Source organism: Lysinibacillus sp. NPDC097279, from assembly GCF_044761745.1.
Classification (GTDB): Bacteria; Bacillota; Bacilli; order Bacillales_A; family Planococcaceae; genus Lysinibacillus.
Genome location: NZ_JBIWDA010000005.1, coordinates 56,483 through 114,153, shown reverse-complemented (window position 1 = coordinate 114,153; position 57,671 = coordinate 56,483). Strand labels below are relative to the sequence as shown.

The following is a 57,671-nucleotide window of genomic DNA, read 5'->3' as shown; positions in this document are numbered from 1 at the left end:
GTGACGTAGCATCTATTTTCCCAACAACCTCTTGCAATGCAACAGTACGTTGTTGAATTGTTTGGAATGTGTCTTTTAGCTTTATTAGCGATTCCTTGAAGGCTTGTGCAAAAATTGTAATTTCATTTTTATTTTTAAATTGAATTTGTTCCACCGCTGTTGTTGCTTCCTCAATATCACCTTGAGCAAAGCTTTCTGCCGCTTCCCCTAAATAACTTAACGGTTTTAATGAACGATTTACATAACGATACACTATGTACATCAAGATTGCTGTTAAAATTAGCATAATAGCAATAAGGGCTGGTAAAACAGAAGTTAGCACGGCATTTGTTACGCCGCTTACTTGTGTTGCCTCAATATCTACGCCAACAAAGGCAACGATAGTACCTGATGCATCTTTTAACGGCACTGTACCTGATAAATAATCGCCAAAATCACTATGTAATATTGCTGAGTAATAACTGCCTGTAGATATTACTTTTTCAAGATCTTTATAGTATGTAGAAGATGATTCTGAATTAATAACTCCTGCATTTTCTTGGTCATCTATAGGCATTCCATCGACTAAAAATCTTACCTTTTGATCTTCCTGTGGCACGGCAAAAGTGTAAGCATAGAGAACGCCATTTTGTTCACGTAATCCGTTTAGCTCTTCTCTTAGCTCCCAGTATAATTTAGACTCCGATGGGCTTTTAGAAAGCTCAATATAATCGTCAACATTTAACTGTTTAGCAATGTTGCCTGCCATTGCCACTGCCTGTGTGCCCATCGTTTTATTTACAGCTGATTTTGCTGTGTAAATAGTAGTTACTATAAAACCAATTAATAAAGCGACTATTGTCATTAATAACATTAAAATAATCTTATTACTTAACTTATTTGTTTTTGTCATATTATTGGCACTTTCCTTCTTCATTTTACTAGTATACTAATCTTATTATTACTGAATATTTTATTTTTTCAACTATTTTGACTTTTATACTACGATATTATTGCTAACCAAGCAATTAATGCTAGTAATGTAATGAAAAGTGTCGGTATCGTTAGTAAAATACCAATCTTAAAGTACTGCCCCCAGCTTATTTTAATGCCTTTCTGTGCCAATATATGAAGCCATAACAATGTAGCCAAGGAACCAATTGGTGTCATTTTTGGCCCTAAATTCGTACCTATCACATTGGCGTAAATCAGACCTTCTTTGATTGTGCCTGTTGCACTTGTTTCAGCAATTGCTAATGCATCAATCATAACTGTCGGCAAATTATTCATAACTGCAGACAAAATCGCTGCCACAAAGCCCATCGTTAATGTTGCGACAAACAATCCTTGCTGAACAGTCAGCTCTAACAAATCCGCCAATAAACCTGTTAGCCCTACATTTTTCAAACCATAAACTACGACATACATCCCAATTGAGAAAAACACGATGCTCCATGGTGCACCTTTAATAACTCTTTTCGTATCAATGCTTTTACTTCTCCGTGCCAACCATAAAAAGATTATTGCTACACTACATAATATAAATGACACTGGAATAGTAAAATACTCACTTGATAAGAAACCTAGTAATAATATTGCAATAACGTACCAAGAAATATTAAATAGCTTTTGATCTCGAATAGCGACTGACGGATGTACTAACGCTTCCATCGAATATTGCTTTGGAATAACTTTTCTAAAAAATACATATAGCACGAAAATGCTAGCGATTAAAGAAACGATATTAGGCACAATCATATGCACTGCATATTCCATAAAGCCTATATTAAAATAATCTGCTGACACGATATTCGTTAAATTACTGATTACTAGCGGTAATGAAGTTGTATCGGCAATAAAGCCACTTGCTATGATAAACGGAAATACTCTTTGCTCTGTTAAGCTTAACTTTCTTACCATCGCTAAGACGATTGGCGTTAATATTAATGCTGCACCATCGTTTGCAAATAGTGCAGAAACAATCGCACCTAAGCAGGCGATATAAATAAATAGCCGAATCCCACTACCTTTCGCAAGTCGTGCCATATGCAATGCTGCCCATTCAAAAAATCCGATTTCATCTAAGATGAGGGAAATGATAATAATCCCTATAAATGACAATGTTGCATTCCAAACAATATCAGTAACTGCCACGACATCGTTGATTGTAACAACACCTAGCATTAAGGCAAATGCTGCACCTATACACGCTGACCAGCCAATTGACAATTTCCGTGGCTGTACAATGACTAAAAATAACGTCACTAAAAATATAATGATAGCTAAAAAAGTTTGCACAGTTCTCCTCCTTAAATCTGTGACATCCGGTAGAACCTTTAACTTGATTCCACCACGGTCTGTATCCATCATGACTTCAGTAATAGCTCTTTACCCCTAAGTTAAAAAAACCAGTAGCAAAGAATTGCTACTGGTCTGCCTTATAATAAAAATTATTCACCTAAGTCTGCGTTATGGTAAACGTTTTGTACATCATCTAAATCTTCTAATGCATCAATTAATTTTTCGAATTTCGCTACATCATCACCTGTTAATGTAACTTCTGTTTGAGGTAGCATCGTCAGCTCAGCAACAGTAAATTCTTCAACACCTGCTGCTTTCAGTGCTTCTTGTGTAGCAAAGAATTGGTCTGGCTCTGCATAAATAATGACAGCCTCTTCTTCTTCAAGAATATCACGAGCATCGACATCTGCTTCCATTAAAATTTCAAGTACTTCATCCGCAGTCTTGCCCTCTAAACCAATAACGGCTGTTGAATCAAACATATAAGCAACAGAACCACTTACACCCATGTTACCGTTGTTTTTACCAAATGCCGCACGTACATCAGAAGCTGTACGGTTAACATTGTTTGTTAAAGCATCCACGATTAGCATTGTTCCTGCTGGTCCGAAACCTTCGTAGCGTAATTCATCGAAGCTTTCGTCGCCGCCACCCTTCGCTTTTTCAATTGCTTTTTCAATAATATGTTTAGGAACACTGTAAGTTTTAGCACGTTCAAGAACAACTTTAAGAGCGCGATTTGATTCAGGATCTGGTTCGCCTGATTTTGCTGCTACATAAATTTCACGACCGAATTTTGCATTCACGCGACTTGTGCTTTGGTCTTTTGACGCCTTCTTTTCTTTAATATTGTTCCACTTACGACCCATTGTTTCCACTCTCTTTCGAAAATAAAGTTTATAAAATCATAGATGCATAACTGCACATCTGCAAATGGTATTTAAATACTTTTCGTATCTTTACTCTGCAAATAATAACATATTGATGCTCTCAAAGCTAGATATACCAATGTTTATAGTAATGTTTTCAGAACGGTATGCTGTATTAAACATTTTAAATATTTTACTAATTATAACTTATTCTCAAGCTTCATTTTAGCCAATAAAGCTTGACAGCCTTCTAGCACTAAATTATAAGTTTCCTGAAAATCCCCTGTATAGTATGGATCAGGTACATCCATTCGATGGTCCGTTAAATCTAAAAAACGAAATATTTTTGGTGAATCGGGATTACCAAGCATCGTATAAATGTTACGAATATTATTTTCATCCATTCCAATAATGTAATCGAATTGATTAAAATCATGCTTATGTAATTGTCTACTTTGTATTCCATGCGTCGAGATACCATATTCTCGTAACTTATCTTGTGTACCACGATGTGGCGGTTCACCAATATGCCATGAGCTTGTCGCAGCTGAATCTACTTTAATTTTGTCATCCAACTTTGCCTTTTCTATTAAATCTCGCATAACTGCCTCCGCCATTGGAGAGCGACAAATATTCCCTAGGCAAACAAATAGTACGCGTATCATTAAAAACACCTCCCTACGACAAAGCACCCAAAATCAACTTGATTTTGAGTGCTGTCCGTATTATTTTTTATCTGCTGCAATTCGTTTATTTAATTCTTCCGTTAGAGCAATAAGCTCATGTTCAAGATGGTGTGTAAATTCCTCACGACCTTCTTTCCCTTTTCCTGTTACATAAAATGGCTCACCATAAATGAGATAACCTTTTCCACGCTTAAACACATCCCCAGCATTTCGCGCTCCAACATAAGCAGCTGGAACGATTTGTGTTTTAGACAACTGTGCAATCGTTATAGCACCTTGCTTTAAATCAGACCCTTCTGAATTTCGAGTACCTGATGGGAAAATCCCTACAATTTTTCCCTCTTTCAGCAATTGTGATGGAACTTTAATAACACTTGGTCCTGGGTTGTCACGGTCAACTGGAAAGGCGTTTAAATGGTCAATAAGCCAGCCAAGCCCCTTAATATCAAACAATTGTTTTTTCGCCATAAAGTGAATTTCACGAGGCAAGACCGAAACACCTAAGTTTAAAATATCCACATACCCTGTATGTGTACATGCAATAATAAACCCACCATCTGTCGGTAAGTTTTGCTCTTCATATACCCGAGCTTTTGAACCCGATAATTTTAATATTAATTTGACAAGATTTGCCGTAAATTTATACACTGTTTTATTCCTACCTTATTCAATAGTTATTACCATTGTAATCGAAAAGAGTTGTATACTGCAATTGTCCAAGTCAAATCTATTTGATTTATACCCGACCAACTAGGACATCAACATCAATCGTGATTTCATTTACACAAACTTCTGCATGCTGCTCCTTATGCCAGCCCATCGGCGTCATTTCAAGCAGTGCAGGCACAAGCACCGAAGCAAGCGGCACTGTGTAAGTAATACGTTCTACTGTGACATGTGAGAAACTTTCCCGAAAGCGCTCTACAGTTTGTGCATTAGAGTATGTTTCTTTTGCCGAATCAGCATAAAGTTGTGAACGTACTTGTTGCAAATAGCCACTTTGTGGTACCACTTTTACGACACATCCATTTGATGTAAGTAGGCGTTTAAACTCCTCATAATTTGCTGGAGATAAAATATTCAAAATGACATCAAAGCTTGTCTTGGCAAAAGGACTTTTTGCTAAGTCTCCAACACACCAAATTTGCTTTGGATAATGACGAGCAGCTGCAAGAATACCCTCTTTTGCAATATCAATACCAATGCCAATACCTTGTTTTTGCGTCATAATACGGGCTAAATGTGATCCCTCTCCACAGCCTGTATCAAGTACTGTTTTGGCTTCTCCTATTAGCTCTGCTATTTTCTCTTCTAATGGGTCATACAAACCACTATCAATAATCGTTTTACGTGATTCAAAAAGATCTTTACTATATTTTGAAGCTGCACTATGCGTCAGCATATTGACATAACCTTGTTTTGCAATATCAAAGGAATGGTTTGCTGAGCATGTAAGCCTTCCTTGCTCATAGACTTGCATGGATTCCTGACAAATTGGACAAGCAAATAGTCCAATATTTGCATTTATTAATGCCGCGCCTGCAGCACGTTTAGAAAGTGCTCCCATTTAATTCGCCTCCTTTTGGTCTGTAGGTGAGACAATTGCATAACGCTCCCACTTTCGACTTTTCCATCTAAAGTATACGATAATGGCACGCATCCATTCATCTGCTGATATAGCTAACCAAATCCCAACTAGTCCCCAATCTAATACAAATACAAACAAATAGCCAAGTGGCAAACTCATACAGACCATCGATAAAAATCCAATTTTCACAGGAAATCTTGCGTCGCCTGAAGCACGTAATGAATTAATAACAACGATATTCATCGTACGACCTGTTTCCAATAAAATACTCAATGCTAATACAGACCCACCAATCGCGATGATCTCTGGATTATCTGTAAATATGCTCATTAACGGTTTGCGGAAAATTGTCACTACACTCACCATTAGTATTGTGAAAATAAAAGCTGAACGCACGCTTATCCATAACTGTTGATACGCCGCGTCTTTTTTGCCAGCCCCTACATAGCGACCTATAATAATAGCTGTCCCTGTACCGATTGCAACCGCAAACAAGTATGTAAACATCGAAATATTCATTGCATATTGTCTTGCTGCAAGTGTTTCAGATCCTATATACGTTGCATAGTAGAGGAAGACAATTTGGCAAAATTGATAAAGTACTTGTTCAAATGCAGAGGGTAATCCGATATTTAAAATTTTTCGTACATACTCTTTTGAAAAAGTAAAAAAGTATTCGATTTTCACACGTATCTCCATTACCTGATACAACAGCCATGAAAAAACAATAACTGCAAGTCCACGACTAATAATTGAGGAAATAGCAGCTCCTTTCACACCCAATTCTGGCATTCCAAAATTACCAAAAATCAATCCGTAATTTAACACGACGTGAATAACATTCATACCGAGTGATACGTACATTGTTTGCTTCGTCCAACCATGGACACGAATAATAGCTGCTAACGCATTAATAATCGCTTGCAAGAAAATAAAACTACCAATAATGACTAAATAGCTTTGGGCATATTGTAAAACATCACCCTTTAAATTCATCATCGTCATTAAATGGCTTGAGCCTAAGAAAAACAGAGCACTCATAATAAACCCTAGAATTAAGTTCAACGTAATAGCTAACGCTGAAATTTTTGTAGCCTCTAAAAATCGCTTTGAACCTAAATATTGCGAGACAACTATCGCAGCACCATTTCCTACTACTTCAAGTATTAAAATCGCAATATGAATGTATTGATTTGCTGCACCGACACCAGATACAGCGTTATCCGATAAGGCACTTAACATAAATGTATCGGCTAATCCCATTAACATAAATAAAAAAACTTCTAAAAAAATCGGCCATGTTAAATGAAATAAACTAAACTGGTCCGCCGAATGTTTCTCTCTCATAGCTTGTCCCAACAACTTCACTTCTCTCTATACTTTACATAAAAATCTATTGTATCTTATCACAGATTTGCCACTGTAAAGGATAGCTAATAAAAAAATATTTTGAATTGCTTATAAAAAAATCCCTCTCACTGAATTACTGTGAAAGGGTGGGCTATTAGCATAAGCAATTTTCTTGTAATTGCTGGCGTTTTTCTGTTGTTAAACCAAACTCTTTCTCTAAAAATACTGTTTTCGAACCATAACGACTATCAATAGCATCGAATGCAGCCTGTAAATAATCCTCACGTGCAGACATTAATGCGTGGAACTGTTGTAATTCATGGTCATTAAAAGTATTTTGAATTGCCTGTGCCATTCGTTCTACCATGGGACGTAAATATATATTAGTATCTAAATAATCTTGCATAATAGTTGCTTCAGGGACATCTAATGCGAGCAAAATGAGGGCACCGCCAATTCCTGTTCGATCTTTTCCTACGGCACAGTGATGGACGAGGCCTAAATTATCTGGATTTTGAATTGTGGACATTAATTTTTTAAATGAAGCATTGTTAAATGGCATTTGTGCGTAAAAATCGCGGAACATCTCTGGGCTAACAACTTTATAAAAATTATGGCCACCAGTATTTGTCGGCATCTCAAACGCGTGATTGCCCTTTGCAGGTATATGAATATACTGTGCGCCCTTAAACGAGGGGTTAGGATTATTCAGTGCCTCGTGTTGATCGCGGTAATCAAAAATTGTTTTTACTCCTAATGCTTCAAAGCGCTCCTTATCCGCTGGGGTCATCTTACCTAGTGCAGCTGAGCGATAGAGCAATCCATTTTTAACTACTCTACCATCTCGGGTCTTATAGCCACCCATATCTCGGAAATTCAAGACTGCCTCAAACGGAATAACCTTCATGTCAAACTGTGTCATCCACTACGCCTCCCTTATTTAAGCAATCATCAATCTATACTTCTATTTTATAGAACAAATGAAGATAATACCAATTATCCAATGCCTTTTTGAAGAGATTGAGAGCGAATCGCTGGTAAACATGGAGATAACGCCGATTGATGCTCCTAAATCGCCGATATACTTGGGAATAGCGCCGATAGACGCTCCTAAATCGCCGATATACTTGGGAATAGCGCCGATAGACGCTCCTGAATCGCCGATATACTTGGGAATAGCGCCGATAGGCACTTGTGAAGCCCGTGCGCCCGAGGAAAACAGTAGTGGAAAATACCGTTCACTACAAAAAAGTGTTAGATTGATTGTCATCAATCTAACACTTAATCTCTTTTGCCCAAGGGCTATTATTCTTTATCCTTATTTAAATAACTCAGGATATACTGATTTTGCTACCATCTCTACAGCTTCACCGATACGTGGACCTGGGCGATTTGAAATATCAGTATCAATATAATTTACCGCTTTATCTTGAATAGCAGTGATTGTATTCCATCCATCACGCCCAAGAATTTCACCTACTGCATCTTCTACATAGTTTACTGTTGTTAAAATAACTTGAGGATTTTTTGCAATAACATCCTCCTCAGAAACTTTTACCCATCCTGTTTGATCACCAAATACATTGTTCACATTCGCTGCATCAAGAATTTCTTGTTGGAAAGTACCAGCTGCTGTTGTATAAATATCTGGCTTAGGGCTAATTTCTAAGTAGACATTTTTCGGTGTTTCTACAGTTTTGACTTTTGCTTGTACATCTGCAATTTTCGCTTTAATACTTTCGTTTAACTGCTCACCTTTATCTTTAACACCCATCACTTCAGCAATTTGTTGAATATCTCCATATACATCGTCAAATGAAGCTGCTGATTTAATAGCGAATACTTTTACGCCTGCATCTTCAAGACCTTTTAGCGCATCAAGTGTTTCGGCATTGCCTGTTGAATAAGCAATTACGACATCTGGCTTTAAAGCCACAATTCGCTCAGTGTTAAATGTCACAGAGTCTGAAACACGTTCAATATCTTTTGCTTCTTCTGGGTACGTATCATATTCAGTTGCCCCAATAACTTTATCTCCAACACCTAGTGCAAATAAGATTTCTGTATTACTTGGTTGTAGTGACACAATCGTTTTTGGTACTGCATCAAATGCTACTTCGACATCGCGATCATCTGTCACTTTATAACCTGTTTGCTCAGCTTGTTGTCCTTCTTTAGATGATGTATCGTCCTTTTTGGCTTCATCTGCTGTACCGCAGCCTGCCAATACAAGTGCTAACATTAATATTGTAATCCATTGGAAATTAATTAGTTTCTTCACTTTACACATTCTCCTTCTTCTTCTTCATAGGGTATGATTTGCTTATAAACGGTATTTCAGCAATACCAGCTTGCTGATTCATGTATACAGCCATTACAAAAAATACATTCGCTAATAATCCTAAGTAATCGAAAAGAATTGCTGGTACTTCTCTTTCCTCAGAAACTTTATGTAGAACACGGTATGATTTTTTTGCCTCACTACGACATAGATGAAGCGCTGTTGCAGCCCCCGTACCTTGCGGTAATACAAAGTTCTGTATTTCTTCCTTTACATGCCCCACATAAAAATCATAGCGATCACTAAGCCATACTAAATCTTCTTCCATTACTGCTAATTTGCCACGTACTGAGCCATTTACATGGTAGGCCATTGGCAAAATCGTCAATAAATCTGTCGCTACTACCTCAACTGCTTCTGCTTTTACAGCCGTTAATGCTACACCGACATGAGTTGTTAAACTATCCGTACGAATCTCAAAATCTACAGTAGATATTTTTTCACGCATGAATGGGTAGCAAGAATAACGAGCATCTTTTTTCATAACTAGTCCCTTCTTTCTTTCATGAACAGATTTTGCTTTATAGGTGCATAAAAAAACGCCGCTCCCTAGGAACGACGAAAATAGCATATATAGTGCCGCCTCACGCGACATCGCTTATGTATTTGCCGTATATCCTCCTAGCTTCCGAAGAGTTTTTATACATTAAATAAAGGTCGGTCTCCTGGCTCGTACAGTTCGCTACCTCTAATCAGTCGCGATATCATAAAACCTTCCCATCTTAGGACTTCCCCTTTTCGACAGTGGCATTTTTTATGATTCTTGTACTTACAGTTGCGGAAACAGCTTCGGTTTTACACCGAATTCCCGATTATGCTAAAGTTAGCACCATTATTCTGCAAGAATTATTCACTTGATTAGCAGTTTATCATATATTGATTTGAAAAAATAGTTGTGAGATTGTGGAATATTCGAAAATATATATACAAAACTTAGCACTATTTCTACATAGTGATTAGCTATTCGTTATTCCAGCTTAAAAATTCTGATTTAAATAGCTAGCTATAAAATTTTTTCAATAGCTTGCTCAATATCTAATTGTGAATCTGTTGGTTCAAAGCGCTCAACTGTATGCCCTTGATTATCTACTAAAAATTTCGTAAAGTTCCAACGAATGTTACGTCCATCTAAAAAGCTAGGTGCAATTTGAATAATAGCCTCAGCTAACATCTTTTCCTGCATATTCGCCTTTCCGAATTCACGAAAATCTACTTCGTGCTTTAAATAATTGAATAACGGATGTGTCTCTTCTCCATTAACCTGAACTAGTTCAAAAATCGGGAAAGTTACTCCGTAGTTAAGTTGACAAAGTTGAGTTGTCTCAACTCCATCTTCTGGGTTCTGCTGTCCAAACTGATTACATGGGAAACCTAAAACAACGAAATTTTCCTTGTCATATTTATTATACATTTTTTGTAAATCTTCAAATTGATATGTAAAATCACATTGGTTGGCTGTGTTGACGATTAACATTGTCTTTCCACGATATGTCTCCATTGATAAAATTTCACCATTTGGCTTTTTCACTAAATAATTATAAATCCCCATTTTCTCGACCCGACCCTTTCTTATTTACAAAAAATTATACTGTTACTATGCTATATACAGTTGCAGATTTACGTGTTTCCTCTATAGATAGTTTCTGGCTCTCACTTATACCAAAGCTTACGTCAGTATATAAGACCTATCAAAAACTGAATCCATCCTCCTGTTTTCATTATAATCAATAACTTTTCTTTCTTCAAAATAACACACTTGGGCATAAAAATAGCCATCTCGCTATTTAACGGATGGCGGTTTTATATTTCTTTTTGTATTTCATATCTTGCTCTTCATCTATTAATCTCTTTGCAATATCTAATAAATTATGATCGTTCGTAGCATCAAACAACTTCTTAAAGGATACAATAATATCATATCGAATACGCGATGGTTGCTTTTCGTCGATACATGTTTGGAACCTTTTTGCTAAATACGAAACAATTAAATCTCTTTGAACTTGTCCAGCAAGCCCAATTTGCCAAATTGCTTGCAGGGCATGCCGTGCTGTTACTGTTTTTTCATCATACGTGACTGCCCAAATTTTTAAAAAATCATCTAAAACACGTTCTTCCGGGTCACTTTTTGCTGCTAATGCACATAAAAACTGTGCTGCCCGTGCACGAGCATGTCCATCTGTATATGTAAGGGCTTTAATAAGTTGTTCCCACACTGCATATGTCCAATCTACTGGTTCTTGCATGATTTTTATTAATTTTCTATACGACTCGTATTCAATCTCACGGTCACGCTCTGCTAAATTACTAAAAAGTTGCAAAATCTCTTTTTCCATGATTTATCCCTACCTTCATTCTTTCAGAACGTTTTCAAATTTAAAATTTTTTTGTTACACTGTACTTAAAATTTAATGATAAAAAGGAGAGCTTATGAATAGATTTATAACTCGAAAGTTGATTATACGAACGCTAGCGATTATTTGCCTACTTGTAGCCGCATATTTTATCATACCTGTCTCCGTGCCAATTATTTTAGCAGGTGTTACAGCTTTTTTATTAGAACCCATTGTTATGTTCTTTAAACGAAAATGGAAAATGTCTCGAAAAATAGCTGTAGCTTTTATATACATAGTAAGCGTTATTTTTATTTCTATTATTTGTTACTTTACTATTACACAACTAATGTCGCAAATTATTTCCATTTCAAAGCAAGCACCTTACTATATTTCTAAATTATCCGAGATGTGGGGTCATATGCAAGAGAATATTTCAAAATATACAGAAGACTTTCCAACTGAAGTGAGTGCTTCACTTCAAAAAACGACAACCGACTTCATTGAGAAGGTTGAAGAATCTTTTTTAAACTTCTTTAATTATACCAAAGTTACGACCTTCTTTTCACAAATTCCAAGCCTCTTTATTAGTCTTCTCGTTTATATGATTGCCCTATTTTTATTTATGCTAGATTTACCAAAGTTAAAACAGATAACTTATAAATATTTAAAGCCATCAACTGAAGAGAAATTGAAAATTATTACTAATCGCTTAAAGGATGCATTTTTCGGTTTTATGAAAGCCCAAATTCTTGTTAGCTTTATTATAGCTGGTGTGACTCTTGTTGGTTTACTACTTATTCAACCGAAATATGTACTAGTCATGACCATTATTATTTGGATTATAGATGTTATCCCTTTCCTTGGCTCAATTATTATTTTAGCACCTTGGGGAATTTATCACCTCCTAATGGGTAATACAGCGATTGCCATAAAGCTCTTTGTTCTTGCAGCAATCTTATTAATTATTCGCCGCACTGTCGAGCCTAAAGTAATGGGTGCTCACATCGGCTTACCCCCTTTGCCAACATTAATCGCGATGTTTGTCGGTTTGCAATTGTTTGGCGTCATTGGCTTACTCTTAGGGCCATTCATTATCATTCTCTTTTTCACCTTAAAAGAAACTGGTGTTATCAAATTCAATTTTAAAATTTAATAGAATGAAAATGCTTTTATTGCGCCTCAAAAGTCTAAAAGACACTCTCGATTTAAACAGAGAGTGCCTTACATTATCTTCTATTTACTGCAATTAAAATTTATGAATTAATTAACGCCATTGTTTAAGATGCGTTCGATTATTCCGCTACCTGCCTTGGGATGCAAACAGCGAGCGCTAGCTACTCTTATTTTTTTACTAAATAAAAATAGCACCCATTATCTAGTGATGATAATGGATGCTATTTAATAATATATTTAACTTTTTTGCTATTATAATCGTCTAATTAATAGAGGCTTATTGAATACGACCGAAGCCTACTAAGTATTGGTTCCACCAATCAAGTGACTCAATGACTACCCCTTTATTTTGAGCATCAATCATTGTGTTATTGCCAAGGTAAATACCAACATGCGCTACGCCTGAGCCATAGCTGAAGAATACTAAGTCACCAACACGAGCTTCACTTGCTGAAATTCGTTTTGTTGATAAGTATTGTTGTGAAGCTGTACGAGGTAATGATACGCCCGCTTGCTTGTAAGACCATTGTACTAAACCTGAGCAGTCAAAGCCTGTTGTAGGATTACTTCCACCCCAAACATATGAACGACCTAGGAATTGTTTCGCTGTAGATATAGCATCACCTGAAGATGCAGTCCCTGCACCAGATCCAACTATGATTGGTTGTGGTTTGCTAGCACCGTTATTATTACTGCTTGTGCCGTTGTTAGTGTTGTTGTTAACATGCACTACAGGTGTAGCTGCTTGAAGTGCACGTAAACGAGCTGCTTCTTCTTCAGCTGCTTTACGCTCTGCTTCAAGACGTTCTTCTTCTTGTTTCGTTGCAATTTGTGCCTTTAATGCAAGTGATTTTGCTTGGTTTTCAGCTTTTTTCACTTCCATTTCGCTTTCCTTTTGTTGAAGCTCTTGGAATTGTTTTTGAAGCTCTTTTTGTTTCTCGTCTAATGTTGCTTTTTGTTCTTCTAATTTCGCTTTGTCAGCTTCTTGTTGATTTACTAGCTCTTGGTCAGCATCCATTAATGTTTTTACCGCTACGACACGGTCCATTAAATCTGCAAAGCTTTTTGCTTCTAGAACAACGCTTAAGTATACACCCACTGTGTTATCTTGAGCTTGGTATGCAGCCATACGCTCGCTTAAAATAGTTGAACGTTGCTCAATACGTTTTTCAGTTTCAACAATACCTGCATCTACTTCTTTTATATCTGCTTGTACTTGGTTAAATACTTTTACTTTTTGATCAATTTCTTGTTGAAGTTGATCTAACTCTGTTTCTAATTTTTTAACTTCCGCATCAATTTTTGCTTTTTTATCTATCATTTGCTGAGATGTTTCTTCAGCGTGCGCTTCAATCGGTTGAACTGTATTAAATAATAGGCCGCCTGCAAGTGCTACTGCTAGCACCATCGACTTACGCCATTTATTACGCTTACCCATGGGTCTTCATTTCCCTTCATCTATCAATTTCGCTCTTTATTTTCCTATGTAAATACATGAACGATCAATTTAAATTCTTATGTTTTTATTAGCCTTTTAAAGTTTAGCACTATTGCCGTAACTTTTATACTATTTCCGACCGTTTTAATAGTTTAGTAAAACTCGAAATATAATTGTAACATTGTCTTTAAAACGACTTTTTTCTACAAAACGTTAATATAACGCTACAAATTACGTCAAATTTATCTAAATAGTGCATTTCACCTCTGTTATTTGTAATCTTTTTGTAATATAAAAAGGGTAGGGGAAACATCCCCTACCTTAGAATCTAATGATTTCATAGTCTAAACTACTAGTGATTCTATGCCTTTCCACGGACTCACACGTAAGCCGCAGCCCTTGATTGCAAGCGGTTTGTTGACTCCTACGTTCTGTGCGTTTCCAAATACGTCCCGCCATAAGCTCCAAAAAATGAGTACCTCTGTTTGTTAACACTCTAAAGTTGAGGAGACACTCATTACCTCATCGAGCGTAAAGCTTGGATAGATAGTCGTACTAATAAAATTGCACATAAGAACAGTCCTAAATATGCGGCAGTATTTAAATACACGGCGTACGGCTCATGAATGAACTGAGATATTGCTAGCAGTGCAACTGAGATAATACCAAATGTAATGCCGACAAGTAATAGTACGAAACGAGCAAATAGCTGGGTAATGAAACGTGAGTTATGTTCATCTGAAAAAATATCATGATGTAAAATAATTTTTCCGCTTTCTACTCTTTGAATTAGCTGATCAATTCGTCTTGGCATTTTTCGTAAAGTAGGAATCAGCATCGACAGTTCTTCCTGCACTCGATCTTTTGTTGCCATCGGTTCTTTAAATGGTCTTAAAAATGCAGCTCTCATATAGGAAGCAGAAAAATCTTTAGCTTCTGAAAAAATATCAAATTGCGGATCTATGACACGTAAAGTCCCATCTAAAGTGACTAATGATCGAAGCGCTAAACCAACAGAAGGATAGAACGCAAGCCCAAAATCACGTACGACCGTAAACAATGAATGGATTAATTCCTCAGTTGGAATACGATCTACATAAGATATTTTAAGTAATATTTGATCCATTGCCTGTTCTACCCTACTACGCTCTGCATGTTCCTTATTTTCTACTAGCAGCATTAAGCCATCGTATAAAATACTGGAGTCATTTTGTTGAATACCTAATAAAAATAACTTTAAGCCTTCTTGTTGAGTAGCTCCTAGCCGTCCTACAGCTCCAAAATCGAGGAGAATGGGTCCCCCATCCGTCTCATCAATATAAATATTTCCAGGATGCGGATCCGCATGAAATATTCCCGAAAATAGCATTTGTTCAAAAAAGGAATACAAAATTGTTCTTGCGAATTGTCTATGGTCAATATTTAATCGTCTAAATTCGGATGACCCCTCAGCAACACTTTTCCCACGAATATATTCCATTACAATGATGTCTTCATCACAAAACTCTGTATATATTTTAGGGATACGTACTTTATATTCACTTTTGGCAAGAGCATTCGTTACTTGTAAAGTGTTGCGCACTTCAATATCTAAATGAATTTCTTCTCGTAAGCCATCTGCAAATGCACCTGCTAACTCTCGGAAGCCTAACGATTCTGCCCAAGTAGACTTGTTTGAAAACCAATTAGCAAATTCCTCTAAAATATCAAGATCATCCCGCATAATTCCTTTTACTTCTGGACGCAATAGCTTGACCACGACTTCTTCATAATTTTTCAGTCGTGCCTTATGTACTTGTCCAATAGAAGCTGCTGCTAATGGCTCCATTTGAAAGTTTGTAAATACATCATCTACAGACATCGGTAGGGAATCCTCTAAAATCTTTGTAACTTGCTCGTGTGGTAATGGCTTTACACTTTGCTGTAAATGCTTTAACTCATCTATAATAATAGGAGAAAATAATTCTTTACGTGTTGAAAGTACTTGACCAAATTTGATAAATATCCCGCCACATTGCTCTAAAGTAGAGCGCAACGCAATAGCAAGCTCCTTCTCATTTTCCCGCTGTCTTGCATATTTAATTGTTTGCACAATACCGTTTGTAACGGCTATTTTTAGCACCTGACGCAGTCTCTTCTGCTGTCGCCAATAGCTTCGTAGTCTCAACAATATTGTTTTTTGCCCATTACGACGCTCTCCGCCCTTCATCCCTATTGGATCAAAAAGTTCGAATACGAGGTAGAGTAGCATGGAAATAAGCAACATACTACCTATCCAGATAAGCGTGCTCACTTCGGTAACGGTTTGCATCATTGATTCCGATAAAAAATCTCGATGACGCAAATAGGAGTACCAATAAACAAAGGACGTAAGCGTAACACTAATAACAACCGATAGTACTCTTCTGACAAAGTTTATATTTGAGCCTATTAAACGACCACTAACAAAATAAATAATTCCTGCAACAAATATAATTTGAATAAGTAACTTTAAGTAAACCAACTAGCGCCACCTCCCGTTGTTCTTCCTAATACTGCTAATACTGTTAGTATACCAAATTCATGTACTAACTTTCTTTTCCAAACTACTAAAGACAGCAAGATAAGTTGGCGCCATTTCCCTTATTTCTCCTTTACAGATGCATATCAGAACTTCTAAAACGTAAAAATCCACCTCGCTTCCCGATGGCATTTCAAAAGCCGTAGGAATCTAGGTGGATTTTTCACTGACAATATTCAGAATTGTTTTGGTGCCTGTCACTTTTTAATTCGTAGAAAGTACTTGCTCCCAATCAATCGTGCCATTTTTTACTTGGTCTCGTTTCTCTTTGTCCATTAAATCGTTTGGACGACCACCTTTTGGCCAGTCTTTATCATGGTTAGCCCATTCTGGTCGATCCTGCGATAAAATGTAGGCAGCTAAGTCAGCGGCGTCTTGATCAGTTAAAGAACCACCTGCTCCAACTGGCATATTATTTTTAATATAGCCAGCCATTTTAGACATACGTGCCATACCAGCACCATCATTAAAGGAATTATCGCCCCATAATGCTGGACCTGTATTAGCGCCAGTACCAGAACCATCTGCTGCATGACAAGCTATACAAGATTGAGCGTATAATTCTTCACCGTTCGCCACATCTGGAACAGGTATATTTTTCATATTACTTGTGCCTGCCCATTCACGCTCTGCACCAATCGGTACTCCTTGTGAAATATAAGCAAAATAAGCAACCATTGCTTCAAGCTCGTCACTGTTCATTTCAAACTTTTTCCCGTTCATACTCCGTACCATACAGCCATTAATACGTTCTTCAATTGTCACAATTCCTCCAGAACGTGCAATATATTGTGGATAGTTAGCCATAACGCCAACTAATGAAGAGGCTTGTTCATCATAGCCAGCACCAGCATGACAGCTTGTGCAAGATAACTGATTCCCTACATATTCATCCGCAGCAACGTGCGTATTATTTACAAGCTCATAACCATATAAGATAGCTTCTTTCATCGGTCCATCGGGTACTTCTTCAATACTCGGTGGTGCGTAGACTACCTTTTGAGAAGCTGCTGTTGTTGGAATTTGTGTCTGCACTCCCGCTTCTTGTGTCTCACCATTCGCATCACCTAAAATTTTTTCACTGATTGCTGCCCCAACAAAAAGTGTAGCGGCTAATAAGACTGTTCCCGCTATACCAGTAGCAATTTTCTTCATTACCAATACCCCCTTTGAATGTTAATTTTATTCTAGCAAGATAATATATGGCACGATGTGACTTTTCTCACACTTCACAGTAATAGAACCATAAAGACGATAAAAATGGAATTATTATACAAAACATATTGTTCTATAACAATAAAAGCAATCCTTAATACCTCTTGAAGTACCCTATAGTTTCTGCTAAAACAGTGCTGACTTTATAACAAAAACCACTGTTCTAGGTAGAAAAAACAAAAATAGTATGCCAAGAAACACCTGGCATACTATACGTTAAGTATTCATAAAATTCAAAATCGTTTCGGTGCCTGACACCTAATTTAAAGTTGGTTTAATGCCTGCAATTTCTGCCGCTTGATGCAGTGTACGCACAAATACTTCATTTGGCTCAGCACCTTTAATACCGTAACGATTTTCAAAGACAAAGAACGGTACGCTTTGCACGCCAATCTGTTGGGCATCATAGCGGTCTTTATCCAACTCTTCCATAAAAGCTTGTGGATTTGCCAACACCTCTTTAGCTGTAGCAACATTCAAGTTTAATTTTTTTATAACCGCTAATAATACTGCCTTATCATTTAAATCTTTACCTTCTATTAAATGAGCAGCCATTAACGCTTCAATAAATGCCGCTTCTTTACCGAATTGTTTCGTCCATTTTGCTAGTCGATGGGCGTTTTCGGTATGCACTTTTTTCATTTCAGCAAAATTATAAGGAAGATCCACTTCTTTAGCTCGTTCTATAATGCCAGCCATCATTTGTTGAGCTTCTTCAAATGTTACGTTTTGGTGCGCCATGACATAATCATAATAATTTTGACCTACCTCTTTGGATGCGGACGGATCAATTTGGTAAGATTTAAATTCGATGTCTACTTGACCTGTATATCCAGCCTCTTTTATCGCACGCTCTAATTCCCTTTTTGCGATATAACAAAATGGACATGAGAAATCTGAAAACACTTCTATTTTCATTGTACCCTCCCCCCCTCCTATAAAATATCCATCCAAATTTTCAATGCAGTAGCTAAAATGAGGACAGCTAATATACTTTGTAATACTTTTGTATTCAAGCTTTTACCAGCCTTTGCCCCTAGTGGTGCAGCTATTAAACTAGCTACAATCATTATGGCTGCTGGATAATAATCGACTTGGCCTGTTATTAGCTTTCCTGTTGTCCCCCCAACAGAGGAGATGAACGTAATGGCTAAACTTGTAGCAATCGTCATACGTGTTGGAATTTTTAATACAACAAGCATGATCGGTACAAGCAGAAATCCACCAGCTGCTCCCACAATGCCAGAACCAATACCAACTATAAACGCTAGAATAGCTGCTAACGTCTTATTAAATGTAACTTCATTTAATGGCTTCTCATCTATTTGCTTTTTAGGAATAAACATCATAATCGCCGCAATGAGTGCCAATATGCCATAAACAATGTTGACGCCTGACTCCGACAAATATTGCGAACCAAAGCTACCAACAAAGCTGCCAGCTAATATGGCTCCGCCCATATAAATAATAAGTGATTTATTTAAATAGCCGCCCTTACGATATGCCCATACGCCCGCAATTGAGGCAAACAATACTTCTACCGCACTAATACCCGATACCTCATGGGCAGTGAATGCAGTAAATCCAAGTAAAGAGGGAATATACAGAAGCATAGGATATTTAATAATGGCTCCGCCGATACCTAGCATACCCGATACAAAAGAACCTACAAAGCCAATTATAAATATAGTTATTACCCACGAGATAGTCATTCATTTTCCTTCTTTCAAGTCTTTTACACCTGTGTCCTCTATAAAGAACGAGGCATAAGGCAAAGATCCACATGAATTGTAGCATGAGAGGAAAGGTGAGTGTCCTCATTTGAACACTCACCCTTGCTCGCCCTACGCTTTTTGAATAAAGAATGTAATGACGCCAGCATCTTCCGATTTATTTAAAATCGTGTGACCTCCAGCTTTAGCCCATGCAGGAATATCTGCTAAAGCTCCTTTATCCGTTACTTGTACTTCTAAAACCTCACCTGAATTCAGTGTATCAATAGCTTTTTTCGTTTTCACGATAGGCATCGGGCAAGATAAGCCCTTTGCATCTAATTGTAAGTTTGCGTTCATGTTAATCTCCTTTTAAATTGTGTGAAAATTGTCTGGGTGACTGGCACTCTATCTAACTGCGCAGCGGTTCGGGCCGATTTCCATTTCTGTTTGTTCCTCTAATGCTGGAGTTATTTTCCCCATATTTACTTGGCGAATTTCCTGATATGCATTTGGTTGAGGTGGTAAATTATTAGTTACAATGCTGCGGAATGTCTCATCATCTTCAATATTTAGTCCGTGATTTTGCGCAAATAATTCACCTAGACGCTTCGCTACTGTACCATCTTCATTTAATTCATCAATAATCATAAAATGGGCTGGTAGCACAACTAAATCATCCGATAATTCGCGGTATCGCTTATACAGCGTTTCTCGTAAATCACCAACCCAATCTTCTGCAAGTCCCGCCAAATCAGGGCGACCAATTGAATCGATAAATAAAATGTCACCAGTCAATAAATATTTGCTATCAACCACAAACGACGTTGAGCCAATAGTATGACCTGGTGAATAAAGTGCTCCTACATCAATTTTTGATGCACCAATTTGCACTGTAGTGCCATCTACTAAAGGCGTATAATCAAAGACGACCTCTTCCGCATCCTTCGGCGGTAAGTAATACGCAGCACCTGTAGCGGCTGCAATATGACGACCACCTGAAATATGATCAGCGTGCAAGTGCGTATCAAAGACATGTTTAATGTGTACGTTTTTCTCTTTTGCAAAGTTCGTAAATACATCCGTGAAACGCACAGCATCAATAATCGCTGCTTCACCTTCTGAAATAACCATATACGATAGGCAGCCTTTACCTAAACGGACGAACTGGTATAACTCGCCCCCACCTGTTAAGTCACCCACTTTAATTGGTTCTAAATATTCGCTCCACGTCTTCATACCACCCTCTAAAAACGCAACTGAACGTCCAGCATCTGAAAGCATCTCTGCTACCATCATCGATGAACCTTCCTTTGCACAAACAACTAATATATCTTTGCTTGTAGGAATTTTAGGTAAAATTTCTTCCACTCCATCTAATAGCTCAAAATACGGAATATTAAGGTACTCAAATTTATGCCCTTCAATTTTCCAATCTGCAAAAGCATCTGCATTACGCACATCCAAAATAAATAAATCATCATTGTCGATTACTTTTTTCGCTACATCAGCAGCGCTCCATTTGAATACTGACACTTTTTTACCCCCTACGGTATTATTGTTATTATTTTTTTAGCGGAAAGGATATACCTCTCCGCTTTTCGTTTCATTTTGTCAAATCATATTTTTTCTGAGCCCGCTAGAATAACTACTTTCCCAATCAATCCGCGGACTTTAACTTGCATCAGCTATGATGAGTTTTGTGCATAATCCACGCTCATCTTAAACAACTTAAAACGTTAATGATGGTGCTGCATCTTTAGCAAATTCTAAAAATGTTACTGCTCCTCCAACTTCAATACCGTCTACGAAATCCTCAATCGTTAAGCCCATAACATCCATCGTCATTTGACATGCTATAAATTTCACACCTAATTCTTGCGCCATTTCCACTAATTGTGGAATTGCAGGTACATTTACTTTAGCAAATCCTTCAGCAAAATGCTCTGTTCCAGCAGGCATTGGCAAAGCTTGCATCCCTTGCTTATGAATTAAATTTAACCCTTCAAATGTGAAGAAGATCGCTACTTCTTTGTCAGAAGCCGCCGCTGCTGTTGCGATATTAAACACCTTATACGCATCAAAAAGACCACCGTTACTAGCAATAATTGCTACTTTGTTTGACATAATAAATTCCTCCAATTTAAATAGTTTTGAATAATTCGCCCGTCCAAGAAGTCATACCAGGTAGGACGTTAAATACTTTTGTAAAACCATTTGCCACAAGTTTTTGCGCGGCTAAATCGCTACGCGCTCCTGTACGACAAATCACATAAATTTCTCGTTCTTTATCTAGCTCAGAAAGGCGTGCTTCAAGCTCACCCATCGGAATTGATTTAGCACCTTCAATATGACCGAAAGCAAACTCCGCTTCCTCGCGCACATCAAGGATAAGCCCATCTCTCCCTTGAATTTGCTGTAGCTCAATTGTGGATGCAAACGTTTTTTCATCAACTGCATCTTGTGCACATTTACGTATATAATGCTTTAGCACCGCATCCTCATCTATCGTTCCAATATACTGATGCCCAACAGAATCAGCCCAAGCAGCTATATCTGCTTTCGAACCTTTATCCGTTGCGGACACTTCTAAAATTTGACCATCTGCTAATTCCATCATCGCCTTTTTCGTTTTTACGATTGGCATTGGACAAGATAGCCCTTTCGCATCTAGCTGAAAATCTGCTTTAATAGCCATAATTTCCTCCTCATACCTATAAGGGTATTATTTTTGATAAAAAAATATAGCGTAGGGCACTACATAACCCTTACTATAACCCTTCACTGAACTTCACCTTCCCACGCAAGCATGCCACCAACCATATTCGTCACATCGAAGCCTTGGCTTACTAAAAATTGCGTAGCACGACCACTACGTGCACCTGAGCGGCACACCATAATATATGATTCGTTTTTATTTAACTCGTGCATACGAAACTCAAGTAAGCCTAGTGGGATGTGAATAATACTTGGGATATGTCCCGCTTGCACTTCGTCTACTTCACGTACGTCGATTAACTTTAATGTTTTACCTTGTGCTAAAGCTTCTTGAACTTCGATTGCTGCTATTTCTTTCACCATTATTTCCTCCTAATAAGCGCTCATGCCACCACGGACATTAGTTACACGCTCATATCCTAGTTTTTTCAGTTGCTTGCACGCCTGACTACTACGCATACCACTTTGACAAATAACAACTACTTCTTTGTCCTTCGGTAATTTATCAAATCCAGAGCCTAAGGGAATATTTTTAAATTGTGGAATGTTTCGACCTTTGTACTCAGCAGGTGTTCGCACATCAATAAATACTTTGTCCTTATCATTTAGCATATTTTTTAATTGTGCTGTTGATATTGACTGCACCCCTTTCGCTGGCTTCATACGCCAAACTAAAAACCCAATAACAATAGCAATAAAAATCCATGTTTCCACGTAATACGACCTCCTATCTATATACTATAAAGGGTATATTAAAATCATCTGCTTTTCACAACTAAATCCATCGCTTCTTGGATGGCCGTATTCATCTTCTCTGAATCTCCATCAGCAGTCGTTACACAATCTAACAGGTTCTCACTGACAATAACCCCTATCGTCCGATCAACTGCAGAACGTACGGCAGATAGCTGTGTAATCACATCTTTACAGTTTTGTCCTTCTTCCATCATGCGTAAAATCCCACGCAATTGGCCTTCCATTCGTTTTATACGATTGGCTGTTTTAGCATCGTACGCCATTATGTGAACGTCTCCTTTCAACCTTAGTAATTCATCTTGCTTACGTGCTTTATATTATACCCCTATAGGTATAATGTCAACATGAAAGATTTAAATATTTATTTTCTAACTTTATTCCATAAAAAAACTCTGTTATAAGTGCACAAAATGCGACTTATAACAGAGTTAATAAAATTATTAGTTTGCTATTTGCATTGCTGGACCAAAGAATTCATAGTGAATTTTTTCATCTTTAACGCCGAGTTCATGGAGATTTTTAATTACTGCCTCCATAAAGCCACTCGGACCACAAATATAAACATCTGTATTGTTCGTTACTTGCTCAGCTAATAAATCTTTTGTCAGTAACTTGTTCTCATCCGAATAAAGGGCAGTATACGATGCATTCGGAAGCGCATTTACTTTAGCTTTAATATCATCACTGAAAGCTACTACATTTTCATTGCGAGCACATTGAATGAAATTCACTTCGTTAGCTGCATTATCTTTTAATGATTGTAGCATACTGTTTAATGGTGTTACGCCAATACCACCACTAACAAATGTAATTGGCGCCGCGCTCTCATGCAGCACAAATAATCCTGCAGGTACACTTACATCTACTAAATCTCCAACTTGTAATGCATTATGAATAAAGTTAGATACTTTACCGTTCGGAGTATGCTCACTTTCACGTTTTACTGAAATACGATAGCCGTCCTCTGCACTAGCTTGTGAAAGCGTATATTGGCGGTTTAATAAATATTCTTCCCCAGGTACTTTCACACGGATGCTAATATATTGGCCAGGTTCGTATGCTGGAAGTGGTGAGCCATCTTCGTTTACAAAGTAAATTGAAGTAACAAGATCACTCTCAACTTCTTTTTTCGCTACTTTTAAAGGTTTAAATAAACGCCATCCACCATCATTTTCAGCTTTTTGATATAGCTCCTCTTCTACTTGAATGAATACATCTGCAATGACGCCATACGCTTCAGCCCATGCATTAATTATTTCATCTGTAGCTGCATCACCTAAAACTTCTTTAATTGCTTTTAATAAGAACTCACCCACGATTGGGTAATGCTCTGGTAAGATGCCTAAACTACGGTGTTTATGAGCTATTAACATTACTGCTGGTAAAATTGCTTCTAAGTTTTCAATATGAACTGCCGCTGCATAAACTGTATTCGCTAGCGCAGTTTGTTGACGACCTTTTTCTTGGTTTGTGTGGTTAAAAATATTTAGTAATTCTGGATGAGCTTGAAACAAATTTTTATAGAACGTCTTCGTAATTTCTACCCCATGAACTTCCAATACGGGTACTGTTGCTTTAATAATTTGTACTGTTTCTTGTTTTAACATATCGCATACCATCCTTTCGTGATTACAATATAACGCTTTCATTTCCTTAAAGCAATATTCTAAATACATCTTTAACAAAATAGACATATTTGATGTATTTTAAATACATCTTTTAAAAAAGTAATGAAATACTATAAATTATTGTAGAAATGATATAATTATTATAGTGAACTATATAGAAAGTAGGGTGTTCCAATGCGATTAACTTTATACACAGATTACTCCCTTCGGACACTCATATATCTAGGAGCGAAAGAAGAGGGCCAGCTCTCTACCATTCAAGAAATTTCAGATGCCTATAATATATCAAAAAACCATTTAATGAAGGTGACACACCAATTAGGGCTACTTGGTTACATCGAAACAATTCGGGGAAGAGGCGGCGGTATTCGTTTAGCAATTGACCCTAAATCAATTACTATTGGTGAAATCGTGCGCCATACAGAAGAAGATTTTCACCTTGTTGAATGCTTCGACAAAGAAAATAACTTATGTAAAATTGCACCTGAATGTCAATTAAAAGGTGTTCTATATGAAGCTTTACAAGCATATATGGCTGTCCTTGATCGATACACCCTTGATGATTTTTTACATTCAAAGGAGAAATTAATGGCTTTATTATTCGGCAAATAAAAATACCCGCTCAACAACTGTTGGTCGGGTATTTCTTTATAGGCAATATCTTTTATAAAGCTTTTGAAAAGATAATCATGTCCAATGCGCGTATACCATTTTCATAAATTGGTTGCGGATAATTACTGAAAAAATCTTTCTGTATAGCTTCCATACGAAAACCCGATTTTTGATAAAAAGCAATGTTATCAATACTCGAATTTGCTGTGCCTACTAAAATATTTTTAAAATCTTGTGCTGCACAGACCGCATAAATTTTGTTCAACACTTCCTTACCGATACCTTTACCTTGAAATTCTGGCACAACAGCTATATTTTTTAATTCTACTGTCGTATTAGACTGTGCAATAAGCAATGCGACACCCGCTAATTTCTCACCACATTTAATGGCGTATAATTCACCGTCATTCATATATTCACGAACGGCAACTTCACTTTCATCTGCTAGTAGTAGATAGGGCATATAGCTTTCTCGGTCACCCTGCACCTTTTCAATAGATGTGTAATATCGAACAAAATCCTCGCGTTCAAAAACATTTAATACACAAGGTTGCTTTTCCTTCATTTCTAACCATGAATGTTCCTGAGGAAATTCCTTTTCTACATTAATACGGATAAAAGGTAACTTTTCTTGTGCCTTTTGTGAGCGAATATTGACCTTTCTAGCACCCGCGAAAACTCGTTCTAGCCCTAAGTCAAAAAAAGCGATTTCTAAAATTGCCTTTTTCGCTTCCTCATTATAGCCTTGACCCCAAAACTCGTGACCTAACCAAGACCCAATATGACAGTTTTTATTTTCACGGTCTATAAACATTAATGCTGTTACGCCTATTAGTCGTCCTTCCTCATTTAGCACAACTCGAGGGACACTTTTGCCCTCTTCCTCGTCAACACTTTCGCGTTTTATAAAGTTAATGGTATCTTCTACTTTCCCAGCAGGTAACCCAAGAGCATCCCGAACCTGAGGCATTGAAGACAATGCATGCATTGCTTCAGCATATTTAATGTCATGCTTCACTAAAGTTACTGCCATACTCTTTTCTCCTTTTTATGCAATTAAGCTTTACTATACCAAACATGCATAGGATTTTTACCTTCATCCTCTACTGGCATATGAATCATTCGAAACTCGCGTTCTTCATCAATTTTCTGTAAATCTGCATAGACTTCGCTTGAGCGTCCTAAACCTACTGCAATAGCATCAGCTAATGAATTAGCAAAATAAGCCTTATCCACGCCAGCCATCGCCATCGCACCAAAGCACATTGGGCAAGGCGCCCCACTTGCATACATCACCGTTCCGCGTAAATCTATAGAGCCTAACTTTTCTTGTGCGCGTCTTAAAGCAAGTAGCTCGGCATGACCCGTACTATCTGGTCGTAGGTGCAGTTCATTGACACCTTCACCAATGATTTCATTATCCTTTACTAGAACAGCGCCAAATGGTTGACCGCCTTGTGCTATATTTTGAAGAGCTAGCTCCACTGCTCGCGCCATCCATTGGTTCATTTATACTCCCCCTAAAATTTAATTATACGTAAGTTGCCACGATACACCGAAACGATCCTGAATCCAAGAAAACTGCTTAGAGAAGCCGTAATTATCCAATGGCATTAATGCTTGACCACCATCTAATATTTGCTCAGTAAGACTTTTAATTTCTTCCTGCGTCTCACACTCTAAAAAGATTGATATCGCTGGAGTAAATGAAAAATTATGTTTAATTGGACTGTCATTCAACTTAATCTTCATTCCTTTTAACACGATTTCAGCCATCGCAATCTGTTGTGTATTTTCTACATATGTTAAGCTTTCAACAGATAATTCTGGAAACCATTGCTTGTATTGCTCCAAGGCATTATGAGCTTGTCCCTGAAACATTAAAAATGTCGTCGCACTTTTCATTTAGTCAATTCTCCTTCATATCTATTAATCCATTCCCCTGGAGTCATTTTTGAAACGAGCTCTCCTAGCAAATCAAAGGGAATATTTTTCGTACTAGAGAAACGAATACAACTTTTCCCCATATTTAATTTTGTTGGCACTCGCTTTGCATACTCTTCCTGAAACCAAGACAATAAATTAGCATCTGCATAAATCCCCATATGATAAACGGCTATATGTCGCTTCTGCGCTGCCAAGCTAATAAATGGTAGCGGTGTATTAGGTGTTACATGATACCCCTTTGGATATAAAGATAACGGTACTACATAACTTATCATGTCGTAATTCATTGTTTGTTCAAAGCCAGCAGGGATATTCGTTGCTATTACATCTGCAAGCTTGGCGAAGCTATCACGCCACTTTTCATCTACCTGTTCAATATATGCCTCCATCATTTCCACCCCACTCTTATTAAAAATGTGTTATTAAACGATTTAAAAATATTCCTTAATAGTAGTATGAAGCTTATTTATTAGCAATAGTGTAAGCACCTTTATTACAACAATCGACAAAAGTTTTAAGAACTAACGCCTACATCTGGAAATTCCCCTATACTTGGCCCTCTGCTTTCGCTTTTCGATAGTGCTCCTTCGTCTTAAAGCCAGCCCTTGTAAGTTCACGCATCTCCATTAAACGTGCTAGCTGTGTTTCTTGCTTTTTCGCACTATAAATGTAGCGAGCCCAATCCTTTTGATAGCCTGGTGTTAATGCATCATAAAAGGCTACATCAATTGGATTTTCTGCAAGTTCACCTCGCAATAAAGGAACCATACTTTCGTAGTCACCTACACATTGACTACTTGCTGTCTTTTTCTTCCCTCTTCCCTTTGCATCTCGTTTAATGCATACAATAGAAAACGTATCATCCAATGACATCAAACTTGAAAATTTATAGTCACTCCCAGCAATATATTTCGCCTCGTCCACCTGAATGGCTGGGAAAATATCGTCTCGATGAATATACTCTTTATATTTTTTATTATTTTTTTTCGGATAAACAAAAAATAAATAGCCTTGCTCTGCCAACAAGTTCTGTTTAAGCGTGCTTTTTAAATACGTTAACAGTTCATCAATTGTAAACACAAAAGATATCATACGGTCGTAAGGTGCGTGTCCTACAGCCGAAATCCCCTCTAATAGCATATTGTCTGGCAAATGATGAATTGTAATAGAGAGTCCATCCTTTAATTTAAATTTCTTCTGCATTATTTCAGCACCCTTCTGTACTTATTTACACTAAATTTATCACAAAATATTTACTTCAACGCTAATTCCATGCCCACATATCATAGACAAAAAACGCTTGAACAATTTCTCGAGCGTTCTCACCTTTTAATCATTTCCAGATTGCATTTTATAGTTTCTATAAACCATTCCATTTGTTTTAGTCATGCCGAATTTTTCATAGTAAGGTACGAGGTCATCATCACAGCATAAGTCGATCATATAAAGATGATCGAGTTCTTTCAACATTCGTCTTACTAACTCCTTGCCAATACCTTTGTTTTTATATTGTGGTAATATCTCGAGTAATGGAATGTAAGCAGACAAAACGCCATCACTTATCGCAGTAATAAACCCTATTACTTCATTTGTATTTTCATCAATCGCCAAAATGAATTTACTGCTGTTCTCCAGCAAGCGTAAATGTGTTTGTGGATTAGGTGCACTCGGCCAACCTACAAAAAAACCTTTTAACATATTTGAAGAAATACCTTCTAGTGAATTTTTATAAATCATTCTCTATCAACTCCTAATTTATTTAGTTATTAGATAGTTGCTAGAAATCAAAAGAATAGTAGCAAAATGCGACCTCCTGTATTTGTAATGATCTAAGTTATTCTTCTTTCGTTTTCAATTCCCTGCCGATTACTTAATTTTCGATGCAGCAATTAAGCCTTTAGCGAGTGGAATACCTGTGCCAATGAGTACAAGGGGCAAGAACCACCATCCTAATCCATCTGTCTTCCCTAATGCAACAAGGACCATTTCACAAGAAATGACTGCAAATAACATTAAGCAAAAGTTTTTCATTTCATTACATAATTTACGACTATTTAAATAAAATGCCTGAACGTTATCCTCATTTAAGCGCGCTGGATAATTGTGCATATGTGGTGCCTTCTCAATAAGTCCTAGAAATATCCATAAAAAAATGCCGATACCTGGTAAAATGAACAATTCTATTTTCGATCCCCATCGATCCACCTCTCCCGCACCATTAAAATGTGCTGGAATTTCTTCAGGTAGGGCGCTCCACTGAGAAATAATAAATATGATGGAGACAATAAATAATCCGCCACCAATGACGTCCAAAATTTTTTCATACCTCGTTTTCGGTAATTTTATAACGGGTCTATACATTGCTCCACATCCTCGTTTATCGTTAATTGTATTTACGTAACTTCCAGCAATTAGGTTTCAAAATTGCCTTTTTTATCATGTCATTTAGTTGCTTCTTCATAGGTAAAGACATAATAGATAGTGCAAAAAATTCCACCTTTACAAACCCATCCTGTAACTAAATTCCCTCTTATTTCATATTTTTCACTATGAATAAACTCATAATGCTTTTTAAAATACATATAATCTGCTATAAATAAGTATATATACATATTTCACTTTTTTGTAACATTTCTACTAAATTACTAGGAAGGGACTTACAATACATGCGATTTACGATTTACAAAAAATTAATTCTCGGTTTTTTTATTGTTATTTTAGTTTTAATTGGTACGATAGCTTTAAACTTTAAGCAACTTAATTCAGTAAATGGCACTTATCAAGAGTTACTCGAAGAGCAAACCCAAAAATCTATTAGCATTCAAGAGCTTAGAGTAATTGCAAAACAGGAAATTGTAAGTATGCGTGGATATCTTTTACTTGGAGATAAACAAAATCGTGATGGTAATGAATCCGCTCGTGAAGAATTTAAAGTAAAATCCGAAAGTTTAATGGCAACATTAGATTCAAAAAAATCAATTGAATTATTAGAGGCTGTCAATAAGAGTGAACAAAATGTTCAGCAATTTGCTGATCGTATGTTTTCTTTAAAGGATGCTGGCGAAACAGAAAAATATGAGAAATTGGACAGCACTCAAGGGCGACTTATTCTTAAACAATTCGATGAACGTGTTGAAAATTTAGCTAACTATCAAAGCGAAGCTGTAGAAGCACAAATAGCTGCTACCTCAAAAGATATTGATGCTATTAAATTGAACATGATTTCTCTTGGCGTGTTTGCCGTCATCATTAGTCTGATAATTGCCATGATTATGGGAACTATCATTTCTCGACCTATCAAAGGGATGGCAAAAGCTGCGCAAAAAATTGCTGAAGGTGATTTAACAGCTGAACAAATTCGCATTAAAAATCGCGATGAAGTTGGTGATTTAGCCCTTGCCTTTAATCAAATGGCGCAAAATTTAAAAGGCTTAATTACGAATGTTAGTCAAAATACAGCTCAAGTAAGTGCTTCAGCAGCTGAATTAACTGCAAGTGCAGATCAAACTATCCAAGCTACTGAACAAATTACATCCGCTATGCAGGAAGTCGCTAGTGGCTCTGAGGCACAAGGAAAAAATGCTACAGAAAGCTCACAAGCTATGAAAAATATGACCAACGGCATTCAACAATTAGCATCAACAACTGCTGCTGTTTCTGAACTTGCCATTGAAACAAATACGGAAGCAAACAAGGGCAATGAGTCGCTACATCGCGTCATTACGCAAATGGATACGATTAATACGGCTGTTTTGGAATCTGCCAACGTTGTCAAAAACTTAGGCAATCATTCTGTTGAGATTGGTAACATTATTAGTATTATTACGGACATCGCTGAGCAAACCAATTTACTAGCTTTGAACGCTGCTATTGAAGCAGCTCGAGCAGGTGATCATGGTCGAGGCTTTGCCGTCGTTGCTGACGAAGTGAAAAAATTAGCTGAGCAATCTAAAAAATCAGCTGAACAAATAGCAGGGTTAATTTCTGAAATTCAACAGGAGACAAACCGCGCTGTTACAGTGATGGATACAGGTACACAAGAAGTTCAAGTCGGGATGAAAGTTGTGAAAGTAGCTGAGGAAGGTTTTTCAAAAATTGTTGACCTTATTGAGCAAGTATCGAAACAAATACAAGAAGCAACAACTGTTTCAGAAGAAATGTCTTCTAGTGCAGAACAAATTTATGCGTCCTTCGATGAAATTGCGACAATTGCACAAACGTCATCTTCTAACCTTCAAAATGTAGCTTCTGCATCTGAAGAGCAGCTTGCGACAATCGAAGAAGTGGCAGCTTCTGCGGCAACTTTATCGACAATGGCAGAACAATTACAAACACAAGTATCTCGCTTTAAAGTGTAATAGTTAAAATTCAAAATTGTTTGAGTGACTGGTACACCGTAAGCCGCAACCGTCGATGGTTGCGGCTTATTTTGAATTTAAAATTGTTTGAGTGCCTGACACTTTATTATTTCGATCACTGCTGTTTCTTCAGATGACACCTGTACAGTGGCAAGCTGTCCAACTGGATGCTCCCCTATACAAACACTCTCTAATGCTTTTTCAAACATCGCAGCATCATTTGCATCATTGCCAAATGCGATAAACTGATGTTGTAATACCCCTAATTTCGTTAAGCCCGTCCATTTATCAATTCCCCAAGGGCTCATATCTAATATATTTTCAGAGGCATGTTCATATAAAGAAATCGGAAGCTTTTGTAGCTGTGCCAAAATATCTTGATGATATTCACCAGGGAATAAAACTATTTTCACAATGTCTTTTAATTCCTCTAGTACAACCCGCTTTGCAAGCTGTAGTGGATCTAAGTTTTGATAAATTGGATGTGATTCACTACCTGTATAGGCATAATCCCAGTCACCATCTACTAAGTATGCTAATTGATAGGTCTTTATAACTTTTTTGATGGCTTCTACAATTTCTACATCAAATGCTGCGACTTCTTTTATATCACCATTATTAGCTATAAACGCACCATTTCCTCCAACCATCGGAAACGTGTGCATAGACTTTGGCAATACGGGTAGCATATCTCGAATCGGGCGAGCTGAAGCAAAAATCACTTCATGTCCATTCTATAGACAATCCTCTAATGCAGCCGTTATTCCTGTACTTAAAGGCTGACCTTTAAAACAAATCGTACCATCTAAATCAAATACAAATTTCACCTTTCATCCTACTTTCTATGTATAAAATCCCTCTCATTATCTCATAAAAAAATGCCTTTATTTGTTAAATTTACTTTTTAGCATGCCACCTTACTAGCGACCTTTAAAATCACCATTATTAAAACTGAAAACAAATAATTTTTAGAATATTGTTGACATACTGACAATATCAACGTATTATAGCTTTCAACAACACATTGTTAAGCAAAGATTGGAAATAGTAAAAATGCCCGTGTACTTTTAGAGAGCCAGTGGTTGGTGTAAACTGGCAGGCACACATTTTGAACTCATCCATGAGCTACTCCCTGAACCAAAATGAGTCGGCACAACATGCCTGCATGTAAAGCAGTATGTTGGATGACGTCCAAAAAGTAAGGGAAGTCGGTTTCCACCGTTATTGGGATAGACAGTGATAGCTGTCGATAAGGGGGCTTTTTCTTTAAAGAGAAGGTCAATTAGAGTGGTACCGCGAGCAAATAACTCGTCTCTATATTTTTATATAGAGACGGGTTTTTTTTATTTTATTACAACAAAAGGAGTGTTTGAAAATGGGAAGAAAAATTTGGGTGTTTGATACAACTTTACGTGATGGAGAGCAAGTGCCAGGAGCAAAACTGAACTTATACGAAAAAGTAGAGATTGCACAGCAACTCAAAAAATTAGGCGTCGATATTATCGAAGCTGGTTTCCCTGCTTCTTCACAAGGAGACTTTGATGCGGTAAAAGCTGTCGCTCAAAAGGTTGGCAACACAAATGACATTATGATTACTGCTTTAGCACGCGCTGTAAAAGCTGATATTGATTCCGTCTATAACGCAGTAAAATATGCAGAAAATCCAATGATTCATATGGTGCTTGGCACTTCTGATATACATGTTGAAAAGAAATTCAGTAAATCTAAAGATCAAATACTACAAATTGGCGTAGATGCTGTGAAATATGCCAAAACGCTGCTACCACAAGTACAATACTCAACAGAAGATGCTTCACGTTCAGATTTTGAGTATCTATGGAAAACAATAGAGGCTGTTATGAAGGCTGGCGCAACCATGATTAATGTGCCTGACACTGTTGGTTTCGCTGAACCAGAGGAATTTGGGGCTATGATTTATAAGCTGAATGACCGCATGAAAAATGTAAACGATAGTGTTTTATTAAGTGTACATTGTCACAATGACCTTGGTATGGCAACAGCTAATACACTTGCAGCTATTAAAAACGGTGCAGATAAAGTGGAATGTACAATTAACGGCATTGGGGAACGTGCAGGAAATGCAGCACTTGAAGAAGTAGTAATGGCACTCAAAACACGTAGTTCTGTTTACAATGCAGAGACACGCATTAACACAAGAGAAATTATGAACACTTCACGCCTTGTTTCAAGCTTTATGGGCTTGGATGTCCAAGTAAACAAAGCTATTACTGGCGATAATGCATTTGCTCACTCATCTGGCATTCACCAAGATGGTCTACTTAAATCTCGTGATGCCTACGAAATCGTACATCCAGAAGATGTAGGTCTAGATGATATGGAACTTGTCCTAACAGCTCGTTCAGGACGCCATGCTGTAAAAAATGCACTTGAAAAATTAGGCTTTTCTAATCTTTCTACAGAGGAATTCGAAGGCATTTTCGATGGGTTCCTAAAATTAGCTGATGCGAAAAAAGAAGTTTATGACCATGACTTATATGTTATCGTGGAAAGTTATTATGAAAAGCATGACGCAACTCATGCCAATGCTACTCATTATAGCGAGCAATTTTTTGACATTGAAGATTTACAAGTCGTCAGCAACACAAGCTTCCCTTCTGCTAGTGTAAAAATTCGCAAAGGTGACGAAGTATTGAAAGCAAGTGCTGTGGGTTCGGGCCCAATTGATGCATTGTATTCTGCCATCGCTGAAATTGTAAAGATTGATGTAAAGCTAGTAGAGTATAATATTAACAGTGTATCGCGTGGTAAAGAAGCGCTAGGAAAAGTTAAAATCACAATTGAGCATGACGGCGAAAAGTATATTGCAAAAGCTGCAGATACAGATATTTTAAAAGCAAGTGCGCTTGCATATATCAATGCAATTAACAGCATTGTTGTGGCGAACTTAACTCCCGTTATGAGCTAATATACAAAGATAAAAGACCTTAAGAATATTCTTAAGGCCTTTTATTTAGTGTCAGGCACACACACAATTTCGCGGTGTCCCCTAAAAATCAATAGCTGTAATTATGAATGACTGTCATTAACTAGCTTCTCATATTCTTCTTCAATTAGCGCTACATCAAGTCGTTCAAATAGTGGTGTCACCTCGCCAATGCTTTTCGGTAGCTCCACTTGCTCATACCACATTAATTCAGTGATGCCTAACATGTCTCGAATTTTCTTTGTAGAGAACGGTAAAAATGGTTGTAGCACTTGTCCTAAATTTGCAATGATGTAGACACACGTTGCAAGCGTTTGATGACAGGCTGCTATATTGTCCTTCACCTGTAACCATGGTTGCTGCTCATCAAAATAGCGATTGGCTGCACGAATATAAGCAAAGATTTCCTCTAATCCTTGTTTAAAATGTCCCCCTTCAATCGCTACACCGACATCACTAAACAACTGTATCGTCTGTTTTCTTATAGTTCCATCTACATCAACCTGTGGTACTTGACTAGCAAATGACTTTTCTAAAAACTTCAACGTCCGATTAACAAAATTGCCGTAAGCTCCTAGCAATTCTCCATTATGACTATATATAAATTCTCGCCAAGAAAAATCTGTATCACGATTTTCAGGCGCATTTATAGTTAAAAAATAACGAATAGAATCTGCGTCATAGCGGCTTAAAATATATGGCACCCAAACAGCCCAATTTTGACTTGTTGATAATTTTCTTTTTTCCAATGTTAAATATTCATTGGAGACAATATGTGTTGGCAATGCTTTCGCACCCATCCCCATCAATATCGCTGGCCAAATAACTGTATGGAACGGAATATTATCTTTGCCATGCACATAATAGGAGACTGTGTCTTCATTCCATAATTCCTCAAGCGCTATATTATGTTGTTTTGCCCATTCCATGCTTGCTGTTAAATACCCTGCTACGGCTTCAATCCACACATAAATTTTCTTCCCTTCAAAGCCAGGGACAGGCACATCAATGCCGTTTGGCAAATCTCGCGTAACTGCACGGTCTGGAACGCCTTCCACTAAGTAGTGTTCAGTTAAACCTATTGCATTGTCTCGCCAGCGCTTATCCGCCTTTGCCTCAGCTACATAAGTTTCTAGCCTTCCTTGGAATTGACTAAAGGTGAAATAAAAATGCTCTGTTTCTCGAATAACAGGCTCATTGCCACAAATTTTACAACGCTTATCGATTAATTCTAGTGGATCTAAAATTTTCGAACAATTATCGCACTGATCTCCACGTGCCTTTGCCCCGCAATTCGGACAAGTACCTTCCACAAAGCGGTCAGGTAAAAACTGTTTGTCTGTTTCACAATAAGCCTGCTCAATTTTCTTTTTGTATAAATAGTTATTTGCCATCAATTGTAGAAATATTGCCTGAACAGCTTCATGGTGATGCTGAGCATCCGTTCTCGTATATAAATCATAAGTAAATCCTAAATCATGAAAACATTGCGTGAATTCTTGATGATATCGATCTGCAATCGCACTTGTCGTCGTGTTTTCCTGTGCAGCTCGAATCGATATTGGGGTTCCATTACAATCACTACCTGAAACATACAATACGTTGTCACCTTTTTGTCGGTAATATCTAGCCAAAATATCACCTGGTAATAATGCGGCAATATGCCCTAAATGCAATGAGCCATTGGCATAAGGCCACGCTCCTCCTATTACAATTGTCATCCTAAGTTGCTCCCCTCGAATTATTAAATTTCATTCTTTTAAGCTGGCATGAAAATCAATGAGACAGCTGTCAGCGGCTTTTACCTTCATTTAGAGACAAAAAGAATTTTTCTCCTTGTCCACTGTTTTTGAAGATAAAAAAAACGCCCTAATCATGACTGATTAGGACGAGTATACCCGTGTTACCACCTATATTTACAAATAGCTCACACTATTTGCCTCAATCAGTACGTCTTGCATTCATTTAAGAGATACTGCCGCTGTTGTAACGAGTGCCCATCTCGTCGTAATCTACTCACACACACGCTTTCGGTACGAAGCTCAAAGGTCATTTTCAAAAGGGTTCATTTACCTCATTTCCACCAGCAGAGGCTCTCTATTAAATGCTTGTCCAATTTACTTTTCCTTTTCAACGCTTTAATATAGTTTGGCACTATTTTACTCTTTCCCCTTATGAAATGCAATGTAAACCTTTAAATCGGCCTCGCATTAGAGAGAAAAAGTAGTTAGATGCTTTGTAATATCCAGTAGGTTATCTATTACAACATGTGCCTTTTGTAATTCAGTGTCTTGCGCAAAATCAAAGCGAACACCTATGGAAAACAGATGATTATCCAATGCTGCTTGGATATCAGACGCACGATCTCCAACAACAGCGCCAGCTTGAATGGCATTTTGCTCTATTACACTTTTCACCAAATCAGATTTATGACCACTTGGGATAGATTGAATACTATATGTCCCTTCTATATAACGATTCAGCTTATAGGTATCCACAATTGCTTGCAAATACTCCTTCTGTCCATTGCTCGCTATGTATAAATGATAGTCGTTCCCTAACACCGCAAGTGCTTGCTCTGCATTTGGATATAATGCACCTTTTCCATCTATTATTAGCTCAATAAGCTTGTCATGAAATAGCGCATTACTTGCTTCACGCACCTCTAATGTATGCATCGGACATAATGTTTCCCATACAACAGGCAATGAAACACCCATAATTTCACGATATTGTTCAATCGGTGTGTCCCCTTGCCATAAACCCTTTGTACGTAGCACATCGAAAGTTGCTGTCAGTGCAGGCTCCAATATAAGATTCGTTTGAAATAAAGTACCATCCATATCGAAAATAATCGCTTTTTTCATACTATCACTCCCAATTTTTAATCATTGAAAAATTCCATATGTGTTTTTTCGTTTTTATAATACTCTAGGCGATCCTGTAACGTACCTGTATGGAACTCGAACTTATGGCCATCTGGATCTGTAAAATAGATGGACTGTTTATCCCGTACATCTCTTTGTCTGCTCGCTAAAATATTGACATTGTAATACACAAGCTTGTCATAGATTTTCTCAAAATCATCAGCATCGATAGAAAAAGCAATATGTGTATAGGAGTGCTGTATGTCGTTGCGTGGAATATCAGCTTCCTCATTTAAAGCTAGCCACAGCCCATTTAAATCAAAATAAGCAGTGCTTCTCCCTTTCACTAGTAGCTTTGCATCAAAAATATTTTGATAAAATGCAATTGATTGCTCTAAATTCGAAACAGAAAATAAAAAATGGTTAATATTTTGTATCGCCATAGGACAACTCCTTAAATGATTAACTCACTTATTAGATAGCAACTTCGCAACACAATAGCGAAGTTGCCTCTAAAAGCTTTTTAACTATTTTTTCCCCTTCTTCATACCTTTCGCAATTTGCTTCCATTTACGTTGCTCATTTAGCTTTGCTTGTATATTCGTTTTTCGCTCAATAAAGGCAAGCTCTTTTTGCAGCTTAAAATAGCTTTGCAAACGTGATTGTTCGAGTGCTCCATCACTAATAGCTTGTTGCACAGCACAGTGCGGCTCCATATGATGTGTACAATCTCTATAGCGACATGCGGCTGCAAATTCTTCAATATCGCGAAAACTTGAGGATAGACTTTCACTTTGATCCCATAATTGCAACTCACGCATTCCTGGAGTATCAATTAAGCAACCCCCACTTGGCAACACAATTAATTCTCGATGTGTTGTTGTATGGCGCCCTTTCGCATCATCCTCACGAATCCCAGAAACTTTCATCAGCTCTTCTCCACTTAATGCATTCATTAAAGTGGATTTCCCCGCACCAGACGAACCGAGCAGTGCACCTGTCACCCCTTCGGTAAAGAGGGTCTGAATAGCTTCTATGCCTTCACCTGATCGTGCACTAGTTACAAAAATATCCACACCAAAAGCGACAAGCTCAACCTCTCGTACCATGCTCGTAATATCTTCACATAAATCAGCCTTCGTTAGTACAATGACTGGCTTTGCGCCAGAATCCCATGCTGCTACTAAATAGCGCTCTAAACGACGAATATTAAAATCTGCATTTAAGCTCATTACAAGTAGCACAATATCGACATTCGATGCTACAATTTGTTCCTTTATTCCCTGCCCTGCAACTTTACGAGAAAAAACAGACTTTCGGTTAAATAATTTATGAATAATGGCTTTTTCTTCTCCAGCCATCTTCTCGACTAATACCCAATCTCCAACTGCTGGATAGTCTTCTCTTGCTTGCGATGTATACGCAAAATGACCAGCGACTGTAGCTAGCCACTCTCCTTCTTCAGCAAGCACACGGTATGAATGCTTATGCTCCAGTGTAACTCGCGCAGGTACACAATTTGCTAACTTTGATTCCTCTTTAAACGCAGTTAGCTGCTCTTCAAAATATGTTGAAAACCCTAATGTTGTTAAATTCAATTGTTATTCCTCCTAAATGTGTCTATCATCAATTACGCTTCTTTTGCGCAATAAGCATAAAAAAACCTTGCAACTGCAATTCGGCAGTTCCAAGGTTTCACAGGCACGTTTAAGGGAATACACAAATAACCCTTTGTCAAATAGTAGTTAACGCTACAGACAAGGTCAAATTGCATAGTTTAGGCGTGTGAAATTGAACAAACCGAATTGCAGTTCGTTAAAAACGGCTCTATTCATCATGTCACATCACCTACTTCCGATTTAGATGTTACCAATATATCTAAATTTTTCAAAATTGTCAATTATATTTATCGAAGCATGTATGCCCTCCCTATCAGCATACAATGTACAAGACCACTATTTACGAAGGAGATGTTGACTTGTCAAAAATTATTTCTATCAGTACATATCAACCACCTTACACATTGCAACAGGCAAACGCAGAGGCCTTAACGAAGGAGCTATTTTACGAAAAAATCCCGAAGCTAGAGCGTTATTTAAAAGTATTTGATAATGGTGGCATCGAGACTCGTCATTTTTGTGTACCCGCTGAGTGGCATCGCAGCGAGCATACTTTCGAAGAGCGTAACAATCTTTATATAGAGTTAGCAACGCAATATAGCGTTGAAGTCATTCAAGCCTGCTTACAAAATGAAAATTTTTTAGATGCACCTATCTCTCCTGAAGATATTGATGCCATTATTTTTGTAAGTAGCACAGGCATATCTACACCAAGTATAGATGCACGTGTTATGAATCAGCTACCATTCTCAGATAGGTTACATCGCATACCTTTATGGGGGTTAGGCTGTGCGGGCGGAGCTGCTGGTGTCAGTCGTGCTAATGATTATTGCAAAGCGCATCCTCAAGCAAAAGTACTTGTTGTCTGTGTCGAACTTTGTAGCCTAACCTTTCAGCAAAACGATTTTTCAAAAAGTAATTTAATCGGCGCTTCCCTTTTCGCTGATGGTGCAGCCTGCATACTCGTATGTGGAGACGAAGTAGCAATACCAACGAAAAAAGCCATTCCTTCGATAGTTACAACAGGCTCCAAGTGGATGCCAGATTCAGAAAATGTAATGGGCTGGAATATAAAAAACAATGGCCTTCATGTCGTTTTCCAAAAAAGTATTCCAGCCATTATTACGACTTGGCTCGGTCCTTTCATTGAACAGTTTTTACTTGAACAACATCTATACAGTGAACAGCTCGACCACTTTATTGCACATCCTGGCGGAAAAAAAGTATTAAAAGCTTATGAGGACACACTATATCTTTCTGAACAAAAAACCGACATTTCTCGGGAAATATTACGTCAACATGGTAATATGTCTTCTCCTACTGTGTTGTATGTTTTAGAGCAATTTATGTTAAACAAAGGCCAAACCGATGATATTGGGTTGCTTATCGCCCTCGGTCCAGGCTTCTGTGCAGAAGCTGTATTACTTAAATGGAGGGAGTAGTATGCTTTTTTACATTATTTTAATTCTTGTTATTCTACAAAGATTAGCTGAGGTTTTAATAGCAAAACGTCATGAAAAATGGATGCTTGCCAAAGGAGCCTATGAGGTTGGTGCCTCCCATTATTCCTACATGGTTGCTATGCATGTTAGCTTTTTTCTATTTTTTATTGTAGAGGTAGTTTCAAATAAAAATGGTCCATCGTCCTTATTCCCATTATTTTTCTTATTATTTCTTATGGTGCAAGCTTTGCGTATTTGGTGTATCCGTTCACTAGGACCATATTGGAATACGAAAATACTGATTTTGCCTGGCGCAGAAGTTGTACGCAAAGGGCCCTACACATTTATGCGCCACCCAAATTATGCCGTTGTTAGCTTGGAAATTCTTCTTTTACCACTTATGTTTCAAGCTTATTTCACAGCATTTTGCTTTACGCTGTTAAACATTACGATGCTGTCGGTACGGATTCCTGTTGAGGAAAAAGCGTTACGTGATGCGACAAATTATAATCATGTATTTAAAAAGAATCTACCACAAAAATAATGTGGTAGATTCAGCTTGTCTCCTAAAGTAATCTACTTTCCATTCGTGAGTCCAAGGCAAGTGTTGAGTCTTCTCTTTAAAGGCTATATGCAAGTTGATTTTCAATTCGGGTTGCTCGCATTCCGTAAGCGTAATTTAATGCTCACGCTTGTCCTACTGAATTCGGGCCCCCCTATTTCTTTAACTCCACTCCCAATTAAAAGGATCCTCTAGATGCTCCCATGGCTCCGTAAACTCATTCGTTGTCAACAGACATGCATCTAATTCCTTAATAATTGCACTTTTGTCCAGATCGATACCTATAATGACTAGTTGTGTCATACGGTCACCAAATTCCTCATCCCATTCCTCCAAAACCTCTGGGTCTTGTAAAAATACATCCTGTTGCTGTGTTGCTGGTAATGCCGCTACCCAATATGAAACGGGCTCAATTTTCGCAGATGAGCCTGCCTGTGACAGTAGTAATGCAACTTCCTGATGTTTTGCGCTCCAAATAATACCCTTCGCACGAACAATGGATTCTGGCATATTATCACACCACTCCACAAAACGCATTGGATGGAAAGGTATTTTGCGCTTATAAGTGAATGAAGTAATGCCATACTCCTCTGTCTCGGGCGTATGATTTTCATGACCGAGTTCTAATTCTTTTAACCAGCCAGCAGATTCCGATACTCGCTCAAAATCAAAACTCCCTGTACTTAAAATTGCACTTGGCTCAATTACACCATTTATTGTACGAATGAGCTTTGCCTCAGGTTGTAATGCACGCAAAATACGCTCTAAGCGTTCAAGTTCTTCTTCCGTTACGAGGTCACACTTGTTCAATACTAGCACATCACAAAATTCAATCTGGTCAATCAGAAGGTCTGCCACATCTCGCTCATCTAAATGACCAACTGCTTCCTTGCGTTCTAGCAAGCTTTCACCTGATTGAAAATCATGCCAAAAACGGTGTGCATCTACTACAGTCACCATCGTATCGAGCTGACAAAACTGTGTTAAATCTATTCCAAGCTCCTCATCCAAATAACTAAACGTTTGTGCAACTGGTATCGGTTCACTAATTCCCGTCGACTCAATTAATATATAATCAATATTTCCAAGCATCGCTAGGCGTTTAACCTCTTGCAATAAATCCTCACGAAGCGTGCAACATATACAGCCATTAGAGAGCTCTACAAACTTTTCCTCTGTTCGGGAAATACCACTACCACTTGCAATCAGTTCTGCATCAATATTAATTTCACTCATATCATTGACAATAACTGCCACACGCATATTTTTTTCATTTTGAAGAACATGATTCATCATCGTTGTTTTACCAGAACCTAAATAACCACTTAAAACTGTCACTGGAATTTTCTTTGTCATTTTTTAATCTCCTTAAATCGTAATAATTACTATTTACAATTTGTATTTTAACCATAGAGAAGCTGAAAATGCAATGTTTAACTTTTTGTGAACTTCACATTGACAATAGTATAAAAAAATAATATTGTATAAATCGTAATGATTACTATTTAAAAGGAGTTGAAACTATGCGTGTGCAAATTACATTAGCTTGTACAGAAACAGGCGATAAAAACTACATCACAACAAAAAACAAACGAAATAGCCCCGAAAGACTGGAGCTAAAAAAGTATTCCCCACGTTTGAAGCGTGTTACATTACACCGAGAAACAAAATAAAAAAGTTAGTAAAAATAGCTTGCGGCTTGGACTAAGACAAAACACTTGCTGCGACCGTTATTATCCACTACTGCGGTCGCTTTCCGCTCAGCACAACGTAAGCCGCAATCCTCGCTTGCGTGCGATCTGCTGCGTCTTACGTTGTGTGCGTTCTGAGCAGGAGTGTCTTCTACCGCTACAAACTCCAGCTTGACTTTATTTATTTTTTACAACCTGCTTTTTACGTAGATTCATTCACATTAATTTCTATTGCAAGCTCGGTCAATTGTTGCTCTATGTCATTAAGCATACGAACTTTCTTGTCTAGTTGTGCCTCAAAATCATTAGATTGAGCTATTATTTTTTCTATTTTAGCATTTAGATTATGAAGCAACTTAGCGTTCACTTTCGTATTTTCACCATCTAATGCTTCAGCACTTTTATTTTTGTTTTTAATATCCACTAACTCCATGGTTAATCTATTAATTTCATTGTCTTTTTCTGCTAATGCTTTAACTAAATAATCATGTACATTATTTTCGTCCTGTCTCTGTATAGCTTCGATTATAGTATTCATTTTTTCATGCGCTGCTTTTGTAAATGTACTTAACTGTATTTCGAAACTTTCCATTGCCTTCTTTTCTTCTAATACATCATCACCTTTAATAGCAAGCAACTCATCCTCGGTAGTCTTTGTTATTTGCCGTAATTCTTTATTTTCAGAACGCAAATGTTCTATCTCTCTTAATAATGTATCTATCGAGGAAATGTGCTTCTTCCGTTGAGTTTCCCTTCTCTGTATATCCTCATAATAAGCCTTGGATTCTTTCTCATTCGTTCTTTTTAATTTCATTCGATCCATTGAAAGCTCTTTATTACGTTTCGTTAAATGAACATTTTCCCGCTCTAGTCTAAGTACGAGTGAATAATAATCGCTATCTCTAAGTCTATTTATTTCATTTTTATATTTCGCAAGTTCCGCTCTTAAAAAAATAATCATTTGCTGGAGCTGTATAGGATCGTTATTTTTAACGCTTTGATTATCCACGTTAGTACCTCCTATCACGATAACTTTTTTAAATAATCCATTATTTCCTCAAATTGCACTTTATTATTAGCTATCAAATCATCGAGTTCGTTTATAACACGCAATTCGAACTGCCCCGTTAAATTTTCCACAGGCGCTCTATCTCCTGATAATAAATGGGAAAGCAGTAATTGCAACGTGCTTTTTTCAAGAAATGCAAAACTATTATCCCCCTCCTTTCTTAAGTCCGAGACATTATGAAGCTGATCACTCATAAAATGACGTACAATTTGGTCGAAACTTGCTTCTACGTTTTGTCCTTCTAACTCACTCATCACTTCCCTCCTGTCCAACATTAATTCCATTAAGATTAATAGGATTTAGCACTAAGACACCGTCTTGCAGCTCATCACAATATGTAAAGCCTGTTATTGTACCCGCATAGGATAAATTATGGGACCATTTTATTTGGAAATTAGTAAAGGAAATCGTCTCATTTGGCTCAATTGTTGTTTTACCTATTGGTTTAAGCCAAAATTCTGCATTGTTAGAAGTATCATTTATTCGTTCCCAACTACCCGATGTTTTTAAATTTTGATTAAAATGCTCATATACATACCTTCCAGAGAAGGAAAACGGAGAATCTTCAGGTAGCTTGATGCACAAATAAGGATTTGTTAATGGTTGATTACCTATATTGCGAATATGATATGAACCAAGACATAAACTTTCCTGTTCTGCGTCATAAGAAATATTAAGTGAAGTTGTGAAATAACTAATGACACTTACATTTTTATGAAAGCCCTGTTCTTCCACTAGCTTTTTTATTTCATGGATATAAAAAGTCGTTTGCTCTTTAAGATCCTTTATTTTTCCTTCTATAGAATCTTTTTGAGTATTCATAATTAGTGCCCCCTTGCCTATATAATATGTAACAAAACTAAAAAAAAGAGAGGATAATCCTCTCTTTAAGGTATGACTTTTATTTATCTGTTAGCACCATTATCAAACCGTTGGGAAAATAACGGAACATTGCTTAGGACGAACCGTTGACGGACATGAGAATGGTAAATCTGCTCTTGGGTCGCAGTAATTTGCTAAGAATTCAACAGTTACAGGGAATGTAGACTGAATGCTTTGACATACAGCTACCGTAATTGTTAACGCAGAAAACGTGATCGTTCCCGTACCAGCAGTAAGCGTACCTGTTGTACACACGAAGCAATCTAAGTCTGTATAAAGGATTTCCACATCTGTTCCTTTAGGCGCGCATAATGTAACTTGCTCACAACGTGATACTGGAATTTCACTACTTGTGTACATAGTTCCATTTGGTAAAGTAACAACAATCGTCAGAACAAAATTCTTTTGAATATTTAAGTGTTGCAGACAAACTGTTGATCCATCAATAGAGAATTGACGATTCTCACGACTTAAAATTACGATTGGGTTTGTCGTAGCAGGAGTTACTCTACATGTAACAATTGCACCTGTTAAAGCAGTAGTCGGTGTAATGCCTGGGAATGTAATTGCACCCGTTGGAGAAATATCAAATGACATTTCTTTTACAATCCAGTCATAAACCTTATCCACATTTATACAAATTAGTTCGCTTGCCTGGGATGGCATATTATCTTGCATCCTTTTGACACCTCCATAAGTTTTTTATCTTTCGTTTGTAGCATATGATTTTTAGCGTTACGTGCATGGGCTAACAAATAATTTCCATGATTATAATTCAAGTGGTAATGTTGCTACTACTTATAATGAATGCAATTCTTCACTCTTATGTGCAAATGATTTGTAACAGAAAGTAAAGTTTTTTAATAAAATATAATGGACTGAAAGGGGTGAAATGCAATGGAAGATTCTAAGTTGTACTCCACTCAAGACATTGAAAAACTAAAGGAAAAAATCGATAGTTATAAAGAAACGTTAACAACATTAAAAACGGGTACTTCAATTGAAGATTACTTATTTATGAAAAATGAATTTGAGGAGCTTAAGCCACAAGTCGCGCAACTAGAGGAACTGACAGAAACAATAGAAGGTAATCAAAGTACGCAAATTAAAGAATATGAAGGGCAAGTCAAGCATTTATCCATCCAAATAGAATCACTGAATCAAGTAATTGAAGAGATGAATCATGAAATTTTAGCCGTACTGAATAAATTAATAATAGTAGAAGAAAATGAACCATCAAAAAATATTCCAACGACTGTTGAAGAAAATTCCGCAAAAAAAATAGCCCTTCCTTCAAGAAAACTTTTAGAAGAAATAGCACAAACGACTGTACAACCATCATTACCTACCAATGAACCGAGTTATAAATTCCTTCAAAGCTTGGCAGGTAAAGCTTCTAATATGAACAATGGGATCCCTTATACTGCTAATGAAAATGCCGTAAAAAAACAGGAAGAACGCCATTTTAATCAGCATTATTTTCAATCAATTAATACACATCCAAGCCAAATTTATAATGGTTTATTTAGAAATAATACAGCAGAATCCACATTTCATTTTAAAAATGCAACTGACACACAAGGAATTCCAGTCAGCGTTGTAGATGCAAATAATATTACAGCTCCTTTAGCAAATGAATTGGACAATACAGTAGTCTCCGCTCCTCTTACTAATGATTTGGAGAATACTGAAGCTACTGCTCCTACCGCTCATGACTTGGAGAATACCGAAGCCTCTACTCCTATTGCTAATGAATTGGGGATTATAGAAGCCTCTGCTCCTACCGTTAATGATACAGAGATTATAGAAGCTTCTGTTCCTGCTGCTAATGACTTGGACATTATAGAAACCTCTGCTCCTACCATTAATGATACGGAGATCATAGAAGCCTCTATTCCTACTGGTAATGACTTGGACATTATAGAAACCTCTACTCCTACTGCAGATGATTTGGAGATAACAGAAACCTTTACGCCTACTACAAATAACGTGACAACTATCGAAGATTCTTCTATAGTTCCTGCAACTTCAATAATTGAGATGGAGCCTTCTCCTATAGGCGAAGTGAATGATGTAATGGAAGAAAGTATTGCACAATTGGACTTCAATAACGAACGAGAAAACTTAGACATTAATGAAGTAGCGGAGGAAGAACCGAAGAAAGAAAAAAATTCTTTGTTTTTCAATCTATTCCGCAGACGTAATTAGTTTGAAAACGCGGAGGAATATTCATTAAACGATATGAAATTAGCTATCTCTATTCCTATATGTACTGTCCAATAGGTATCACCAAATACATATTGGACTTTTTTTCGTCCAATCCTTGAATGCTGCTTCAAGTGCCCTTAATAACTTTTAAGTTTTCAAAGACAATAGACTATTTAAACATTTACAGGCATTTGTTCTCTTTTTCTTTATATTGTAAAAATAGCTTTAGGTATACAGATAATTGCCCTTTAGCTCCTTTCCTCTATGAATACAATAATGAAGAAAGGAGGTGTAAATATGTTCTTAAATGATCCTCGTGGATGTGGTTGCGCTTCTAGATCTGGTAATATGGATTGCCCAAACTTCGGTCCGTTTTTAGCAGTTGATGCTGCATGTATCACACCAACACAACCAGCTACTGAAGGTTCTATTATTCCATTCTCTTCTGGAGTTACACCTGTTTTGTTAACTTCTTTATTGACTGGTTTAATTGCTACACCGTCCCTTATCGGATTCGGTTCTGCAGTTCCTGGTGTTACGCTTGTTGGAAATACACTTGATTTATCAGGTGTAGTAACAGAAGCATTTACGGTACCACGTACTGGTAGTATTACAGGCCTTTCTGCATCATTCTCGGCTACTGCTGTCGTTACGTTAGTGGGCTCTACTACAGTTACGGCTACAATCTATCGTGCACCTGCTGGAAGCACAACTTACACAGCTACAGCTGCTACTGTTAACTTAGCTCCAGCATTTACAGGCTTAATTTCGCTAGGTGATACAGCATTTGGTTCAGGCAGTTTTGCACCAGTTCCAGTCACTGCTGGTGACAAACTAGTAATGGTGTACTCCATTACTACAGCTGGCGTAGCTGTTGCTCAAGTACTTACAGGTACAGCAAGTGCTGGCATTACAATTCAATAATTTAACTTTTTAACTTCGCAGTTTATTCGACTAAAGAATCCACACACATTTGAATAGTCAAAATTAAAAAAGGCGACTTTCCTCAGAAGTGAGGATATGTCGCCTTTTTTCTATTTCACAAGAGCATTCTGTATATGGGCAAGATGATGCTTTCCATGCCATGCATAGAGAGCGAGTGCTTTTTCAAGCGTCATTAGCCCGCTGTCTGGATGTTGAAAAGCTCGTTGTAATTGCTCACTTGTTAAAGTTGTCAGCAAATAAACCCAACGTTCATGTAAACTTTCAAGCAACCTATAGGAAGTTGCAACTGGCATATCCGAATCTGGAAGCATTGCCCAGTCCACTTCATTGTAGGGTTTAATCGTCGGTGTATCTTCGGTTAAAGCTAACTTAAAGCGAATAAAACTATTCATGTGGCTATCCGCTAGATGATGGACTAGCTGCGTTACAGTCCAGCCATTCTCTCGGTAGGATTTTGCTAATGATTGTTCACTTGCTCCACTTAATGCCTCCGCTAATTGTCTCGGCAGTAGACGGATATCATCAATCCATTTTTTTACTTGCTGTGCAGTCACTACTTCTGGAAATTGAAATTGTCCAATCGGATATCGTAAATCGTTCATTTAGCTCTCCCCCATTTCTCTTTCTCATTTCATTATACTACCAATTTAGAAGTTTCATTTCATTTGAATTTAAAATTCTATCGGCGATTCTTTCAGGTTTATCGGCGATTCCAGCATTTTTATCGGCGATTGCTTGAGGTTTATCGGCGATTTCAGCACTTTTATCGGCGATTATCCTATTTCTTCACAAATTCTACTAATGATTTCAAAGGATGTATAATCGTCATGTCGAAATCATTTTCAAATTGTCGAGCCGCTTCGACCATCGAAAGCTGCGCAACAGAAATGAACAGGTTATCGTTCATTATTTCCCGGAAATATTGCAAAATGGCATTGTTGTATGCCTGCTGTTCCCCTTGCATAATAAGTTCGAATGTATTGGCTATGACCTGCGCCTGAACATTTATCGATTTATTATGTAGCTTAGCATATTGGTAAAGCCTCTCCATCGTTCCCTCTACAGTGGCAGGGTTTGTAAAAAGTATTATTTGTGGTTGCGTCACTTCGCAAATCGTTTTAAAAAAAGGTTCATCAATTTTAATCATAGGTATGGATAATGACAGTTGATCTTCCTGTAATAACGCAATATAATTCGTACACGTAATTAAAATGGCATCGACATCACAGCTGGCTATCCACTCTACTTGCTCCTTCACCTTTAATGACAGACCGCCAGTCCCCTTTGCGACATGGTGAATAAGTCCAGGATCAACAAAGTGCTCAAGCTCTATGTCCTGAAAGCTTTGAAATGCCTGCTCTATATAGTCTATATTCGAATAATGTGCGTGCAAACAGCCTATTTTTTTCTTCAAATGCACTCCCCCTAAAGTTTCTTTTCCATTGTTACTATCGGAAGAGAAAAGCCATTACGATTTTCTCCTAGCATTTCTTTAGTGATAACATATCCTAACGAACGGTATAACTCAATATTTCGCGGAACATTCATACGCACTTTACATTCACTAATCCTTTTCCCTTGTGCACGTGCATAATCTTCAAGCTTCGCTATTAATGCTTTTGCCAGCCCTTGACCTTGCATTTGTGGAATGACAGATAATCGAAAGAAATAAATACCTTCATCATTTAACGTAAATCGAACCATTGCTACTGGTTGATCTTCCATATAACTAATAAAAGCTTGCTCACCTTTATTTAGCGCCTGTTCAATTGATTCCACTGTTTCACTTAATGCACTGGATGGTGGCGTTGCATGTTCGTACTCTTTAAAAGCCTGAAGCATTAAATTATGCACTACTGGTGCATCCTGATACTCTGCTAAAATTACCCTCATCTATGTCACACCCCTTATTTGATTATAAATACATAATATTGAATTTTTATCCATAAGTAAACCGCATTATCAAAGATAATGCGGTTGCAAAATTAATTTTTATTCATAAAACGTATTGCTCTACTCATTACAGTCGGTACGACAGACGCATGGTTCTCTTCTAATGCTTCATAAAATTCAATGCCCATTATTTTCTCTAACTCATTTGTCATTTGCCGTCCATCATCTACCATAAAAGTTTCTAGCTCTCCAACACCGATAAATAAATGTTCGTTCACTTGCTTGTGCTCTTTCATAAATACATTTGCTTTATGGAATAATTCGTGTTCATTCCACCAAATGGAAGGGCTAATGGCGATATAGCGTTGGAAACTAGACTTTTCATTAAATAATTGCCACAACACAAAATAACCTGCTAAAGAGTGACCAAATAAAGTTTGTTGCTGTTCATTTATAAGGAATTGCTGTTGAATTTGTGGCTTTAATTCCTCCTGTAAAAAGCGACTAAAGCCCACTGCCCCACCATGCTTATCATAGCCATTTCCTTTAAATCTTGCAGGATAGCTATACGTTTCAGCTGGTGCTGTAAAATCATAAAAACGTCGTTCATGCATATCAGCCCCATGTCCTACACCGACAACAATAGCAGGTACGATGCCTGTTTTAGGCGCATTTCGACTTTGTAGACGAACTGCTTCCTTCACTAAATGGAAGTATGACGATCCATCTAATACATATAAAACAGGAAAGCCACCTTGAGGTATTTCCCCTTGAGGTACATAGATGTTTATCGTATACGTATAATCTGTAAATTTCGAAGTCATTTCAATAGATTTAAAATCATTTGTGTTCATTGCTTGTTCTACTGTCATTTATCTTCCTCCTTTAACACATCATAGCCATAGCATACGGGGGTGTTTGTTGCTGGGTCTTCCATAATTCTTGCCGAAATATTGAACACTTTTCGCATAACGTCCTCACATAAAATTTCCTGTGGTGTTCCCGTCTCCATTATAACTCCTTGACGCATAGCTATTAGATGGTCTGAATATCTTGCTGCATGGTTAATATCATGCAAAACCATGACAATCGTACAGTTATGTTGTTCATTTAAATTTTTGACGATATCTAAAACTTCTAACTGATGCGCCATATCTAAATAAGTCGTTGGCTCGTCTAACAGCAAAATACTCGTTTCTTGTGCTAATGCCATTGCTAGCCAAACACGCTGACGTTGACCTCCAGAAAGCTGTGCAAGCTCTCGGTTGCGATACTCCAATGTATTCGTGACCGTTAAGGCCCACTCTACCATTTCTTCATCCTTCTTTGTTAAGCGATTGACATTATTACGATGAGGGTACCGACCGTAAGCGATAAGCTCCTCTACCTTTAACTGTCCTGGTGCAATAGGTGTTTGTGATAAAATGGCTAACTTTTTCGCAATTTCTTTCGTCGATAAATTTTGCATATTTTGTTCCTGTAAATAAACCGTTCCCTGTTGTTTCTTTAAAATGCGCCCTATTGTTTTTAATAAGGTTGATTTTCCACAGCCATTAGGGCCTATAATTGTTGTCACTTTTCCTTCTTCTATCGTTAAATTCAATCCTTCAAATACACGAACATGCTCATAACCTGAGGACAAATTTTCCATTCTAAATGCAGTTTGCATCCTTTTTCCCCCTATGCTTTTGACTTCACTAGTAAATACAAGAAGTATGGAATACCAATAATGGAAACAACAATACCCACTGCTAGCTCTGAAGGTGCAAAGACCGTTTTACCAATAAAGTCAGCGAACACAAGCAGGCACGCACCTATTAAAGCACTTACTGGCATTACATAACGATGTTGAATGCCAACAAGCTGTTTCGCAATATGAGGCGCCATTAAGCCAATAAAGCCAATACTTCCAGATACGGATACACAGGCGCTCACTAAGCCAACACTCGCTAATAATAATTTAATTTTCTCTTTTTCAAGCGCAATGCCTAAGCTAGTAATACTGTCTTCTTCTAATTGAAAATAGTCGAGTAAATACGATTTCCGATAAACATAAATACCTAGCAAAAGAAGCCATGGTAGCATGGATACAACAAAAATCCAATTAGCATTATAAATAGAACCAGCCATCCATACTGCTGCGGATTCATAATCTTGCGCGTTCATTTTCAAAGATAGAAACAGCGATAACGCACCAAATCCGCTATTAATAGCGATACCAGTTAAAATTAAACGCTGCATATCTAAATGACCATTTTTCATAGCAAATGAAAAAATTAAAGCTGCGGCCATCGTACCACCGACAAAACCAAAAATCGGCATGATTAAAATAGATAACCAGCTATGAATATCCGCTGTCACTACACGGAATTGAAAGAAAAACATAAAAATAACTACTGCAGCACCCGCACCAGCGTTAATACCTAAAATCCCTGGGTCTGCCAAGCCATTGCGTGTAATGCCTTGCAATACGACACCTGCCATCCCAAGACCGACACCAACAAGTGCTGCTATGACAATTCGTGGTAAACGAAATTCAAAAATGACAAGATCAAATTTCGGGTTTGGTTCAATGCGGAGGAGTGTTTTTAATACATCTATTACCGACATATCAAAAACGCCATTTGTAATATGGAGGTAGCTTGCCCCTAAAATAAATAATAGAAGTATAGCAACCGTCATCATAACTGCACGGGAAGTTTTTTTATGCATGCTTTTCACCTCCGCGCTTACGAACTAGGTATAAGAAAAATGGAACGCCGACTAGCGCTGTTAATACACCAATTGGCGTTTCGTATGGATAATTCACATAGCGACTAAGCACATCGCAAAGTGCTAAAAAGAACGCTCCTATTACTGCTGCACACGGAATGATAAAACGGTAATCAACACCTACGAGGAAACGTGTAATGTGCGGAATAACGAGCCCAACAAAGGCTATTTTTCCGACAAGTGCAACGGCAGTTCCTGTTAAACATACAACTGCAAGCATACTCACAATTTTTACTGCTTTTGTTTTTTGTCCGAGTCCTACGGCAATATCGTCACCTAATGCGGTAATTGTAATTGCCCTTGCCGATATTAATGCAAGAATAAGGCCAATTAATCCAAAAGGTATTGATAGCATGAGCATATCATTGTCTACCATATGTACCTTGGTGTTATACCAAGCACTAACCGTCTGCGACACTTGGAAATACATTGCAATTGCTGTCGCTATACTACTCAAAAATGTACCTATTACTGTTCCAATAATCGCTAACCGAACTGGAGAAAGTCCATTTCGGATTAGAGAGCCAAAACCGAAAACGATGCCAGCTCCTAGTGCTGAGCCGAGCATAGATAGCAAAATCATTTGGTAATTAGGAAGTCCTGGAAAAAATACAATTGCTATTGTAATAACAAATGCAGAGCCATCATTAACGCCCATTAATGACGGAGATGCTAAATAATTTCGTGTAATACCTTGCATAACCGCACCAGCTACTGCCAAAAACGCACCTACTAGTAAGACAGCGCAAATTCTAGGAATACGACTAGTTCGAACAATTTGATGATCAATATTCCCAGCATCAAATGCCGTAAGTGATTGCCATACGGTTAAGGTGCTAATATCCTTTGTGCCGTACATGACAGAAATTAAAGCCACAATCGCAATTAAGAAAGGTGAAGCTACTAATATAGAAAATGATACTATGTTTGATTTTTTCAACTGCCACACCTTTTTCTATTTAATCTGTATCTTATAAAAGGCTGGTAATAGCCCGGTGCTTGCACCAATTCTACTACCAGCCTACTTGCTTCTATTTAAGTAATTTTTCCGCTGCGACATCTAGGAATTTAACCTTAGACCAAGCAGTACCACCTTGAGCTAGAGGATCAATGGCATTGACGAAAACCTGTTCACTTTTTGTTGCTTTTAAGCTTGCAAAGATCGGATTTTTTTGCAAATCTTCTAATGCTTTCGGAGCATCTGTATTTTCAGATTCCTCAAATTGTAAGAAAATCGCATCTGGGTCAATCTCTGCTAACGTTTCAAGTGAAAGTTCCGCTTGCGCTTTTGTATTATTTAAAATTTCAGGTACTGGTGCACCTAAATCCTCATAAAGTACTGGATTTAAGTAAACGCCTGCAGGATAGATGTACATAACACCGCCACGTAAGCGAATAATTAATACTTCCTTGTCCGTTAGTTGCTCTTTTGATTTAGCTTGAGCATCCGCTACTTTCGCTTCATAGTCTGCAATAATCTTTTTAGCATCGTCTTCTTTACCAGTAAGCTGTGCAAGGAGTGTTAAATTTTCTTTCCAGTTTGTTGAAATATGTGAGTAAGGAATCATTGTTTGAATTTTATTAAGTTTTTCAGCCGTTTCCTCAGGGAATTTTGAAGTACCTATAATAACATCAGGATCTAGGGCTAAAATTGCTTCAGCATTCGGCTCCATTTTATTGCCGACTAATGTTGCACCTTCTAATTCTTTTGAAAGATATGATGGAATTTTTCCACCAATGTCAAGTACACCAATTGGCTTGATACCAAGCATTGCCGCGTCTTCCATAGACTCTAAACTTGCCGCTACAATGTTTTCAACCTTTGCTGGCAGTTCATACGTCTCACCTAAATATGTAATGTTTTGTGTTGACGCTTGTTCCGTTTGCGTTGCAGTTGTACTTGTTTCGGCTGTGTCATTTTTGACAGGTGTGGACTCCTCTTTATCAGTACCACAAGCAGCAAGGGATAGTGCTAAAAGTGCAGGTGCACACATTTTAATATATTTATTCACAATGAATCTCTCCTCATTATTTTCATCTACTAACGATAATGATAATCATTTTCATTTATATGTCAATAGCAATTGATTATTTAATTGATAGTCATTATCATTTACGAATTCTATCCTACCAAAGAGAAAAATAGTTGTGAATGGACAATTTTATTTTCTATATGGATTTTTGCCGAAAGTATTTTTAAAAAAGGGATTAATCATAAAAGAAAAAGTGCTAGATTGACTGCAATCAATCTAACACTTTTTATCCAGCTATTAATGTTGCGTTCCACGGGTTTACGGATTTTTAACGGTGAATTCTATTGACTTCTTTAAACATACTTAGCTTCTTCTAGCATTACTTTGCGATATGCTGTCGGAGACATACCAATACTTTTTTTAAAGACACGGCTAAAATAAAAGCTATCAACATAGCCTACACATTCAGCAATTTCAGCTACAGTAGAGTCACAAAATTGTAGCAATTCCTTTGCCCTCCGCATGCGGTATTCTGTTAAATAGCTACTAGGATTCATACCTGTATGCTGTTCAAAAAGATAGGCAAATCGCCGACGCTCCACACCGAATTCCTGTGCAATTTTCGACACCGACAATGGTTTCGAATAATGCTCGTGTATGTATTGTATTACCTGCTCCATCATTTCATTTGCTGTATCAAGTACCTTCATTTTTGCCGAAATTAATATCGCTTCTACTAAATTCATAAATAACGACTTTGATTTAAATGTTGCCATACTTCCTGGCATTGCGTAACTTTCTATTAGTTGTTGCACGAGATTTATAATTTTTGTGTGCTCACCTGTTTTGATTGAGAAATGCTGTGTTGCTAATGGATAAAGAGCCACCTCTTCTGCTGGTAAATGATAATGGACTACCGCATACTCCCACGCCTTATCACCAATCGTCTGAATTTCTATTGGCATTTGCGGGCCTGCATGGACAACCATTCCTGGCTCCATTAGATAGGGGGTACCATTAAAACTAAAAGACGCTCTGCCTGCCAGTGGGAACACTAACCCACATTTCCCTGGCGCTGTTGTACGCCCTATATCTTTTAGATTTGGTTCCATTTTATTCGTAAAAATATCAACGAAATTCACAGTTGCCTGTGCGTAATAATCAATAATTTGATTTATATTTATATCCATTCCATCTCACCTATAACATTTTGAACTTGTGAAAAATGATGCCGATCATGTTCGACTAACCCTGAAAAATAACTGTACAATGTAAGCTCCGAACGCCCTATTTGTAACCGTTGCTGCCACAATTCATCCGTTAAACGAACAATCGCCTCTAACAGTAAACGCCGATTCTTAAGTAGCGCTTGCAATGTTTGCTCCATACTTTGCAAACGACTAATGCTGGCTGCTTCATTATTCATCTGTTCCACATTTGGCCCCTTAGGCATCTGCTCTTGTGTCGAGAGAAAGGGAATTCGTTCATGCAATACAAATTCATCCCACGGGCTTAGATGTCCAATAACTTCGGCCACAGTCCATTTTCCTTGTTGTATTGGCAAACGCCACTGCTTATCCGTAACATCCGAAAGTCGCTCTAGCCACAGTATTGATTTTTCATAATGCATAATGATTTGCTTCTTTTCTGACTGCAATTTTGTCAGCACCTTTCGCTATATCGAGGATACGAATGCTAGTTTCGGCCACACCTTTTGCCATTGTTTGTTATGTATCCTCTTTTGATAAATATCATGCAAATGTGTATTTTCATCAAAATAAGGTGTAGGCGCAACAATGCCCGACAGCAATTGTTGTATGCCATAAGGTGCTGCAATTTCCAGTGTACCATTTGTCAGCCGTGCGCCAATAGCTGTTGGAATTTCTGGAAAGTGCGCAATTCCATCAACGGAAGATTGATACGGCTCACTATCGTTTACGACATGCATTCTAGCCTGATTTTTCACAGACCACAGTTCTTTTGGTAAGAGTTCTAATAAACGCTGCTCATATTGCTTCTCTCGCTCTTCTGAGATATCCTGTTTATCGAAATAAATGACATCAATATCAGCTAAAGGTGTTCTATCTTGATAATCGTGCAAATGATCCCATACCTTTGAACGAATAAATCCAGCACATACCCAACAGTCAGGTAATTGTAGTTGCTCGGCACAACGTAAAATAGTCATCATCCATGTATCTGACTCAATTAACGTTATTAAATCCCTTTCAGTTAATAACCGCTCCATTCCATCAAACTCCTTGATATTTCGCTATTTTAATGGCTTACTAAAGCCTGTACTTTTCCCTTCAAAGCCCTGCTGTCTGTAAAAGTGGTGCGCAGCAATACGTTCTTCACGATTACCGCTATTCAACACAAGTGCAGATGCATCCTGTTCCACTGCCCAGTATTCTATCGCTTCAAGTAGCTTCTGTCCAATGCCCTTTCTGCGATAGTTAGAATCTACGACAAAGGCGACAATGCGTACATAACAACCATCATGCTCATAAAACAAGCTATGGCATAACCCTGCCATCCCAACTACGTATCCATCCACTTCAGCAACTAATGTATGGTAGCTTGGATTGGCTGCTAATGCTTGAAATCTTTGCATCATTTTGTCCTCTGTCGTTGGATAGCCAAGCTGCTCCATTAACAAAGTTAAAGCTTTAATATCATGTATACCCGCGGATCTAATTTGCACCTTTATTGCCCCTCCCATAGGTTTAGTATTGCTTATAAACGTTTCCATTTATTACAATAATAACTGTATGCTATTATTTTTCAAAGGGGTGTGAGTATGAAAATTATTTCTGTACGTGAGGAGCCTCGTTATGCTCAATTGGCGACCAGCTATATACAAAGCAAATGGGCAAGTGAGGAAACTATGATGCTCTATGAGGATTGTATTTCACATTGCATCGAAGCGCAGGCACCACTTCCGCAGTGGTATTTATTAATGGACAATGATGAAATTATTGGCTGTGCAGGTTTAATAACGAATGATTTTATTAGTCGTATGGATTTATATCCTTGGGTATGTGCGGTTTATATTGAAGAAAACCATCGCGGGCATGCCTATGGAGCATTGCTATTAGAGCAAGCTAAAAAGGATGCTCAGCAACACGGTTTTTCGCATCTGTATCTTAGCACAGACCATATTGGCTTATATGAACGCTATGGCTTTTCACATATCGGTACTGGCTATCATCCTTGGGG

Annotated in this window: 65 protein-coding genes, 1 riboswitch and 2 other annotated features (2 of these 68 running past the window's edge); of the genes, 10 read left to right on the top strand and 55 right to left on the bottom strand. The window is 37.6% G+C overall.

Annotation, left to right across the window (positions count from 1 at the left end):
* The 13 genes from ACIQ1H_RS18470 to ACIQ1H_RS18410 form a co-directional block, all read right to left on the bottom strand.
* A protein-coding gene (locus ACIQ1H_RS18470; protein WP_402890814.1) for a methyl-accepting chemotaxis protein crosses the window boundary here: on the bottom strand, positions 1-892 show its 5' portion. The gene continues 857 nt to the left of window position 1, outside the view; 892 of the gene's 1,749 nt are visible here — the first part of the coding sequence; it begins with the start codon at positions 890-892; the stop codon falls past the left edge of the window.
* A gap of 89 nt (positions 893-981) precedes the next feature.
* Positions 982-2,277: an arsenic transporter gene (locus ACIQ1H_RS18465; protein WP_402890812.1), complete on the bottom strand. Its 1,296-nt coding sequence runs from the start codon at positions 2,275-2,277 to the stop codon at positions 982-984.
* A gap of 152 nt (positions 2,278-2,429) precedes the next feature.
* Entirely contained in the window at positions 2,430-3,149 is a 720-nt protein-coding gene (locus ACIQ1H_RS18460) for a YebC/PmpR family DNA-binding transcriptional regulator (protein ID WP_173479348.1), read from the bottom strand.
* A gap of 200 nt (positions 3,150-3,349) precedes the next feature.
* The gene (locus ACIQ1H_RS18455; protein WP_402890808.1) at positions 3,350-3,814 is read right to left on the bottom strand and encodes a low molecular weight protein-tyrosine-phosphatase; all 465 of its coding nucleotides are present in this window, start codon (positions 3,812-3,814) and stop codon (positions 3,350-3,352) included.
* 60 nt (positions 3,815-3,874) lie between these two features.
* Entirely contained in the window at positions 3,875-4,483 is a 609-nt protein-coding gene (locus tag ACIQ1H_RS18450) for a lysophospholipid acyltransferase family protein (protein ID WP_402890806.1), read from the bottom strand.
* Positions 4,484-4,571: 88 nt separating this feature from the next.
* On the bottom strand, positions 4,572-5,402 hold the full coding sequence (locus ACIQ1H_RS18445; RefSeq protein ID WP_402890803.1) for a putative RNA methyltransferase: 831 nt from the start codon (positions 5,400-5,402) through the stop codon (positions 4,572-4,574).
* Positions 5,403-6,770 (bottom strand): MATE family efflux transporter, encoded by a 1,368-nt coding sequence (locus tag ACIQ1H_RS18440; RefSeq protein WP_402890801.1) that lies wholly within the window; start codon positions 6,768-6,770, stop codon positions 5,403-5,405.
* 157 nt (positions 6,771-6,927) lie between these two features.
* Complete coding sequence (locus ACIQ1H_RS18435; protein ID WP_402890798.1) at positions 6,928-7,695, bottom strand: tyrosine-protein phosphatase; 768 nt, start codon at positions 7,693-7,695, stop codon at positions 6,928-6,930.
* Positions 7,696-7,737: 42 nt separating this feature from the next.
* The gene (locus ACIQ1H_RS18430; protein WP_402890796.1) at positions 7,738-8,043 is read right to left on the bottom strand and encodes a hypothetical protein; all 306 of its coding nucleotides are present in this window, start codon (positions 8,041-8,043) and stop codon (positions 7,738-7,740) included.
* A 48-nt stretch (positions 8,044-8,091) separates the two neighbouring features.
* The gene (locus ACIQ1H_RS18425; protein ID WP_402890794.1) at positions 8,092-9,054 is read right to left on the bottom strand and encodes an ABC transporter substrate-binding protein; all 963 of its coding nucleotides are present in this window, start codon (positions 9,052-9,054) and stop codon (positions 8,092-8,094) included.
* A 1-nt stretch (position 9,055) separates the two neighbouring features.
* Positions 9,056-9,598 (bottom strand): hypothetical protein, encoded by a 543-nt coding sequence (locus ACIQ1H_RS18420; RefSeq protein WP_402890792.1) that lies wholly within the window; start codon positions 9,596-9,598, stop codon positions 9,056-9,058.
* A 154-nt stretch (positions 9,599-9,752) separates the two neighbouring features.
* A riboswitch (cobalamin riboswitch) is annotated at positions 9,753-9,963 on the bottom strand.
* A 154-nt stretch (positions 9,964-10,117) separates the two neighbouring features.
* Complete coding sequence (locus ACIQ1H_RS18415) at positions 10,118-10,663, bottom strand: glutathione peroxidase (protein ID WP_402890789.1); 546 nt, start codon at positions 10,661-10,663, stop codon at positions 10,118-10,120.
* A 235-nt stretch (positions 10,664-10,898) separates the two neighbouring features.
* Positions 10,899-11,447, bottom strand: a complete 549-nt coding sequence (locus ACIQ1H_RS18410) for a hypothetical protein (RefSeq protein ID WP_337980280.1) — start codon at positions 11,445-11,447, stop codon at positions 10,899-10,901.
* 94 nt (positions 11,448-11,541) lie between these two features.
* Between ACIQ1H_RS18410 and ytvI the strand changes: the two genes are divergently transcribed.
* Entirely contained in the window at positions 11,542-12,600 is a 1,059-nt protein-coding gene (gene ytvI / locus ACIQ1H_RS18405; RefSeq protein WP_402890785.1) for a sporulation integral membrane protein YtvI, read from the top strand.
* Positions 12,601-12,897: 297 nt separating this feature from the next.
* On the opposite strand, the gene ACIQ1H_RS18400 is transcribed toward ytvI, so the two are convergent.
* The 13 genes from ACIQ1H_RS18400 to hmpA all read right to left on the bottom strand — a co-directional run bounded on the left by ACIQ1H_RS18400 (position 12,898) and on the right by hmpA (position 24,626).
* Positions 12,898-14,058 (bottom strand): C40 family peptidase, encoded by a 1,161-nt coding sequence (locus ACIQ1H_RS18400; protein ID WP_402890782.1) that lies wholly within the window; start codon positions 14,056-14,058, stop codon positions 12,898-12,900.
* Between the two features lie 517 nt (positions 14,059-14,575).
* Entirely contained in the window at positions 14,576-16,561 is a 1,986-nt protein-coding gene (locus ACIQ1H_RS18395; RefSeq protein WP_402890780.1) for an ABC1 kinase family protein, read from the bottom strand.
* Positions 16,562-16,822: 261 nt separating this feature from the next.
* The gene (locus ACIQ1H_RS18390) at positions 16,823-17,773 is read right to left on the bottom strand and encodes a c-type cytochrome (RefSeq protein ID WP_402890777.1); all 951 of its coding nucleotides are present in this window, start codon (positions 17,771-17,773) and stop codon (positions 16,823-16,825) included.
* Between the two features lie 318 nt (positions 17,774-18,091).
* Positions 18,092-18,751 carry a DsbA family oxidoreductase gene (locus ACIQ1H_RS18385; protein ID WP_402890774.1) on the bottom strand — a complete coding sequence of 220 codons (660 nt, stop codon included), beginning with the start codon at positions 18,749-18,751 and terminating at the stop codon, positions 18,092-18,094.
* A gap of 17 nt (positions 18,752-18,768) precedes the next feature.
* Positions 18,769-19,545, bottom strand: a complete 777-nt coding sequence (locus ACIQ1H_RS18380) for a sulfite exporter TauE/SafE family protein (RefSeq protein WP_402890771.1) — start codon at positions 19,543-19,545, stop codon at positions 18,769-18,771.
* Between the two features lie 132 nt (positions 19,546-19,677).
* On the bottom strand, positions 19,678-19,905 hold the full coding sequence (locus tag ACIQ1H_RS18375) for a sulfurtransferase TusA family protein (protein WP_139859396.1): 228 nt from the start codon (positions 19,903-19,905) through the stop codon (positions 19,678-19,680).
* 48 nt (positions 19,906-19,953) lie between these two features.
* Positions 19,954-21,081, bottom strand: coding sequence for an MBL fold metallo-hydrolase (locus ACIQ1H_RS18370; protein ID WP_402890769.1), 1,128 nt, complete (start codon positions 21,079-21,081; stop codon positions 19,954-19,956).
* A 195-nt stretch (positions 21,082-21,276) separates the two neighbouring features.
* The gene (locus ACIQ1H_RS18365) at positions 21,277-21,672 is read right to left on the bottom strand and encodes a DsrE/DsrF/DrsH-like family protein (RefSeq protein WP_402890767.1); all 396 of its coding nucleotides are present in this window, start codon (positions 21,670-21,672) and stop codon (positions 21,277-21,279) included.
* Positions 21,673-21,688: 16 nt separating this feature from the next.
* Complete coding sequence (locus tag ACIQ1H_RS18360) at positions 21,689-22,243, bottom strand: sulfurtransferase TusA family protein (protein ID WP_402890765.1); 555 nt, start codon at positions 22,241-22,243, stop codon at positions 21,689-21,691.
* Positions 22,244-22,326: 83 nt separating this feature from the next.
* Complete coding sequence (locus ACIQ1H_RS18355; RefSeq protein WP_483869772.1) at positions 22,327-22,623, bottom strand: rhodanese-like domain-containing protein; 297 nt, start codon at positions 22,621-22,623, stop codon at positions 22,327-22,329.
* A gap of 12 nt (positions 22,624-22,635) precedes the next feature.
* The gene (locus ACIQ1H_RS18350; protein ID WP_402890759.1) at positions 22,636-22,977 is read right to left on the bottom strand and encodes a rhodanese-like domain-containing protein; all 342 of its coding nucleotides are present in this window, start codon (positions 22,975-22,977) and stop codon (positions 22,636-22,638) included.
* A gap of 44 nt (positions 22,978-23,021) precedes the next feature.
* Positions 23,022-23,282: a metal-sensitive transcriptional regulator gene (locus tag ACIQ1H_RS18345; protein ID WP_173479334.1), complete on the bottom strand. Its 261-nt coding sequence runs from the start codon at positions 23,280-23,282 to the stop codon at positions 23,022-23,024.
* 177 nt (positions 23,283-23,459) lie between these two features.
* Entirely contained in the window at positions 23,460-24,626 is a 1,167-nt protein-coding gene (hmpA, locus tag ACIQ1H_RS18340) for an NO-inducible flavohemoprotein (protein WP_173479333.1), read from the bottom strand.
* A 195-nt stretch (positions 24,627-24,821) separates the two neighbouring features.
* Here hmpA and ACIQ1H_RS18335 point away from each other — a divergent pair, with 195 nt between their 5' ends.
* Positions 24,822-25,259, top strand: a complete 438-nt coding sequence (locus ACIQ1H_RS18335; protein WP_139860024.1) for an Rrf2 family transcriptional regulator — start codon at positions 24,822-24,824, stop codon at positions 25,257-25,259.
* Positions 25,260-25,311: 52 nt separating this feature from the next.
* On the opposite strand, the gene ACIQ1H_RS18330 is transcribed toward ACIQ1H_RS18335, so the two are convergent.
* The 7 genes from ACIQ1H_RS18330 to ACIQ1H_RS18300 all read right to left on the bottom strand — a co-directional run bounded on the left by ACIQ1H_RS18330 (position 25,312) and on the right by ACIQ1H_RS18300 (position 29,567).
* On the bottom strand, positions 25,312-26,292 hold the full coding sequence (locus tag ACIQ1H_RS18330) for a GNAT family N-acetyltransferase (RefSeq protein ID WP_402890754.1): 981 nt from the start codon (positions 26,290-26,292) through the stop codon (positions 25,312-25,314).
* Between the two features lie 23 nt (positions 26,293-26,315).
* A complete protein-coding gene (locus ACIQ1H_RS18325) occupies positions 26,316-26,768 on the bottom strand; it encodes a nucleoside deaminase (RefSeq protein WP_402890751.1) in 453 nt (150 codons plus the stop codon).
* Between the two features lie 18 nt (positions 26,769-26,786).
* On the bottom strand, positions 26,787-27,164 hold the full coding sequence (locus ACIQ1H_RS18320; protein WP_173479332.1) for a VOC family protein: 378 nt from the start codon (positions 27,162-27,164) through the stop codon (positions 26,787-26,789).
* On the bottom strand, positions 27,161-27,598 hold the full coding sequence (locus ACIQ1H_RS18315) for a DUF1801 domain-containing protein (RefSeq protein ID WP_402890748.1): 438 nt from the start codon (positions 27,596-27,598) through the stop codon (positions 27,161-27,163). Before ACIQ1H_RS18315 ends, ACIQ1H_RS18320 begins: the two co-directional genes overlap by 4 nt.
* Positions 27,599-27,752: 154 nt before the next feature.
* Entirely contained in the window at positions 27,753-28,409 is a 657-nt protein-coding gene (locus tag ACIQ1H_RS18310) for a YdeI/OmpD-associated family protein (RefSeq protein WP_402890746.1), read from the bottom strand.
* Between the two features lie 126 nt (positions 28,410-28,535).
* Entirely contained in the window at positions 28,536-28,943 is a 408-nt protein-coding gene (locus ACIQ1H_RS18305) for a GNAT family N-acetyltransferase (protein WP_402890744.1), read from the bottom strand.
* A gap of 129 nt (positions 28,944-29,072) precedes the next feature.
* Positions 29,073-29,567: an SdpI family protein gene (locus tag ACIQ1H_RS18300; RefSeq protein WP_402890741.1), complete on the bottom strand. Its 495-nt coding sequence runs from the start codon at positions 29,565-29,567 to the stop codon at positions 29,073-29,075.
* Between the two features lie 305 nt (positions 29,568-29,872).
* On the opposite strand from ACIQ1H_RS18300, the gene ACIQ1H_RS18295 reads away from it, so the two are divergent.
* Complete coding sequence (locus ACIQ1H_RS18295; RefSeq protein ID WP_402890738.1) at positions 29,873-31,564, top strand: methyl-accepting chemotaxis protein; 1,692 nt, start codon at positions 29,873-29,875, stop codon at positions 31,562-31,564.
* Positions 31,565-31,641: 77 nt separating this feature from the next.
* Here the strand turns inward: ACIQ1H_RS18295 and ACIQ1H_RS18290 are convergent, their stop codons facing one another.
* Positions 31,642-32,286 carry an HAD hydrolase family protein gene (locus ACIQ1H_RS18290; protein ID WP_402890735.1) on the bottom strand — a complete coding sequence of 215 codons (645 nt, stop codon included), beginning with the start codon at positions 32,284-32,286 and terminating at the stop codon, positions 31,642-31,644.
* Positions 32,287-32,589: 303 nt separating this feature from the next.
* Positions 32,590-32,883: a binding site (T-box leader), on the top strand.
* A 56-nt stretch (positions 32,884-32,939) separates the two neighbouring features.
* On the opposite strand from ACIQ1H_RS18290, the gene ACIQ1H_RS18285 reads away from it, so the two are divergent.
* On the top strand, positions 32,940-34,511 hold the full coding sequence (locus ACIQ1H_RS18285) for a 2-isopropylmalate synthase (protein WP_402890732.1): 1,572 nt from the start codon (positions 32,940-32,942) through the stop codon (positions 34,509-34,511).
* Positions 34,512-34,612: 101 nt separating this feature from the next.
* Here the strand turns inward: ACIQ1H_RS18285 and metG are convergent, their stop codons facing one another.
* From metG to rsgA, 4 genes are all read right to left on the bottom strand, one after another.
* A complete protein-coding gene (metG, locus tag ACIQ1H_RS18280; protein WP_402890729.1) occupies positions 34,613-36,250 on the bottom strand; it encodes a methionine--tRNA ligase in 1,638 nt (545 codons plus the stop codon).
* Positions 36,251-36,410: 160 nt separating this feature from the next.
* Positions 36,411-36,672 (bottom strand) — a binding site (T-box leader).
* 67 nt (positions 36,673-36,739) lie between these two features.
* The gene (locus ACIQ1H_RS18275) at positions 36,740-37,396 is read right to left on the bottom strand and encodes an HAD family hydrolase (protein WP_402890727.1); all 657 of its coding nucleotides are present in this window, start codon (positions 37,394-37,396) and stop codon (positions 36,740-36,742) included.
* 17 nt (positions 37,397-37,413) lie between these two features.
* On the bottom strand, positions 37,414-37,839 hold the full coding sequence (gene fosM, locus ACIQ1H_RS18270; protein WP_402890724.1) for a FosM family fosfomycin resistance protein: 426 nt from the start codon (positions 37,837-37,839) through the stop codon (positions 37,414-37,416).
* A gap of 84 nt (positions 37,840-37,923) precedes the next feature.
* Positions 37,924-38,994 (bottom strand): ribosome small subunit-dependent GTPase A, encoded by a 1,071-nt coding sequence (gene rsgA, locus ACIQ1H_RS18265; RefSeq protein ID WP_402890722.1) that lies wholly within the window; start codon positions 38,992-38,994, stop codon positions 37,924-37,926.
* A gap of 380 nt (positions 38,995-39,374) precedes the next feature.
* On the opposite strand from rsgA, the gene ACIQ1H_RS18260 reads away from it, so the two are divergent.
* A complete protein-coding gene (locus tag ACIQ1H_RS18260; protein ID WP_402890719.1) occupies positions 39,375-40,457 on the top strand; it encodes a type III polyketide synthase in 1,083 nt (360 codons plus the stop codon).
* A 1-nt stretch (position 40,458) separates the two neighbouring features.
* Positions 40,459-41,001, top strand: coding sequence for an isoprenylcysteine carboxyl methyltransferase family protein (locus ACIQ1H_RS18255; RefSeq protein WP_402890716.1), 543 nt, complete (start codon positions 40,459-40,461; stop codon positions 40,999-41,001).
* A gap of 180 nt (positions 41,002-41,181) precedes the next feature.
* Here the strand turns inward: ACIQ1H_RS18255 and ACIQ1H_RS18250 are convergent, their stop codons facing one another.
* Entirely contained in the window at positions 41,182-42,375 is a 1,194-nt protein-coding gene (locus tag ACIQ1H_RS18250) for a GTP-binding protein (protein ID WP_402890713.1), read from the bottom strand.
* Positions 42,376-42,542: 167 nt separating this feature from the next.
* Here ACIQ1H_RS18250 and rpmG point away from each other — a divergent pair, with 167 nt between their 5' ends.
* Complete coding sequence (rpmG, locus tag ACIQ1H_RS18245) at positions 42,543-42,692, top strand: 50S ribosomal protein L33 (RefSeq protein ID WP_173479322.1); 150 nt, start codon at positions 42,543-42,545, stop codon at positions 42,690-42,692.
* A 220-nt stretch (positions 42,693-42,912) separates the two neighbouring features.
* Here the strand turns inward: rpmG and ACIQ1H_RS18240 are convergent, their stop codons facing one another.
* The 4 genes from ACIQ1H_RS18240 to ACIQ1H_RS18225 form a co-directional block, all read right to left on the bottom strand.
* Entirely contained in the window at positions 42,913-43,719 is an 807-nt protein-coding gene (locus ACIQ1H_RS18240) for a hypothetical protein (RefSeq protein ID WP_402890709.1), read from the bottom strand.
* Between the two features lie 14 nt (positions 43,720-43,733).
* Complete coding sequence (locus tag ACIQ1H_RS18235; RefSeq protein ID WP_402890707.1) at positions 43,734-44,033, bottom strand: hypothetical protein; 300 nt, start codon at positions 44,031-44,033, stop codon at positions 43,734-43,736.
* Positions 44,026-44,601: a hypothetical protein gene (locus tag ACIQ1H_RS18230; protein ID WP_402890704.1), complete on the bottom strand. Its 576-nt coding sequence runs from the start codon at positions 44,599-44,601 to the stop codon at positions 44,026-44,028. Before ACIQ1H_RS18230 ends, ACIQ1H_RS18235 begins: the two co-directional genes overlap by 8 nt.
* A gap of 102 nt (positions 44,602-44,703) precedes the next feature.
* Positions 44,704-45,339, bottom strand: a complete 636-nt coding sequence (locus ACIQ1H_RS18225) for a BMQ_0737 family morphogenetic spore coat protein (RefSeq protein ID WP_173479318.1) — start codon at positions 45,337-45,339, stop codon at positions 44,704-44,706.
* Between the two features lie 219 nt (positions 45,340-45,558).
* Here ACIQ1H_RS18225 and ACIQ1H_RS18220 point away from each other — a divergent pair, with 219 nt between their 5' ends.
* Both ACIQ1H_RS18220 and ACIQ1H_RS18215 read left to right on the top strand, forming a co-directional pair.
* A complete protein-coding gene (locus ACIQ1H_RS18220) occupies positions 45,559-46,869 on the top strand; it encodes a hypothetical protein (RefSeq protein WP_402890702.1) in 1,311 nt (436 codons plus the stop codon).
* Between the two features lie 297 nt (positions 46,870-47,166).
* Positions 47,167-47,793, top strand: a complete 627-nt coding sequence (locus ACIQ1H_RS18215; RefSeq protein ID WP_402890700.1) for an exosporium glycoprotein BclB-related protein — start codon at positions 47,167-47,169, stop codon at positions 47,791-47,793.
* A gap of 110 nt (positions 47,794-47,903) precedes the next feature.
* On the opposite strand, the gene ACIQ1H_RS18210 is transcribed toward ACIQ1H_RS18215, so the two are convergent.
* The 12 genes from ACIQ1H_RS18210 to ACIQ1H_RS18155 form a co-directional block, all read right to left on the bottom strand.
* A complete protein-coding gene (locus ACIQ1H_RS18210; RefSeq protein WP_402890696.1) occupies positions 47,904-48,416 on the bottom strand; it encodes a YfiT family bacillithiol transferase in 513 nt (170 codons plus the stop codon).
* Between the two features lie 176 nt (positions 48,417-48,592).
* Positions 48,593-49,234 (bottom strand): hypothetical protein, encoded by a 642-nt coding sequence (locus ACIQ1H_RS18205; RefSeq protein ID WP_402890693.1) that lies wholly within the window; start codon positions 49,232-49,234, stop codon positions 48,593-48,595.
* 5 nt (positions 49,235-49,239) lie between these two features.
* Positions 49,240-49,707, bottom strand: coding sequence for a GNAT family N-acetyltransferase (locus ACIQ1H_RS18200; RefSeq protein ID WP_402890690.1), 468 nt, complete (start codon positions 49,705-49,707; stop codon positions 49,240-49,242).
* A gap of 92 nt (positions 49,708-49,799) precedes the next feature.
* Positions 49,800-50,579 carry an alpha/beta hydrolase gene (locus ACIQ1H_RS18195; RefSeq protein ID WP_402890687.1) on the bottom strand — a complete coding sequence of 260 codons (780 nt, stop codon included), beginning with the start codon at positions 50,577-50,579 and terminating at the stop codon, positions 49,800-49,802.
* The gene (locus tag ACIQ1H_RS18190) at positions 50,576-51,376 is read right to left on the bottom strand and encodes an ABC transporter ATP-binding protein (RefSeq protein WP_402890685.1); all 801 of its coding nucleotides are present in this window, start codon (positions 51,374-51,376) and stop codon (positions 50,576-50,578) included. The genes ACIQ1H_RS18195 and ACIQ1H_RS18190 overlap by 4 nt, the downstream gene beginning before the upstream one ends.
* Before the next feature lie 11 nt (positions 51,377-51,387).
* On the bottom strand, positions 51,388-52,419 hold the full coding sequence (locus ACIQ1H_RS18185) for a FecCD family ABC transporter permease (RefSeq protein ID WP_402890682.1): 1,032 nt from the start codon (positions 52,417-52,419) through the stop codon (positions 51,388-51,390).
* Positions 52,412-53,419 (bottom strand): FecCD family ABC transporter permease, encoded by a 1,008-nt coding sequence (locus tag ACIQ1H_RS18180; RefSeq protein ID WP_173479313.1) that lies wholly within the window; start codon positions 53,417-53,419, stop codon positions 52,412-52,414. The genes ACIQ1H_RS18185 and ACIQ1H_RS18180 overlap by 8 nt, the downstream gene beginning before the upstream one ends.
* Positions 53,420-53,510: 91 nt before the next feature.
* A complete protein-coding gene (locus tag ACIQ1H_RS18175) occupies positions 53,511-54,491 on the bottom strand; it encodes an ABC transporter substrate-binding protein (protein ID WP_402890679.1) in 981 nt (326 codons plus the stop codon).
* Between the two features lie 314 nt (positions 54,492-54,805).
* Entirely contained in the window at positions 54,806-55,642 is an 837-nt protein-coding gene (locus tag ACIQ1H_RS18170) for a helix-turn-helix domain-containing protein (protein ID WP_402890677.1), read from the bottom strand.
* Complete coding sequence (locus ACIQ1H_RS18165) at positions 55,633-56,109, bottom strand: DinB family protein (protein ID WP_402890675.1); 477 nt, start codon at positions 56,107-56,109, stop codon at positions 55,633-55,635. Before ACIQ1H_RS18165 ends, ACIQ1H_RS18170 begins: the two co-directional genes overlap by 10 nt.
* Before the next feature lie 18 nt (positions 56,110-56,127).
* On the bottom strand, positions 56,128-56,700 hold the full coding sequence (locus tag ACIQ1H_RS18160) for a nucleotidyltransferase family protein (RefSeq protein WP_402890673.1): 573 nt from the start codon (positions 56,698-56,700) through the stop codon (positions 56,128-56,130).
* Between the two features lie 24 nt (positions 56,701-56,724).
* Complete coding sequence (locus ACIQ1H_RS18155) at positions 56,725-57,156, bottom strand: GNAT family N-acetyltransferase (RefSeq protein ID WP_139860273.1); 432 nt, start codon at positions 57,154-57,156, stop codon at positions 56,725-56,727.
* 96 nt (positions 57,157-57,252) lie between these two features.
* Between ACIQ1H_RS18155 and ACIQ1H_RS18150 the strand changes: the two genes are divergently transcribed.
* On the top strand, positions 57,253-57,671 hold the 5' portion of the coding sequence (locus ACIQ1H_RS18150; RefSeq protein ID WP_337980254.1) for a GNAT family N-acetyltransferase. It continues 37 nt past the right edge of the window; the window shows 419 of its 456 coding nt (coding positions 1-419); it begins with the start codon at positions 57,253-57,255; its stop codon lies beyond the right edge, outside the window.

Bases quoted from the DNA above. Each gene is read 5' to 3' on its own strand.
- ACIQ1H_RS18315 (WP_402890748.1), bottom strand. From the start codon at position 27,598: ATGATGGAGGCATATATTGAACAGGTAGATGAAAAGTGGCGTGATAGC.
- ACIQ1H_RS18320 (WP_173479332.1), bottom strand. From the start codon at position 27,164: ATGAAAAGTGCGACGACATTTTTAATGTTTCAGGGACAAGCTCATAAT.
- ACIQ1H_RS18440 (WP_402890801.1), bottom strand. From the start codon at position 6,770: ATGAGAGAGAAACATTCGGCGGACCAGTTTAGTTTATTTCATTTAACA.
- ACIQ1H_RS18375 (WP_139859396.1), bottom strand. From the start codon at position 19,905: ATGAACGCAAACTTACAATTAGATGCAAAGGGCTTATCTTGCCCGATG.
- ACIQ1H_RS18365 (WP_402890767.1), bottom strand. From the start codon at position 21,672: ATGTCAAACAAAGTAGCAATTATTGCTAGTAACGGTGGTCTTTTTGAT.
- ACIQ1H_RS18460 (WP_173479348.1), bottom strand. From the start codon at position 3,149: ATGGGTCGTAAGTGGAACAATATTAAAGAAAAGAAGGCGTCAAAAGAC.
- ACIQ1H_RS18235 (WP_402890707.1), bottom strand. From the start codon at position 44,033: ATGAGTGAGTTAGAAGGACAAAACGTAGAAGCAAGTTTCGACCAAATT.
- ACIQ1H_RS18330 (WP_402890754.1), bottom strand. From the start codon at position 26,292: ATGGCAGTAACTTTAGTGAAGCATGACATTAAATATGCTGAAGCAATG.
- ACIQ1H_RS18225 (WP_173479318.1), bottom strand. From the start codon at position 45,339: ATGCAAGATAATATGCCATCCCAGGCAAGCGAACTAATTTGTATAAAT.
- ACIQ1H_RS18200 (WP_402890690.1), bottom strand. From the start codon at position 49,707: ATGAGGGTAATTTTAGCAGAGTATCAGGATGCACCAGTAGTGCATAAT.
- ACIQ1H_RS18310 (WP_402890746.1), bottom strand. From the start codon at position 28,409: ATGCAGAAGAAATTTAAATTAAAGGATGGACTCTCTATTACAATTCAT.
- ACIQ1H_RS18185 (WP_402890682.1), bottom strand. From the start codon at position 52,419: ATGCATAAAAAAACTTCCCGTGCAGTTATGATGACGGTTGCTATACTT.
- ytvI (WP_402890785.1), top strand. From the start codon at position 11,542: ATGAATAGATTTATAACTCGAAAGTTGATTATACGAACGCTAGCGATT.
- ACIQ1H_RS18385 (WP_402890774.1), bottom strand. From the start codon at position 18,751: ATGAAAATAGAAGTGTTTTCAGATTTCTCATGTCCATTTTGTTATATC.
- ACIQ1H_RS18430 (WP_402890796.1), bottom strand. From the start codon at position 8,043: ATGACAATCAATCTAACACTTTTTTGTAGTGAACGGTATTTTCCACTA.
- ACIQ1H_RS18435 (WP_402890798.1), bottom strand. From the start codon at position 7,695: ATGACACAGTTTGACATGAAGGTTATTCCGTTTGAGGCAGTCTTGAAT.
- ACIQ1H_RS18275 (WP_402890727.1), bottom strand. From the start codon at position 37,396: ATGAAAAAAGCGATTATTTTCGATATGGATGGTACTTTATTTCAAACG.
- ACIQ1H_RS18325 (WP_402890751.1), bottom strand. From the start codon at position 26,768: ATGAACCAATGGATGGCGCGAGCAGTGGAGCTAGCTCTTCAAAATATA.
- ACIQ1H_RS18160 (WP_402890673.1), bottom strand. From the start codon at position 56,700: ATGGAGCGGTTATTAACTGAAAGGGATTTAATAACGTTAATTGAGTCA.
- fosM (WP_402890724.1), bottom strand. From the start codon at position 37,839: ATGGCGATACAAAATATTAACCATTTTTTATTTTCTGTTTCGAATTTA.
- ACIQ1H_RS18410 (WP_337980280.1), bottom strand. From the start codon at position 11,447: ATGGAAAAAGAGATTTTGCAACTTTTTAGTAATTTAGCAGAGCGTGAC.
- ACIQ1H_RS18230 (WP_402890704.1), bottom strand. From the start codon at position 44,601: ATGAATACTCAAAAAGATTCTATAGAAGGAAAAATAAAGGATCTTAAA.
- ACIQ1H_RS18295 (WP_402890738.1), top strand. From the start codon at position 29,873: ATGCGATTTACGATTTACAAAAAATTAATTCTCGGTTTTTTTATTGTT.
- ACIQ1H_RS18250 (WP_402890713.1), bottom strand. From the start codon at position 42,375: ATGACAAAGAAAATTCCAGTGACAGTTTTAAGTGGTTATTTAGGTTCT.
- ACIQ1H_RS18195 (WP_402890687.1), bottom strand. From the start codon at position 50,579: ATGACAGTAGAACAAGCAATGAACACAAATGATTTTAAATCTATTGAA.
- ACIQ1H_RS18305 (WP_402890744.1), bottom strand. From the start codon at position 28,943: ATGATTTATAAAAATTCACTAGAAGGTATTTCTTCAAATATGTTAAAA.
- ACIQ1H_RS18300 (WP_402890741.1), bottom strand. From the start codon at position 29,567: ATGTATAGACCCGTTATAAAATTACCGAAAACGAGGTATGAAAAAATT.
- ACIQ1H_RS18390 (WP_402890777.1), bottom strand. From the start codon at position 17,773: ATGAAGAAAATTGCTACTGGTATAGCGGGAACAGTCTTATTAGCCGCT.
- ACIQ1H_RS18170 (WP_402890677.1), bottom strand. From the start codon at position 55,642: ATGGATATAAATATAAATCAAATTATTGATTATTACGCACAGGCAACT.
- ACIQ1H_RS18380 (WP_402890771.1), bottom strand. From the start codon at position 19,545: ATGACTATCTCGTGGGTAATAACTATATTTATAATTGGCTTTGTAGGT.
- ACIQ1H_RS18190 (WP_402890685.1), bottom strand. From the start codon at position 51,376: ATGCAAACTGCATTTAGAATGGAAAATTTGTCCTCAGGTTATGAGCAT.
- ACIQ1H_RS18210 (WP_402890696.1), bottom strand. From the start codon at position 48,416: ATGAACGATTTACGATATCCGATTGGACAATTTCAATTTCCAGAAGTA.
- hmpA (WP_173479333.1), bottom strand. From the start codon at position 24,626: ATGTTAAAACAAGAAACAGTACAAATTATTAAAGCAACAGTACCCGTA.
- ACIQ1H_RS18255 (WP_402890716.1), top strand. From the start codon at position 40,459: ATGCTTTTTTACATTATTTTAATTCTTGTTATTCTACAAAGATTAGCT.
- rpmG (WP_173479322.1), top strand. From the start codon at position 42,543: ATGCGTGTGCAAATTACATTAGCTTGTACAGAAACAGGCGATAAAAAC.
- ACIQ1H_RS18345 (WP_173479334.1), bottom strand. From the start codon at position 23,282: ATGGCGTACGATGCTAAAACAGCCAATCGTATAAAACGAATGGAAGGC.
- ACIQ1H_RS18220 (WP_402890702.1), top strand. From the start codon at position 45,559: ATGGAAGATTCTAAGTTGTACTCCACTCAAGACATTGAAAAACTAAAG.
- ACIQ1H_RS18420 (WP_402890792.1), bottom strand. From the start codon at position 9,598: ATGAAAAAAGATGCTCGTTATTCTTGCTACCCATTCATGCGTGAAAAA.
- ACIQ1H_RS18285 (WP_402890732.1), top strand. From the start codon at position 32,940: ATGGGAAGAAAAATTTGGGTGTTTGATACAACTTTACGTGATGGAGAG.
- ACIQ1H_RS18445 (WP_402890803.1), bottom strand. From the start codon at position 5,402: ATGGGAGCACTTTCTAAACGTGCTGCAGGCGCGGCATTAATAAATGCA.
- ACIQ1H_RS18360 (WP_402890765.1), bottom strand. From the start codon at position 22,243: ATGGCTATTAAAGCAGATTTTCAGCTAGATGCGAAAGGGCTATCTTGT.
- ACIQ1H_RS18215 (WP_402890700.1), top strand. From the start codon at position 47,167: ATGTTCTTAAATGATCCTCGTGGATGTGGTTGCGCTTCTAGATCTGGT.
- ACIQ1H_RS18415 (WP_402890789.1), bottom strand. From the start codon at position 10,663: ATGGGGATTTATAATTATTTAGTGAAAAAGCCAAATGGTGAAATTTTA.
- metG (WP_402890729.1), bottom strand. From the start codon at position 36,250: ATGACAATTGTAATAGGAGGAGCGTGGCCTTATGCCAATGGCTCATTG.
- ACIQ1H_RS18335 (WP_139860024.1), top strand. From the start codon at position 24,822: ATGCGATTAACTTTATACACAGATTACTCCCTTCGGACACTCATATAT.
- ACIQ1H_RS18400 (WP_402890782.1), bottom strand. From the start codon at position 14,058: ATGGGTAAGCGTAATAAATGGCGTAAGTCGATGGTGCTAGCAGTAGCA.
- ACIQ1H_RS18455 (WP_402890808.1), bottom strand. From the start codon at position 3,814: ATGATACGCGTACTATTTGTTTGCCTAGGGAATATTTGTCGCTCTCCA.